Genomic DNA, 57,671 nt, shown 5'->3' on the forward strand with positions numbered 1-57,671 from the left:
GCAGCCCGTAGTCCTGGTGCGCGATCCCCACGAAGACGCCCGTGCGGCTGCCGCGCAGCGCCGTCGGGTCGATGCCGGCCCGCTCGATCGCCTCCCACGACGTCTCCAGCAGGAGGCGCTGCTGCGGGTCGACCGCCATCGCCTCGCGCGGGCTGATCTCGAAGAAGCCCGGGTCGAACTCGTCCGCGTCGTACACGAAGCCGCCCTCGCGCACGTACGACCTGCCGTGGACGCCCGGCTCCGGCGAGTACAGCTCGTCGACGTCCCAGCCGCGGTCGCGCGGGAACTCCGCGATGGCGTCCCGGCCCGCGGCGACCAGCTCCCACAGCTCCTCCGGCGAGCGCACGCCGCCCGGGTAGCGGCAGCTCATGCCGATGATCGCGATCGGCTCGCGCTGCGCCGCGGACAGCTCGGCGGTCAGCCGGCGCAGCCGCTCGGTCTCCTTCAGAGACGCGCGCAACGCCTCGACGACGGCATCGTTCGGTTCGGCCATCATGACCTCCGCGTCTCGTCGGGTTCGTCGTTCTTCATCGCCATGCGCACCAGGTCGTCCACGCCCATCTCGTCCAGCGACGGACCGCCGCCGTTCTCCGGCCCGGGACCCGCGCCGGCCGGTTCGGCGCCGCCGGGCGCCGGGCGGCCCGCCAGGGTCAGCAGCGGCTCCAGCAGCCCGGCCTCGCGCAGCCGCGCGGGCGGGATCGACAGCATCAGGTTCCGCAGCCCGGCGTCGTCCATGTCCGCGCCCGTCCCGCCGGGTGCGGCGCCGCCATTGCGGGCCGCCCGCTCGGGGAACAGCTCCGCCCGCAGGTACCGCGCCGCGGCGACCGGCGTCGGGTAGTCGAACAGCAGCGTGACGGGCAGCCGCAGGCCGGTCGCGCGCCGCAGCCGGTTCCGCAGCTCCACGGCGGTCAGCGAGTCGAATCCGACGAGGTTGAACGCCCGCTCGGCACCGATCGCGTCCGGGCCGTGCAGTCCGAGGACCGCCGCCGCGTGCGCGCGGACGGTGTCCAGCAGGGCGTTCTCCAGCTTCCCGTCCGGCAGCTCCTTCAGCCGGGCGACCAGGTCGCCGTCCGCCGCGCCGTCCGCGTCACCGCCGGCGGCGTGCCCGGCCGCGGGCGCGGCGAGATCGGGGAGGTCGGCGATGAGCCTGCTGGGACGTCCCGCGGTGAACGCGGGCGCGAAGTCCGCCCAATCCACGCGCGCCACCGTCACCTGCGCCTCCTCCCGGTCCAGCGCGGCGGCCAGCGCCGCCAGCGCGGTCTCGGGCTCCATCGGGGGCAGCCCCCGCTGGCGCAGGCGCTCCTCCACCTCGCCGGTCACCAGGCCGCCGCCGCCCCACGAGCCCCAGGCCACGGCGGTCGCGGGCAGTCCGGCCGCCTGCCGCGCCTGGGCCAGCGCGTCGAGGAAGGCGTTCGCGGCGGCGTACCCGCCCTGCCCGCCGCTGCCGAGGACGCCGGCGGCCGAGGAGAACAGGACGAACGCCTCCAGGTCCAGCCCGGCGGTGAGTTCGTGCAGCGCCGCGGCGGCGGCCACCTTGGGCCGCAGGACCCGCTCCAGCCGGTCCGCGGTGGCGGACTCGACCAGCCCGTCCTCCAGCACTCCGGCGCCGTGGAACACCGCCGTCAGCGGGTACTCCTCCGGAACCGAGGCCAGCACCTCCCGCAACGCGTCCCGGTCTGCGGCGTCGGCCGCGGCCACGGTCACGCGCGTCCCGAGCTCCGCCAGTTCCGCCGTCAGCTCCGCGATCCCCGGCGTGTCCGTGCCGCGCCTGCCGACCAGCAGGAGATGCGGTGCTCCGGCGCGGGCGAGCCAGCGGCAGACGTGCAATCCGACCGCGCCCGCGCCGCCGGTCACCAGGACCGTGCCCCGCGGATGCCAGTCCCGCGCCGGTGCGTCGCCCAGCGGTGCCCGCTCCAGGCGCCGGCCGAACGCTCCCGAAGCGCGCACCGCCACCTGGTCCTCGCCATGGCCTCCGCCCGCACCGTCGGCGCCCTCCGCGCGGCCGGCGCCGGCGAGGACCCCTGCCAGCAGTTCGGCGGCGCGGCCGTCCAGCCGGGCGGGCACGTCCACGAGACCGCCCCACCGCTCGGGGCGTTCCAGCGCCGCCACCCGGCCGAGACCCCAGATCTGGGCCTGCAGCGGGTTCGCGACGGCGTCGGCGTTCCCGGTGGTCACCGCCTCGCTCGTCAGGCACCACAGCCGGGCCTCGACGCCCGCGTCGTCCAGCGCCTGCACCAGGGCGACCGTGCCCATGAGGCCGTCGGAGACCGGCTCGTGTGCGGCGTCCAGGCCGTCATCGGCGAGGGCGAGGAGCGACAGCGCTCCGGAGAGGCGGCCGGCGACCCCGCTCTCGGCGAGCGCGACGGCGAGCCGGTCGCCGAGAGCGGCGCGGTCCCGCAGATCGGCCGGTGCGACGTCCACGCGGACCACCTCGGCCCGGTGTCGCCGCAGCGCGTCGAGCACCGTGTCCGCGAGGGGGGCCTTAGCGGCCGCCTCGGGGACGACCACGAGCCAGGCGCTTCCCTCCAGGCCCGGTGCCCCGGCGGTCTCGATACCGGACAGCGGCTTCCACGTCGTGCGGTAGCGCCAGCTCTCCATGACCGCCTGCTCCCGCCGACGGCGCCGCCAGGACGACAGGGCCGACAGCACCGCAGGCACGGCGGAGTCTGCGGCGTCGCGTTCGCCGGACGGGTCGTCCAGGCCCAGCGTGCCGATCACGGCGTCCAGGTCCTCGCGTTCGACGGCTTCCCAGAACTCGGCCTCGGCGGGGTCGGTGGAAGCGCCGGTCGGGCGGTCGGTACCGGGCCTGCCGGAGTCCAGCAGCCAGTAGTTCTGGTGCTGGAAGGGGTAGGTGGGCAGCTCGGCGCGGGCGGGCGGGGCGGCCGGATAGAAGTCCGCCCAGCGCGGAGCGGCGGCGTGGGTGTGGACGGTGGCCAGGGAGGTCAGCAGGCGCTGCCACGTGCCGTCTTCCCTGCGCAGGGTGCCGGTGATGGCGACCTCGCCGCTGCCCTCGTGGTCCTCGGAGGTCTCCTGCAGGGCGCTGGTGAGCACGGGGTGGGGGCTGACCTCGACGAAGACGGTGTGCCCGTCGTCGAGCAGGGCGCGGGCGGCCGCCTGGAAGTCGACGGTGGCCGCTAGGTTCTCGTACCAGTAGCCGGCGTCCATCGCGGTGGTGTCGGCCATCGGCCCGCAGGCGCGGCCGGCGACGGTGGAGTAGAACGCGACGGCGGCCGGGCGCGGCCGGACGGGCGCAAGCAGCTCCAGCAGCTCGTCGCGCAGGCCCTCCACGTGCGAGGAGTGGGCGGCGAAGTCCACTCCCGGCACTTCCCAGCGCATCATCCGGGCGGCGGAGAGCGCGGTGTTGAACTCGGCCACCGCCGCCGCGGAGCCCGACACGGTGACGGTCGCCGGGCCGTTCACGGCCGCGACCGCCAGGCCGCCGTCCAAGTCGGCCAGCATCTCCCGCACCCGGTCGGCTGGTGCGAGGACGGTCAGCATCCGGCCGTCGCCGCGGATCTTCAGCAGGGCCCGGCTGCGGAGAGCGACGAGCCGCGCCGCGTCCTCAAGCGACAGCGCGCCGGCGATGTGGGCGGCGGCGATCTCGCCCTGCGAGTGGCCCACCACGGCGTCCGGCGTGACGCCCAGGTGCTCCCACATGCGCGCCAGGGAGATCATCATCGCCCACAGGGCGGGCTGGACGACGTCCACCCGGTCCAGGCTCGGAGCACCCTCCACCTGGCCGAGGACGTCGATCAGGTTCCAGCCGGTGAACGGCTCCAGCGCCCCCGCGCAGGCGGTGAGGTGCTCGGCGAACACCGGCGAGGAGCGCATCAACTCCACGCCCATGCCGACCCACTGCGACCCCTGCCCGGGGAAGACGAAGGCGGTCCTGCCGGGCCGGGGCGGCGCCGCGCCGGTGACCACGCGGGCGGAGGGCGTCCCGGCGGCGAGCGCGGCGAGACCGTCCCGGAAGTCGGCGGGCTCCCGGCCGATCAGCACCGCCCGGTGCTCGAACACCGAGCGGCCCGCGGCAAGCGCGTGCCCGATCTCGGCGGGCGTCGCCTCCGGACTGCGGTCGAGGTGGTCCAGCAGCCGCCGCGCCTGGTCGGCGAGCGCGGCCGGCGACTTCGCCGACACCGGCCAGGGCAGCGTCCCGTCCGTCGCCACCACGGGCTCCGGCAGGCCCGGGGTCGCAGGGTCCTCGTCCTCCGGGGCCTGTTCGACGATGAGGTGCGCGTTGGTGCCGCTGGCGCCGAACGACGAGATCCCGACGCGGCGCGGACGTCCCGTGTCCGGCCACGGGCGGGCCTCCGTCAGCAGTTCCACGGCGCCCGCGGTCCAGTCCACCTGCGGGGTCGGCTCGTCCACGTGGAGCGTCTTCGGCAGGACCGCGTGGCGCAGGGCCATCACCATCTTGATGACGCCGCCCACGCCCGCCGCGGCCTGGGTGTGGCCGATGTTCGACTTCAGCGAGCCGAGCCACAGCGGCCGGTCCCCGGCGCGGTCGCGGCCGTAGGCGGCGATCAGCGCCTGCGCCTCGATCGGGTCGCCGAGCATGGTGCCGGTGCCGTGCGCCTCGACCGCGTCGATCTCGTCGGGCGTGAGGCGGGCGCCGGCCAGGGCCTGCCGGATGACGCGCTCCTGCGAAGGACCGTTCGGGGCGGCCAGGCCGTTGGACGCGCCGTCCTGGTTGACCGCCGAACCGCTCACGACCGCCAGCACCCGGTGGCTGTTCTTCCGCGCGTCGGAGAGGCGTTCCAGCAGCAGGAGGCCGACGCCCTCCCCCCAGCCGGTGCCGTCGGCGGCGGCCGCGAACGCCTTGCACCGCCCGTCGGCGGCCAGACCGCGCTGCTTGCTGAACTCGGTGAAGATGTCGGGCGTCGCCATGACGGTGACACCGCCGGCCAGCGCCAGCGTGCACTCCCCGGAGCGCAGCGACTGCGCGGCCAGGTGGACGGCCACCAGCGAGGAGGAGCAGGCGGTGTCGACCGTCACCGCCGGGCCCTCCAGCCCGAGGGCGTACGCGACCCGGCCGGAGGCGACGCTGCCCGCGCTGCCGTTGCCGATGTAGCCCTGCAGGTCGTCGGGGACGGTGCTGAGGCGGGTGCGGTAGTCGCCGTACATGACGCCGGCGAAGACGCCGGTGGGGGTGGAGTGGAGGGCGGCCGGGTCGATGCCGGCGCGTTCGATGGTCTCCCACGCGACCTCCAGCAGGAGGCGCTGCTGGGGGTCCATGGCGAGGGCCTCGCGGGGGCTGATGCCGAAGAAGGCGGGGTCGAAGGCGTCGGCGTCGTAGAGGAACGCGCCGTGGCGCGTGTAGGACTTGCCGGGCTTGCCCGGCTCGGGGTCGTAGAGCTTCTCGACGTCCCAGCCGCGGGTGGCCGGGAATTCCGCGACGGCGTCCGCCCCGTTCGCCACCAGGGTCCACAGGTCGTCCGCGGAGTACACGCCGCCCGGGTAGCGGCAGCCGATGGCCACGATGGCGATGGGCTCGTCGGCGGCGGTGACCGTCGCGGCCGGGGAGGCGGGCGCCTGCTCGGACGGGAAGAGGGCGGCGTGGAGGTGGACGGCCAGGCGGTGCGGGGTGGGGTGGTCGAAGACGAGGGTCGCGGGGAGGCGGAGACCGGTGGCGGCGTTGAGGCGGTTGCGCAGCTCGACCGCCGTCAGCGAGTCGAACCCGAGGTCCTTGAACGCCTGGTCGGGGTCGACCGCGTCGGCCGTGGCGTGGCCGAGGACGAGGGCGACGTGGGTCCGGACGAGGGCGGCGAGGGTCTCCACGGCGTCCGCGGCGGAGAGGCTGGCCAGCCGGTCGCGGAGGCTACCGGCGTCGGCCGTCGCGGCGGCCGCGGCGGCCTTCCGGACGGGAACGGGGACGAGCCCCTTCAGGACGGCGGGAAGGGTGTCGCTCTCCAGCTCGGAGCGGAGCAGCGCGGGGACGATCTTGACGGGGGCCAGGCATGCGGCGCCCGTGGCGCGGGCGGCTTCGAACAGCCCCGGCCCCTCGTCCGCGGTGATGGGCTCGCCTCCCAGGCGGGTCAGGCGAGCCAGCCGGCCGTCGTCCAGGTGGCCGGTCATGCCGCTGCGGTCGGACCACATTCCCCAGGCCAGGGAGATGGCGGGCAGGCCCTCGGCGCGGCGGTGCTGGGCCAGCGCGTCGAGGAAGGTGTTGGCGGCGGCGTAGTTGCCCTGGCCCGGATTCCCGAGGACGCCCGCCATGGAGGAGAAGAGGACGAAGTCGGTGAGGTTCGCATCGCGGGTGAGTTCGTGCAGGTGCCAGGCGGCGTCGGCCTTGGGGCGGAACACGCGGTCGACCCGGTCGGCGGTCAGGGAGGTGACGGTGCCGTCGTCGAGGACGCCGGCGGCGTGGACCACGCCGGTGAGCGGGTGCTCGTCCGGGACGGCCGCGAGCAGCGCGGCGAGCGCGTCGCGATCGGCGGCGTCGCAGGCGGCGACCGTGACCTCCACACCCAGGTCGGCCAGCTCGGCGGCGAGTTCGGCGGCGCCCGGAGCGTCCAGGCCACGCCGGCTGGTCAGCAGCAGATGCCCGGCCTGCCGGGCCGTCGCGTAGTGGCGGGCGAACAGGGCGCCGAGGGTCCCGGTGCCGCCGGTGATCAGGACCGTGCCCCCGGCGGCCGGGTCCGGTGCGGCCGTGCCCTCGTCCAGCGGGGTCTCCCGCACGAGCCGGGGGACGTAGAGCCGTGGCTCGTCACCGCCGCGCAGCGCCAGTTGCGGCTCGTCACTCGCGAGCACCGCCCGGAACGCCTCCGGGAGGACGCGGTCCTCGTCCTCCAGGTCGATCACGGTGAAGCGGCCGGGGTTCTCGCTCTGCGCCGTGCGGATCAGCCCCCAGGCCGCGGCGTCCGCAGGGTTCGGTGACTCGGTGCCGTCATCGACGGCGACCGCCCGCGCGGTGACGAACACGAGCTGGCTATCCGCTGGCCGTTCCTCGGCCAGCCACGACTTGACCGTGTCGAGGGCGTACTGGACGGCCTCCCGCGCGGCGCCGGGGACGTCCTCGGCGGGGCTGGGACGCCCCAGCAGGCCGGTGGCGATGACCAGGTCGGGGACGGGGGCGGTGGCGTCCGCCGACAGCGCCGCCAGATCCAGATGGCTCTCGACCGCGACTCCGTCGGGCAGTGCCGCGACGAGCGCTTCGGGAACGGTGGGGCCCACGAACGCCACGCGACCGGTAATGAGGTCGTCCGTGCCGGGCGTGCGTGTCCAGGCCAGGCGGAACAGGTGGCCGGGCCGCCTCGCCGAGACGGCCTTCGCCAGGTGGTCTGCGGGGATCGGCCGCATGGCCAGCGACGCCACCTCGGCGACGGGCCGCCCGGCCGGATCGGCGAGGCTGACGCGCAGCGTGTCCTCGCCGGAAGGGACGATCCGGACGCGCAGCGCCCGCGCGCCCACCGCGTGAAGCCGGACGTCCGAGCAGGCGAACGGAAGGAGCACCTCGTCCGGGCCCTGCCTGGGGTTGGTGGCGACGATGGCGTGGAGTGCGGTGTCGAAGAGGGCCGGGTGGATGCCGTAGCGGTCGGTGCCGACGATGTCTCCGGCGGGGGCGCTCACCTCGGCGTAGAGGGTGTCACCCTGCCGCCAGGCGGCGGTCAGGCCCTGGAAGGCGGGCCCATAGCGGTATCCGCGTTCGGCGAGGCCGTCGTAGAGGGCGTCGGTGGGCACGGGGGTCGCGCCTGCCGGTGGCCAGACCTCCGGCCCCGCCCAGCCGGCCGTGTCCGGCGGGGCGGCCGGGGCCGCCTCGGAGGCGAGGGCGCCGGTGGCGTGGCGGGTCCAGGCGCCGTCGGCTTCGGCGTCGTCCGGCCGGGAGTGGACGGTGAAGGCCCTGCGTCCGTCGTCGGCCGCCGCCACGCGCACCTGCAAGTGGAGGCCGCCGCTGGCCGGGAGCGTGAGGGGCGCTTCGAGGGCGAGTTCTTCCAGGCGGGGCGCGTCGATGACGCTGCCGGCGTGGAGGGCTAGCTCGATGAACGCGGTGCCGGGCAGAAGCGGGACGTCGTGGACCGCGTGGTCGGCCAGCCACGGATGGCTGCGCGACGACAGGTGCCCGGTGAACAGGTGGCCCTCCCCGTCCGCGAGCGCGACGTCGACACCGAGCAGGCCGTGCTCGGCGGCGTGCAGGCCGAGCGTCTTGGGGTCGGCGGCGATGGTGGGGCCGTCGATCCAGTAGCGCTGGTGCTGGAAGGGGTAGGTGGGCAGGTCGAGGTGCGCGGGATGAGCGCCCGGATAGAAGCCCGCCCACTGGGAGGACGTGGAGGTGTGGGTGAGGACGGTGGCCAGGGAGGTCAGGACGCGCTGCCAGGTGTCCTCGTCGCGGCGCAGGGTGCCGGTGACGGCGACCTCGGTCGTACTCGCGTGATCTTCGGCCGTCTCCTGGAGCGGGTGCGTCAGGACGGGGTGCGGACTGGCCTCGATGAACAGGGTGTGCCCGTCGTCCAGCAGGGCACGGGTGGCCGCCTGGAAGTCGACGGTGGTGGCCAGGTTGTCGTACCAGTACTGGGCGTCCATCACCGTCGTGTCGTCCAGCGCACCGCCGGCGTGAGCGGACACGGTCGAGTAGAACGCCACGCCCGCGTCCTGGGGACGCACCGGAGCCAGCAACTCCAGTAGTTCGTCATGGAGCGGGTGGACGTGCGGCGAATGGGAGGCGTAGTCGACCGGGATCCTCCGGGCGCGGACGCCCTGGGCGTCGCACTGGGCCAGGAGTTCGTCGAGAGCATCACCGTCGCCGGCGACGACGGTGGCCGACGGGCCGTTGACCGTGGCGACGGCCAGCCGTCCTCGCCACTGTTCGATCAGCTCCCCGGCATCGGCCGCGGGGAGGGGCAGGGAGACCATGCCGCCTTGGCCCGCGATGCGGGTGATGGTCTGGGAGCGCAGCGCCACGATGCGGGCGGAGTCTTCCAGGGTGAGGATTCCGGCGATGTGGGCGGCGGCGATCTCGCCTTGGGAGTGGCCCACCACGGCATCGGGGGTGACGCCCAGGTGCTCCCACAGGCAAGCGAGGGAGATCATCAGCGCCCAGAGGGCGGGCTGGACGACGTCCACGCGGTCAAGGTCGGGGGCGTCGTTGGTCTGGGTGAGGACGTCGATCAGGTTCCAGCCGGTGAACGGCTCCAGCGCCTCCGCGCACGCGGTGATGTGCTCGGCGAACATCGGCGAGGAGCGCATCAGCTCCACACCCATGCCGGCCCACTGCGAACCCTGCCCCGGGAAGACGAAGACCGTCCTGCCCGGCTCAGTCGCTGCGGTGCCTGTGACCAGGTGCGGTGAGGGTTCACCGTCGGCCAGCGCCGCGAGCGCACCTTGGAAGTCGGCGGGCTCCCGGCCGATCAGCACCGCCCGGTGGTCGAACGCCGAACGTCCAGTCGCCAGGACGTGACCGATCCGCGCGGGCGCCGCCTCCGGGCTGCGGTCGAGGTGGTCCAGCAGCCGCCGCGCCTGCTCTCTCAGTGCGGTCTCGGACTTCGCCGAGAGCGGCCACGGCAGTGTCCCGTCCGTGGCGACGGCGGGCTCCGGAGCGTCATGATCGGGGTCGTCGCCGTCTTCCGGGGCCTGCTCGATGATGAGGTGCGCGTTTGTGCCGCTGATGCCGAAGGAGGAGACAGCGGCCCGGCGGGGACGTCCGGTGTCCGGCCAGGGCTGCTGCTCGGTCAGCAGCTCGACGGTGCCCGAGGTCCAGTCGACGTGGGGTGTCGGCTCGTCGACGTTCAGGGTCTTCGGCAGCACGCCGTGGCGCAGGGCCATCACGGTCTTGATCACGCCGGAGACGCCGGCGGCGGCCATGGTGTGGCCGATGTTCGACTTCAACGACCCCAGCCACAACGGCCGGTCTGCCGGGCGTCCTTGGCCGTAGGTCGCGATGAGGGCCTGCGCCTCGATCGGGTCGCCGAGTGTCGTCCCTGTGCCGTGGGCCTCGACCGCGTCGACCTCGTCCGCTTGGACGTGTGCGTTGGCCAGCGCCTGCCTGATCACACGCTCCTGCGAAGGACCGTTAGGGGCGGTCAGGCCGTTGGACGCACCGTCCTGGTTGACCGCCGAGCCACGGACGACAGCCAGCACATGGTGGCCATTGCGTTGCGCGTCCGACAGCCGCTCCAGGATGAGGACACCGACGCCTTCACCCCATCCGGTGCCATCGGCGGATGCCGCGAACGCCTTGATCCGGCCGTCGGCCGCCAGACCGCGTTGCCGGCTGAACTCGGTGAACAGGCTCGGTGTGGCCATCACCGACACGCCGGCGGACACCGCGAGGGTGCACTCCCCCTGACGCAGCGCCTGCGTGGCCTGGTGCAGCGCGACCAGGGACGACGAGCACGCGGTGTCGATGGTGATCGCCGGGCCTTCCAGCCCGAGGAAGTACGCCAGCCGACCGGAGATCACGCTGGTCGTCCTGCCGATCAGCACGTGCCCGTCGAATCCAGCGGTGTCGTGCGCCGAGCCGTAGTCCTGCGACACGGCGCCGACGAAGACGCCCGTCGAGCTGCCGCGCAGCGTGGCCGGGTCGATGCCCGCGCGTTCGAACGCCTCCCACGCGGTCTCCAGCAGCAGGCGCTGCTGCGGATCCATCGCGGTCGCTTCACGCGGACTGATCCCAAAGAACCCCGCGTCGAACTCGCCCGCGTCGTACAGGAACCCGCCCTCGCGGGCATAGGTCTTGCCTGGACGTCCTGGATCCGGGTCGTAAAGCCCGTCAACGTCCCAGCCACGATCGGTCGGCATCCCCGAGATCGCCTCACTGCCGGACGCGACCAGCTCCCAAAGCTCCTCGGGCGACCGGACACCTCCCGGCAGGCGGCACCCGATGCCCACCACGGCGACCGGCTCGTCCAACGCCGCCGCCACGGCCACGGGCTCGACGGCAGGCACCGCCTCACCGAGCAGTTCACGGCGCACATAGCGCGCCAGCGCGGCCGGGGTGGGGTGGTCGAAGACGGCCGTGGCGGACAGGCGTCGGCCGATCGCCGCGCTCAGCCGGTTGCGCAACTCCACCGCCGACAGCGAGTCGAAACCCAGCTCCTTGAACTTGGCGTCCGGACGGACCGCCTCCGGCGTCGCATGCCCCAGCACCGTCGCCGCATGAGCCCGCACCAACTCCAAAAGCTCACGCTCGACATCGGCCGCCGACATCCCCGCGAACCGCTCACCGCCCGCCGCCGGACCACCCGTGGCAGCAGTACGCCGGACGGCACGCGGACGCACCAGCGCACCGAGCACCGCAGGCACATCCCCACCCTGCGCCAACCGCGCGACATCCAGCCGCGCAGGAACGACCGCCGGCTCACCGAGAGCCACGGCCGCGTCGAACAGCGCCAGGCCCTCCTCTGCCGTGATGGGCGTGATCCCCGAGCGGGCCAGGCGGGCCAGGTCGGCGTCGTCCAGGTGGCCGGTCATGCCGCTGCGGTCGGACCACATTCCCCAAGCCAGGGAAGTTGCGGTCAAGCCCTCGGCGCGACGGCGCTGGGCCAGCGTGTCAAGGAAGACGTTCGCCGCCGCGTAGTTGCCCTGGGCCGCGTTGCCCAGAACGCCCGCCATGGAGGAGAACATGACGAACGCGGCGAGATCTGTGTCGCGAGTGAGTTCGTGCAGGTGCCAGGCGGCATCGGCCTTCGGCCGCAGCACCGCGTCAAGCCGGTCAGGCGACAAGGCCGACACCAGACCGTCCTCCAGCACACCCGCCGCATGCACCACCGCAGTCAGCGGCTGCTCCGCCGAGACCTCCGCCAGCAGACCCGCCAACGCTTCACGATCACCGACATCACACGCCGCCACCCGGACCTCGGCCCCCAACGCCGCCAGGCGCTCGACCAGCTCCCCGGCACCCGCCGCCTCGGAACCCCGACGACTCACCAGCAGGAGGCGCCGAACCCCGTACTCACGCACTAGATGACCGGCGAGCAGCCCACCAAGCTCACCCGTCCCGCCAGTGATCAAAACCGTCCCGTCCGGATCCCAACCCCGCGGCACGGTGAAAACGATCTTGCCGACATGCCCGGCCCGGCTCATCAGCCGGAACGCCTCGGGCGCCCGCCGGATGTCGTACGCGCGGACGGGCAGCGGCCGGAGCGCCCCCGCCTCGAACAGTTCCACCAGCTCGGCCAGCATCTCGGCGAGCCGGTCCGGACCGGCCTCCAGCAGGTCGAACGCCCGGTAGCGCACGCCCGCGTACAGCTCCGCGATCCGCTCCGGATCGCGGACGTCCGTCTTGCCCATCTCGATGAAGCGCCCGCCGCGCGGCAGCAGCCGCAGCGACGCGTCCACCAGGTCGCCGCTGAGCGAGTCGAGAACGACGTCCATCCCGGCGCCCCCGGTGGCGGCGGCGAACCGTTCCTCGAACTCGGCGGTGCGCGACGAGGCGATGTGCTCGTCGTCCAGCCCTGACTCCCGCAACGCGGCCCACTTGCCGGTGCTCGCCGTCCCGAACACCTCAGCACCCAGATGCCGCGCCAACTGCACCGCCGCCATCCCCACACCACCAGCGGCGGCATGGACGAGGACCTTCTCGCCCGCCTGGAGCCCGGCCAGGTCCACCAGGGCGTACATCGCGGTCAGGAACACCGTGGTCGCGGAAGCGGCCTGCTCGAAGGTCCAGCCGTCGGGAACCGGGGCGACGAGCCGGCGGTCCACGGTCGCCAGGGGGCCGAACGAGCCGGGGATCATCCCCATCACCCGGTCGCCGACCGCGAGTCCTGCCACCTCCGATCCGACCTCGACGAGGGTGCCCGCGGCCTCGTTGCCCATCGAGGCTTCGCCCGGATACATGTCCAGGGCGATGAGCACGTCCCGGAAGTTCAGCCCGGCCACTCGTACCGCGACCCGGACCTGGTGCGGAAGCAGCGGCTCCGCAGCCTCGGGGGCCGCCACCAGGGACAGCGCGTCGAAGGTCCCGCGGCTGGTCACGTCCAGCCGCCACGCGGCCTGGTCGCGCGGGGGCGTCAGTCCCCCGGCGGCGCGGGTCAGCCTCGGTACCAGGACCTCTCCGCCGCGCACCGCCAACTGCGGCTCACCGCAGGCCAGCGCGGCGGGCAGGATCCGGAGGGAACGCTCGTCCTCATCGACGTCGGCGAGGATGAAGCGGTCCGGGTTCTCTGTCTGCGCGGTGCGGAGTAGACCCCACACCGGTGCTGAGGCGAGGTCGGGCTTCTCCGTGTCGTCGACCGCCATCGCGCCGCGAGTGACCACGGCCAGTCGCATGTCCGCGAAACGCTCATCGGCCAGCCACGCCTGCACCACGGACAATGCCCTGAGCAGCACGTCGCGAGCGGCGACGGGATCGGCAGCATCACCGGGTGCGCTGCAGGTCAGGGCAAGATCGGGCCTGGAATCGGCGGGTTCGTCGCCCAGCATGGCTAGATCCGCGTAGTGCCGCGTCTGTGCGGTGCTGAGGCCGAGTGCGTCCTCGCCGACCAGCGCCAGCGATCCTCCATCGGAATCCGGTACGGCGTGGCTCACCCATTCCATGCGGAACATCGCGTCGTGACGGATGTCCCGCGCCCCGCCCAGCTTCTCCGGATCGACAGGACGCGATGTCAGCGAGCCGATCGACGCGACCGGCGCGCCCTCGGTGTCGGCGACCTCCACGGCGAGGGTGTCGCCGCCGGACGGTGCGAGTCGCACCCGGACGTTCTTCGCACCGGTCGCGTGCAGACGAACGTCAGACCACACGAACGGCAACTTCGGAGGCCCGTCGTCCTGCTCGTCCGAAACCAGATCGGCATGTAGGGCCGCGTCCAGCAGGGCCGGGTGAATGCCGAAAGCCTCTACCTCCGTGTGCCCTTCCTCGGGCAGGACGACCTCCGCGAACAGCTCGTCGCCCCGCTTCCATACCGAGCGCAACCCTTGGAAGGTCGGGCCGTACTGATAGCCGAGGGCAGCCAGCGACGAGTACACCTCGCCCGTCTCCACCGGTGCCGCTCCGGCCGGCGGCCACACCCGCGCATCCCATGTGGAGGGCACTGGATCACCAGAAGCCAAGACACCCGTGGCATGGCAGGTCCAGGGCTCGCTCGTCCCGTCAGCGTCGTGCCGGGAGTAAAGATCCACCGAGCGTCGTCCGGTGTCGTCCGGCTCTCCTGTCTCGACCCGCAGCTGAACTCCGCCTGTCGCGGGCAGCACGAGCGGCGCCTGAAGGGTGAGCTCTTCGAGATGGTCGCAGCCGACCTCGTCACCCGCGCGCAGCACCATCTCAACGAACGCCGTACCCGGCAGCAGGACGGTCCCCGAAACCGCATGATCGGCCAGCCACCCATGCGACCCCAACGACAACCGGCCTGTCAGAACCGTGCCACCCGTCCCCGCCAACTCCACCGCAGCACCGAGCAACGGATGCCCCACCGCCGCCTGCCCAGCCGCAGCCGCATCTCCTGCCTTCGCAGTTGTTTTGAGCCAGTAGCCCTGGTGCTGGAAGGGATAGGTGGGCAGATCGAGATGGGCCGGCGGGGCGGCCGGATAGAAACCGGACCAATCCAGGGCTACATGGGCATGAACAGTCGCCAGGGAGGCCAGGACACGGTGCCAGGTGTCCTCGTCGCGGCGAAGGCTGCCGGTGACGGCGATCTGGTCAGCGCCGCCGTGCTCTTCAGCGGTTTCCTGGAGTGGGTGGGTGAGGACGGGGTGCGGGCTCACCTCGATGAACAGGGTGTGGCCGTCGTCCAGGAGGGCGCTTGTGGTCGCCTCGAACGCCACGGTGGTCCGCAGGTTCTCGTACCAGTACTCCGCGCCCATCGTCGCCGTGTCGCTCATCACGCCGTCGGCATGACCGGCCACTGTCGAGTAGAAGGCCACCTCGGCCTGGCGCGGACGCACGGGCTCCAACAGCTCGAGGAGCTGGTCGTGGAGAGCCTCCACGTGCGGAGAGTGGGAGGCGTAGTCGACCGGGATCTTCCGCGCGCGAACACCGTCGCGCTCGCAGAGCGAGATGATCTCGCCCAGCGCGTCGGCGTCGCCCGCGACGACGGTGGCCGAGGGGCCGTTGACGGTGGCGACGGCCACCCGGCCTGCCCATGGGGCGATGAGATCCTCGGCATCCGCTACGGGGAGGCTCAGGGAGACCATCCCGCCTTGGCCCGCGATGTGGCTGATGGTCTGGGACCGCAGCGCCACGATGCGGGCCGAATCCTCTAGGGACAGCACACCGGCGATGTGGGCGGCGGCGATCTCGCCTTGGGAGTGGCCCACTACTGCGTCGGGGGTGACGCCCAGGTGCTCCCACAGGCGAGCCAGGGAGATCATCATCGCCCAGAGCGCGGGCTGGACGACGTCCACCCGGTCAAGGTCGGGAGCGTCGTTGGTCTGGGTGAGGACGTCGATCAGGTTCCAGCCGGTGAACGGCTCCAGCGCCTCCGCACACGCGGTGAGGTGCTCGGCGAACACCGGCGAAGTGCGCATCAACTCCACGCCCATGCCCGCCCACTGGGAACCCTGCCCCGGGAAAACGAAGACCGTCCTGCCCGGCTCGGCCGCCGCAGTCCCGGTGACCACGTGCGGTGAGGGTTCACCGCCGGCCAGCGCCGCGAGCGCACCCCGGAAATCGGCGGGCTCCCGGCCGATCACCACCGCCCGGTGCTCGAACACCGAACGGCCCGCCACCAGCGCATGCCCGACCTCAGCGGGCGTCGCCTCCGGACTGCGGTCGAGGTGGTCCAACAGCCGCCGCGCCTGCTCCTGAAGCGCAGCCTCGGACTTCGCCGACAGCGGCCACGGCAACGTCCCGTCCGTCACCGCCACCGGCTCCGGCGCCTCTCGGACCTCACCCTCCTCTGGAGCCTGCTCGATGATGAGGTGCGCATTGGTGCCACTGATGCCGAAGGACGAGACCGCGGCCCGACGCGGACGGTCGGCCTCCGGCCAGGGCTGCTGCTCGGTCAGCAACTCGACGGTGCCCGAGGACCAGTCGACGTGGGACGTCGGCCGGTCCACGTGAAGCGTCTTAGGCATCTGGCCGTGCCGCAGGGCCATAACAGTCTTGATCACACCGGCCACACCGGCGGCGGCCATGGTGTGGCCGATGTTCGACTTCAACGACCCCAGCCACAACGGCCGGTCTGCCGGGCGTCCCTGGCCATAGGTGGCGATCAGCGCCTGCGCCTCGATCGGATCGCCCAGAGTCGTTCCGGTGCCGTGCGCCTCGACAAGGTCGATCTCCTGCGATGACAGGCCCGAGTTAGCCAGCGCCTGCCGGATCACACGCTCCTGCGAAGGACCGTTAGGAGCCGTCAGGCCGTTGGACGCACCGTCCTGGTTGACCGCCGAACCGCGGACGACCGCCAACACGGGATGCCCGTTGCGTTGCGCGTCCGACAGCCGTTCGAGGATGAGGACACCGACGCCCTCACCCCAGCCGGTGCCGTCCGCCGCATCGGCGAACGCCTTGATCCGGCCATCGGGCGCCAGGCCACGTTGCCGGCTGAACTCGGTGAACAGGCCCGGTGTGGCCATCACCGACACACCGGCGGACACCGCGAGGGTGCACTCCCCCTGGCGCAGCGCCTGCGTCGCCTGGTGCAACGCGACCAGCGACGACGAGCACGCCGTGTCCATGGTCACCGCCGGGCCTTCCAGCCCGAGGAAGTACGCCAGCCGACCGGAGATCACGCTGGTCGTCCTACCGGTGAGTAGGTAACCGTCGAACCCGGCGGTATCGGTCAGTGATCCGTAGTCCTGTGACAGCGCGCCGACGAACACGCCGGTCTGGGTGCCGCGCACCGACTCCAGGCGGATCCCCGCGCGTTCGAACGCCTCCCACGCGGTCTCCAACAGCAACCGCTGCTGCGGATCCATCGCGGTCGCCTCACGCGGACTGATCCCAAAGAACCCAGCATCGAACTCGCCCGCGTCGTACAGGAACCCGCCCTCGCGCGCATAGGTCTTCCCCGCCCGCCCCGGATCCGGGTCATAGACCCCGTCAACGTCCCAGCCACGATCCGTAGGCATCCCCGAGATCGCCTCACTGCCGGACGCCACCAACTCCCAAAGCTCCTCGGGCGACCGGACACCCCCCGGCAGACGGCATCCGATGCCCACCACGGCGACCGGCTCGTCCAACGCCGCCGCCACGGCCACGGGCTCGGCTGCAGGCGCCACCTCCCCCAGCAGTTCACGGCGCACGTACCGCGCCAACCCGGCTGGAGTCGGATGGTCGAAGATCGCCGTCGCCGACAAGCGCAAACCGATGGCCCCGGTCAGCCGGTTGCGCAGTTCCACCGCCGACAGCGAATCGAACCCGATCTCCCTGAACTTGGCGTCCGGCCGGATCGCCTCCGCATTCGCGTGCCCCAGCACGATCGCGGCGTGCGCGCGCACCGTCTCGACCAGTTCGCGTTCCACATCGGCGGCGGGCATCCCGGCGAACCGATGCCCACCCGCCACCGGACCACCGGCCGCAGCGGTGCGCCGGACGGCACGCGGACGCACCAGCGCGCCGAGCACCACAGGCACATCCCCACCCTGCGCCAACCGCGCGACATCCAGCCGCGCGGGCATGACCGCCGGCTCCCCAAGGGCGAGCGCCGCGTCGAACAGCGCCACCCCTTCGTCCGATCGGAGGGGCACCAGGCCGACGCGGGCGAAACGGGCCAGGTCCGCCTCTCCCATGTCTCCCGTCATGTCGCTGCGCTGATCCCAGAAGCCCCACGCCAGCGACGTCGCCGGCAGCCCCTTGGCCCGGCGGTGCTCGGCCAGCGCGTCGAGGAAGACGTTCGCCGCCGCATAGTTGCCCTGGCCGGGATTACCTAGGACACCCGCCACGGAGGAGAACAAAACGAACTCGGCAAGCTCCATCTCACGGGTGAGCTCGTGCAGATTCCAGGCCGCGTCGACCTTGGGACGGAACACGCTCTCGACACGCTCGGCGGTCAACGAGGAGATGATGCCGTCATCGAGCACACCTGCGGCGTGGACGACGGCGGTGAGCGGATGCTCCTCAGCGATCCCCGCCAACAGGTCGGCGAGCGCGTCGCGATCGGCGGTGTCGCAGGCGGCGACGGTGACCTTCACACCCAGGCCGGTCAGCTCGGCGGCAAGGTCGGCGGCGCCCGGAGCGTCCAGGCCGCGCCGGCTGGTCAGCAGCAGATGCCCGGCCCGCCGCTCCTCCGCGAAATGGCGGGCGAGCAAGGCACCCAGGGTCCCTGTGCCGCCCGTGATCAGCACCGTGCCTTCCGGGTTCCACACCGGCGGCATGGTGAGCACGATCTTTCCGACGTGCCGCGCCTGGCTCAGGACGCGGAACGCCTCGGGCGCCCGCCGCACGTCCCACGTCCGGACGGGCGAATGCGCGAGCGCACCGCGCTCGAACAACTCGGCTATCTCGGCGAGCATCGCCTGGAACCGCTCCGGCTCCGCGAGAGCGAACTCGGCCAGGTCGAACGCCTGGTACTCCACACCGGGACGGGCCTCGGCCACTTCCGAGGGGTCGCGGACGTCGGCCTTGCCCATCTCGACGAACCGGCCACCGCGCGGCAGGAGCCGCAGCGAGGCGTCCACGAACTCTCCCGCCAGGCAGTCCAGGACCACGTCCACGCCCCGGCCGCCGGTCGCCGACAGGAACCGCTCCTCGAACTCCAGCGTCCGGGACGAGGCGATGTGCTCGTCATCCAGCCCGGACTCCCGCAGCGCGGCCCACTTGCCGGTGCTCGCCGTGCCGAACACCTCGACGCCCAGATGCCGCGCCAACTGCACCGCGGCCATCCCCACACCACCGGCGGCGGCATGCACCAGCAGCGACTCGCCCGGCCGCAGCCCGGCCAGGTTCACCAGCGCGTGGTAAGCCGTCGCGAACACCATCGGCACCGCCGCCGCGTCCTCGAACGACCAACCGTCGGGAACCCTCACGACCAGACGGTGATCGGTCACCGCCACGGGGCCGAACGCCCCCGGGACCATCCCCATCACCCGGTCGCCCGGCCGCAGCCCGGTCACGCCCGAACCGACCTCGGTCACCACCCCGGCGGCCTCGACGCCCATCGACGCCTCTCCCGGGTACGTGTCCAAGGCGATGAGCACGTCCCGGAAGTTCAGCCCGGCCGCCCGCACCGCGACCCGGACCTGGTGCGGCAGCAGCGGCTCCGCCGCCTCGGGAGCCGCCACCAGGGACAGCGCGTCGAGCGTTCCGCGGCTGGTCACGTCCAGCCGCCACTCCGTCCGCTCCTGCGGAGGTGTCAACGCTCCATTCGCCGCCGCTCGGGTCAGCCTCGGGAGAAGCACCTCTCCGCCGCGCACTGCCAACTGCGGCTCACCGCAGGCCAGCGCGGCGGCGGGCAGGATCCGGAGGGAACGCTCGTCCTCATCGACGTCGACAAGGAGGAACCGGTCCGGGTTCTCCGTCTGCGCAGACCGCAGCAGACCCCACACCGGTGCGGAGGCGAGATCGGGCTTCTCCGTGCCGTTGACCGCAACCGCGCCGCGAGTGACCACGGCCAATCGCATATCCGCGAAACGCTCATCGGCCAGCCACGCCTGCACCACGGACAACGCCCTGAGCACCTCGCCGCGAGCGTCGGCGCCCGCAACAGGCAGATGGCAGGACAGAACGAGTCTGGGGCGAATATCGGGAGCGAGTTCGTCCCCCAGCACGGAGAGATCCGCGTAACGCACGCCGTCCAGCAGGGTGCTGAGGCCGAGGCCGTCCTCGCCGACCAGCGCGAGCGATCCCCCATCGGATTCCGGTAGCGCGTGGCTCACCCAATCCATGCGGAACAGCGCGTCGTGCAGAACGTCCCGTGCCCCGCCCAGCTTCTCCGGGTCGACCGGGCGCAACGCTAGCGAGCCAATCGATGCGACCGGCGCGCCTTCGGTGTCGGCGACCTCGACGGCAAGGGTGTCGGTGTCGCCACCGGCCGGTGCGAGTCGGACCCGCACGTTCGTCGCGCCCGTCGCGTGCAGGCGAACGTCAGACCACACGAACGGCAACTTCGGAGGCTCCGGCTCCTGCTTCGTCTCTGGGAGGACGCCGGCGTGCAATGCCGCGTCCAGCAGGGCTGGGTGAATCCCGAAAGCCTCTACCTCCGCATGCCCCTCCTCGGGCAGGACGACCTCGGCGAACAGCTCCTCGCCCCGCTTCCATACCGCCCGCAGCCCTTGGAAGGTCGGGCCGTACTGATAGCCGAGATCGGCCAGCGACGCGTACAACTCACCGGTCTCCACCGGCACCGCTCCGGTGGGCGGCCACACCCGCGCATCCCACGTCGACGGATCCGAATCACCAGAAGCGAGCACACCTGTGGCGTGGCAGGTCCAGGACGCACCTGTCCCCACGCCATCAGGCCGGGAGTGGACGGTCACCGAACGCCGTCCTGTGTCGTCTGGCTCCCCTACCTCCACCTGGAGATGCGCCCCATCGGTTCCGGGCAGAACGAGCGGTGCTTGCAGAGTGAGCTCTTCGAGATGGTCGCAGCCCACCTCGTCGCCCGCGCGCAGCACCATCTCCACGAATGCCGTGCCCGGCAGCAGGACAGTTCCTGAAACCGCATGGTCGGCCAGCCACCCATGGGCCCCCAGCGACAACCGGCCGGTCAGAACCGTGCCACCCGACTCCGCCAACTCCACCGCCGCACCGAGGAGGCCGTGCTCGGCGGCATGCAGGCCGAGGGTACGGGCGTCGGTGGCGGCGGTGGTGCCCTGGATCCAGTAGTGCCGGCGTTGGAAGGGGTAGGTGGGGAGGTCGAGCTGCGCGGGGTGAGCGCTGGGGTAGAAGCCCGCCCAGCCGGGGGTGGCGTGCGTGTTAGCGGTGGCCAGGGAGGTCAGGACGCGGTGCCAGGTGTCCTCGTCACGGCGGAGGGTGCCGGTGACCAGGGTTTGTTCGCCCGCTGGGTGCTGTTCGGCGGTCTCCTGTAGTGGGTGGGTGAGGACAGGGTGCGGGCTGACCTCAATGAACAGGGTGTGCCCATCGTCCAGCAGGGCACGGGTGGCCGCCTGGAAGTCGACGGTGGTGGCCAGGTTCTCGTACCAGTACGGCGCGCCCATCTCCGTCGTATCACGCATCGCGCCATCGGCATGACCGGCCACCGTGGAGTAGAACCCGACGGTCGCCGGTAGAGGTCCGACCGGCGCCAGAAGCTCCAGCAGCTCGCCGTGCAGTGCCTCCACGTGCGAGGTGTGGGAGGCGTAGTCCACCGGGATTTGCCGAGCCCGAATGTCCTGGCGCTCGCAATGCGACAGCAACTCCTCCACGGCATCGCTGTCACCCGCGACCACAGTGGCCGACGGCCCGTTGACCGTGGCGACCGCCAGCCGTCCCTGCCACCGTTCGATCAGCTCCGCGGCATCGGCCGCGGGGAGGGGCAGGGAGACCATGCCGCCTTGGCCCGCGATGCGGGTGATGGTCTGGGAGCGCAATGCCACGATGCGGGCCGAATCCTCCAGGGTGAGGATCCCGGCGATGTGGGCGGCGGCGATCTCGCCTTGGGAATGCCCCACAACGGCGTCGGGGGTGACGCCCAGGTGCTCCCACAGGCGAGCGAGGGAGATCATCATTGCCCACAGGGCGGGCTGGACGACGTCCACCCGGTCCAGGCTCGGGGCACCCTCCACCTGGCCGAGGACGTCGATCAGGTTCCAGCCGGTGAACGGCTCCAGCGCCTCCGCACACGCGGTCAGATGTTCGGCGAACACCGGCGAAGTGCGCATCAGCTCCACGCCCATGCCGGCCCACTGCGAACCCTGCCCCGGGAAGACGAAGACGGTCCTGCCCGGCTCGGCCGCCGCAGTGCCGGTGACCACATCGGCGGAAGGCTCACCCGTGGCGAGTGCGGCGAGGCCGTTGCGGAAGTCGGCGGGCTCCCGGCCGATCACCACCGCCCGGTGCTCGAACACCGAACGGCCCGCCACCAGCGCATGCCCCACCTGTGCAGGCGACGCCTCCGGACGGGCAACAAGATGATCCAGCAGCCGCCGCGCCTGCTCCCGAAGCGCAGCCTCGGACTTCGCCGACACCACCCATGGCAACGTTCCGTCCGTCACCACCACCGGCTCAGACTCCGGGACCTCCCGGACCTCATCGCCCTCTGGAGCCTGCTCGATGATGAGATGCGCATTGGTGCCACTGATGCCGAAGGAGGAGATCGCGGCCCGGCGGGGACGTCCGGTGTCCGGCCACGGCTGCTGCTCGGTCAGCAACTCGACGGTGCCCGAAGTCCAGTCGACGTGAGACGTCGGCCGGTCCACGTGAAGCGTCTTGGGCATCTGACCGTGCCGCAGAGCCATCACGGTCTTGATCACACCGGCCACACCGGCGGCGGCCATGGTGTGACCGATGTTCGACTTCAACGACCCCAGCCACAACGGCCGACCCTCCGGACGCCCCTGGCCATAGGTCGCGATCAGTGCCTGCGCCTCGATCGGGTCGCCGAGTGTGGTCCCTGTGCCGTGGGCCTCGACCGCATCGACCTCGTCGGCCTGGACGCGCGCGTTGGCCAGCGCCTGCCTGATCACACGCTCCTGCGAAGGACCATTAGGTGCGGTCAAGCCGTTGGACGCACCGTCCTGGTTGACCGCCGAGCCACGGACGACCGCCAACACCTGGTGGCCGTTGCGTTGCGCGTCCGACAGCCGCTCCAGGATGAGGACACCGACGCCCTCACCCCAGCCCGTGCCGTCCGCCGCATCGGCGAACGCCTTGATCCGGCCGTCGGCCGCCAGCCCTCGCTGTCGGCTGAACTCGGTGAAGAAGCCCGGTGTGGCCATCACCGACACACCACCGGCCACTGCGAGAGTGCACTCCCCCTGACGCAGCGCCTGCGTCGCCTGGTGCAACGCGACCAACGACGACGAGCACGCCGTGTCGATGGTGATCGCCGGGCCTTCCAACCCGAGGAAGTACGCCAACCGACCGGAGATCACGCTGGTGGTCCGGCCCGTCAGCAGCAGGCCGTCGGCGCCCTCCACGGCCTCGTGAAGGTGAGGGCCGTACTCCTGCGACAGCGCACCGACGAACACGCCGGTCTGGGTGCCGCGCACCGATTCCGGGCGGATCCCCGCGCGTTCGAACGCCTCCCACGCGGTCTCCAGCAGCAGCCGCTGCTGCGGATCCATCGCCGTCGCCTCACGCGGACTGATTCCGAAGAACCCCGCGTCGAACTCCCCGGCGTCATAGAGGAACCCGCCCTCGCGGGCATAGGTCTTACCCGGCCGCCCCGGATCAGGGTCGTAAAGCCCGTCAACGTCCCAGCCGCGATCCGTCGGCATCCCCGAGATCGCCTCGGTGCCGGACGCGACCAGCTCCCACAACTCCTCCGGAGAGGCGACGCCTCCCGGCAGTCGGCATCCGATGCCCACGATGGCCACGGGTTCGTCCAGCGCGGCGGCCATGGCCACGGGCTCGGCGGCGGGTGCCGCTTCACCGAGCATGTGCCGGGCCAGCCCGGCTGGGGTGGGGTGGTCGAAGACGGCAGTAGCGGACAGGCGTCGGCCGATCGCCGCGCTCAGCCGGTTGCGCAACTCCACCGCCGACAGCGAGTCGAAACCCAACTCCTTGAACTTGGCGTCCGGGCGGACCGCCTCCGGCGTCGCATGCCCCAACACCGTCGCCGCGTGGGCCCGCACCATCTCCAGCAGTTCACGCTCGACATCGGCGGCCGACATCCCGGCGAACCGCTCACCGCCCGCCGCCGGACCGCCCGTGGCGGCAGTACGCCGGACGGCACGCGGGCGCACCAGCGCACCGAGCACCGCAGGCACATCCCCGCCCTGCGCCAACCGCGCGACATCCAGCCGCGCAGGAACAACCGCCGGCTCACCGAGAGCCACGGCCGCGTCGAACAAGGCGAGCCCTTCGTCCGATCGAAGCGGCACCAGGCCGACGCGGGCGAAACGGGCTAGATCCGCCTCCCCTATGTCCGCCGTCATGTCGCTGCGCTGATCCCAGAAGCCCCAGGCCAGCGATGTCGCCGCCAGCCCTTGGGCCCGGCGGTGCTCGGCCAGCGCGTCGAGCAAGACGTTCGCCGCCGCATAGTTGCCCTGCCCCGCGCCGCCGATCGCGGCCATCACCGAAGAGAACATGACGAACGCGGCGAGATCTGTGTCGCGGGTGAGTTCGTGCAGGTGCCAGGCGGCATCGGCCTTCGGCCGCAGCACCGCCTCAAGCCGGTCAGGCGACAACGCCGACACCAAACCGTCCTCCAGCACACCCGCCGCATGCACCACCGCAGTCAGCGGCGCCTCCGCCGAGACCTCCGCCAGCAGACCCGCCAACGCCTCACGATCACCGACATCACACGCCGCCACCCGGACCTCGGCCCCCAACCCCGCCAGGCGCTCCACCAACTCCGCCGCGCCCGCCGCCTCAGCACCCCGACGACTCACCAACAGCAGATGCCGAACCCCGTACTCACGCACTAGATGACCGGCGAGCAACCCACCAAGCCCACCCGTGCCACCAGTGATCAAAACCGTCCCGTCCGGATCCCAACCCCGCGGCACAGTGAAAACGATCTTGCCGACATGCCCGGCCCGGCTCATCAGCCGGAACGCCTCGGGTGCCCGCCGCACGTCCCACGTCCGGACCGGCGAATGGGTGAGCGCACCGCGCTCGAACAGCGCGACGAGATCGGTCAGCATCCGTTGGACGAGTTCCGGCTCCGACAGGGAGATCGTGATCAGGTCGAACACCTGGTACTCGACGCCGGGGTGGGCCTCGGCGACCTCCCCCGGATCGCGGACATCGGTCTTGCCCATCTCGATGAACCGGCCCCCGCGCGGCAGCATCCGCAGGGAGGCGTCGACGAACTCCCCGGCCAGGCTGTCCAGGACGACGTCCATTCCCTGGCCGGACGTGGCGGAAAGGAACCGCTCCTCAAACTCGACGGTGCGCGACGACGCGATGTGCTCGTCGTCCAGCCCGGACTCCCGCAGCACGGCCCACTTGCCGGTGCTCGCCGTCCCGAACACCTCAGCACCCAGATGCCGCGCCAACTGCACCGCGGCCATCCCCACACCACCGGCGGCACCGTGCACGAGGACCTTCTCGCCCGCCTGGAGCCCAGCCAGGTTCACGAGGCCGTGGTACGCAGTCGCGAAGACGATCGGCACGGACGCCGCGTCCTCGAACGACCAGGTCCGGGGCATCGGTACGACCAGGCGATGATCGGTGACCGCGACGGGCCCGAACGCTCCGGGCATCATCCCCATCACGCGGTCGCCCGGCCGCAGCCCGGTCACGTCCGCACCGACCTCGGTCACCACCCCGGCGCCCTCGATGCCCAGAGAGGCGTCACCCTGGAGGAGGCCGAGCGCGACGAAGACGTCCCGGAAGTTCAGCCCGGCCGCCCGCATGTCGATCCGGACCTGGTGCGGCAGCAGTGACGCCATCGCGTCGGGGGCCGCCACCAGGGACAGCGCGTCGAGGGTTCCGGGGCTGGTCGCTTCCAGCCGCCAGGCAGTCTCGTCCTGCGGGGGCGTCAGCGCGTCGTCGGTCTGGGCCCGGACGAGCCTCGGCACCAGGACCTCGCCGCCGCGCACCGCCAACTGCGGCTCACCGCAGGCCAGCGCGGTAGGCAGGAGTTGCAGCGAACGCTCGTCCTCATCGACGTCGACAAGGAGGAACCGGTCCGGGTTCTCCGTCTGCGCAGACCGCAGCAGACCCCACACCGGTGCCGACGCGAGATCGGGCTTCTCCGTGCCGGCGACCGCAACCGCGCCGCGCGTGACCACGGCCAGCCGCATGTCCGCGAAACGCTCATCCGCCAGCCACGCCTGCACCACGGACAACGCCCCGAGCAGCACACCGCGTCCGGCGACGGGATCAGCAGCATCACCGGGCGGGCAACAGGCAACGACAGAATCGGGCTGGGAGACAGCAAGTTCGTCACCCAGCACGGACAGATCCGCGTAGCGCCCGCCGTCCAGATGGGTGCTGAGGCCGAGTCCGTCCTCACCGACCAGCGCCAGCGACCTGCGTTCGGGCTCCGGTACGGCACGGCTCACCCACTCCATCCGGAAGAGCGCATCGTGGAGGACGTCCTGCACGCCGCCCAGCTTCTCCGGATCGACAGGGCGCAACGCAAGCGAGCCGATCGACGCCACCGGCGCGCCTTCGGTGTCGGCGACGTCCACCACGAGAGCGTTAGGCCCCGAGGGGATGAGTCGCACCCGCACGTTCGTCGCGCCGGTCGCGTGCAGACGGACGTCAGACCACACGAACGGCAACCTCGGAGGCCCATCACCCTGCCCGTCCGAAACGAGCCCGGCATGCAGGCCCGCGTCCAGCAGCGCAGGATGGATCCCGAAGGCGGTCGCGTCCCGGTGCTGCTCCTCCGCCAGAGCCACCTCTGCGTAGACCGCGTCGCCCCGCCGCCATACCGCCCGCACCCCTTGGAAGGCCGGGCCGTACTGATAGCCGAGATCGGCCAGCGACGCGTACAACTCACCGGTCTCCACCGGCGCCGCTCCGGCCGGCGGCCACACCCGCGCATCCCACGTCGACGGCGCCAGATCACCGGAAGCGAGCACACCCGTGGCGTGACAGGTCCAGGACGTACCCGTCCCCACGTCGTCAGGCCGAGAGTGGACGGTCACCGAACGCCGTCCGGTGTCGTCCGGCTCCTCTATCTCGACCCGCAGTTGAACACCGCCTGTCGCGGGCAGCACGAGCGGCGCCTGCAGCGTCAGCTCTTCGAGACGGTCACAGCCGACCTCGTCGCCCGCGCGCAGCACCATCTCCACGAACGCCGTACCCGGCAGCAGGACGGTCCCCGAAACCGCATGATCGACCAGCCACCCATGCGACCCCAATGACAACCGGCCTGTCAGAACCGTGCCACCCGTCGCCGCCAACTCCACCGCCGCACCGAGCAACGGATGCCCCACCGCCGCCTGCCCAGCCGCAGCCGCGTCCCCCGCGCTCTCGCGCCTCTCCAGCCAGTAGTTCTGATGCTGGAAGGGGTAGGTGGGCAGATCGAGATGGGCCGGTTGGGTCGCCGGATAGAAACCGGACCAATCCAGAACGGCATGGGCGTGAACAGTCGCCAGGGAGATCAGGACGCGGTGCCACGTGTCGTCGTCCCGGCGAAGGGTGCCGGTGACGGCGATCTGGTCGGCGCCGCCGTGCTCCTCAGCGGTTTCCTGCAGAGGATGGGTGAGGACGGGATGCGGGCTGACCTCGATGAACACCGTGTGCCCATCGTCCAGTAGCGAACGAGTGGCGGCCTGGAAGTCGACGGTGGTGGCCAGGTTCTCGTACCAGTAGTCCGCGCCCAGCAGCGTCGTGTCGCTCATCGCGCCGCCGACATGGCCGGCCACCGTCGAATAGAAGGCCACGTCCGGCTGCCCGGGACGTACCGGAGCCAGTACCTCCCGCAACTCCTCGCGGAGGGCCTCCATGTGCGACGAATGGGAGGCGTAGTCGACGGGGATGCGGCGGGCACGAACGTTCTCGGCCTCGCAGTGGGCCAGCAGCTCATCGACGGCGTCGCCGTCACCCGCGACGACGGTGGCCGACGGCCCGTTGACCGTGGCGACGGCCAGGCGCCCTTCCCAGCGCTCGACCATGACCACGGCGTCGGCCATGGGCAACGGCAGGGAGACCATTCCGCCCCTACCCGCGATGCGGGCGATCGCCTGGGAGCGCAACGCCACGACGCGGGCTGCATCCTCCAGGGACAGCACACCTGCGATGTGGGCGGCGGCGATCTCCCCCTGGGAGTGCCCCACCACTGCATCGGCCGTGACGCCCAAGTGCTCCCACAGGCGAGCCAACGAGACCATCACCGCCCACAAGGCGGGCTGGACCACATCAACCCGGTCCAAGCTCGGAGCACCCTCCACCTGGCCGAGCACGTCGATCAGGTTCCAGCCGGTGAACGGCTCCAGCGCCTCCGCACACGCGGTCAGATACTCGGCGAACACCGTCGAGGAGCGCATCAGCTCCACGCCCATGCCGGCCCACTGCGAACCCTGCCCTGGGAAGACGAGAACCGTCTTGCCCGGGCGAGAGGCACCCGCACCGGTGACCACGCGAGGGGACGGCTCACCTGCGGCCAGCGCCGCCAACGCGTCCCGGAAGTCGCCGGGCTCCCGGCCGATCACCACCGCCCGGTGCTCGAACACCGAACGGCCCGCCACCAGCGCATGACCCACCTGCGCAGGCGACACCTCAGGGAAAGCATCCAGATGATCCAGCAGCCGCCACGCCTGCTCCCGAAGCGCGGCCTCGGACTTCGCCGACACCACCCACGGCAACGTCCCGTCCGTCACCACCACCGGCTCCGGCTTCGGGACTCCCCGGACCTCACCGTCCTCCGGAGCCTGCTCGATGATGAGGTGCGCGTTGGTGCCGCTGATGCCGAAGGACGAGATCCCCGCCCGACGCGGACGATCCGCTTCCGGCCAGGCCCGCTCCTCCGTCAGGAGCCGCATCGCACCGGACGACCAGTCCACGTGGGAGGACGGGCGGTCCACGTGCAGCGTCCTCGGCAGGCGGCCCTGCCGCAGGGCCATCACCATCTTGATGACGCCGCCGACACCCGCCGCGGCCATGGTGTGGCCGATGTTCGACTTCAACGACCCCAGCCACAGCGGCCGATCCTCCGGACGCCCCTCGCCATAGGTCGCGATCAGCGCCTGCGCCTCGATCGGGTCGCCCAGCCGCGTGCCCGTGCCGTGCGCCTCGACGGCGTCGATCTCTCGCGCCCGCAGGCCGGCGCTCGCCAGGGCCTGCTGGATCACGCGCTCCTGCGACAGCCCGTTGGGGGCGGTCAGGCCGTTGGACGCGCCGTCCTGGTTGACCGCCGAGCCGCGGACGACCGCCAGCACCCGGTGGCCGTTCCGCCGCGCGTCGGAGAGGCGTTCGAGGAGGACGAGCCCGACGCCCTCGGCCCAGCTCGTACCGTCGGCCGCCGCGGCGAACGGCTTGCACCGGCCGTCCGCCGCGAGCCCGCGCTGGCGGCTGAACTCCACGAACATGCCCGGCGTGGCCATGACGGCGACGCCGCCGGCCAGGGCGAGATCGCACTCGCCGTTGCGGAGCGCCTGCGCGGCCATGTGCATCGAGACGAGCGAGGACGAGCATGCGGTGTCCACCGTCACGGCCGGGCCCTGCAGTCCGAGGACGTACGAGACGCGGCCCGACACGACGCTCGCGGTGTTGCCGGTCAACAGGTAGCCGTCGAAGCCGGCCGCGCCGTCGTGCAGGTGGGGGCCGTACTCCTGGCTCATGGCGCCGACGAAGACGCCGGTCTGGCTGCCGCGCAGCGCGGCCGGATCGATGCCCGCCCGCTCGATCACCTCCCAGGAGGTCTCCAGCAGCAGCCGCTGCTGCGGGTCCATCGCCGTCGCCTCGCGCGGGCCGATCCCGAAGAAGGCGGGGTCGAACGCCGCCGCGCCCGCCAGGAACCCGCCCTTGGCGACGTAGGACGTGCCGGGCCGGTCGGGGTCGGGATCGAGGAGCCGGTCGAGGTCCCAGCCGCGGTCGGCGGGAAAGTCGGTGATGGCGTCGACGCCTTCGCTGACGAGCCGCCACAGGTCCTCGGGCGACTGGACGTCCCCCGGGTAGCGGCAGGCCATCGCCACGATCGCGATCGGGTCGTCCGCGGCGGCGGGGGCCGACGGGCCGCCGGTGCCGCCGGACTCCGCGGAACCGAGCAGTTCGGCCTGGAGGCGGCGGGCGAGGGCGGCGGGGGTCGGGTGGTTGAAGAGCAGCGTGGACGACAGGTCCAGGCCCGTCAGCGCGCCCAGCCGGTTCCGCAGGTCGAGGGACGCGAACGAGTCGAATCCGAGGTCCTTGAACGTGCGGTCGGCGTCGACCGTCTCCGCCGTGACCCGTCCGGTGATCGCCGCGACCTCGGCGCGGATCCGGTCGGTGAGGATCTGCTCCTGGACGGTCGGGGACGCCTTGCCGAGCCGCTCCAGTAGCGGCGGCAGCGCGGCGGACTCGGCGGGTGCGGCCTCCTCGGGCGCGGCGGCGGGCGGGGCGGCGGGCGCTGCGGACTCGATGTCGGCGGAGCCGTCCGCCGGAAGGTCGATCCAGTGGCGCCGCCGCTGGAAGGGGTAGGTGGGCAGGCTGAGGCGGGCGGGCCGGGTGGCGGGGTAGAAGGCCGTCCACGGGGCGGCGGTGCGGGTGGCGGCCAGCGAGGTCATCACGCGCTGCCAGCTGTCGTCGTCACGGCGGAGGGTCCCGGTGACGGCGACTTCGCCGGCGCCCGCGTGGCCGGCCACGGTCTCTTGCAGCGGGTGGGTGAGGACGGGGTGGGCGCTGGCCTCGATGTACAGCGTGTGCCCGTCGTCCAGCAGAGAGCGGGTGGCGGCCTGGAAGTCGACAGCGGTGGCCAGGTTCTCGTACCAGTACGCGGCCCCCATCACCGTGGTGTCGCTCAGCGCGCCGCCGGCATGGCCGGCGACGGTGGAGTAGAACCCGACCGTCGAGGGACGAGGCTCGACCGGCGCCAGCGCTTCCAGCAGCTCGGCGCGGAGCACCTCCACGTGCCAGGTGTGGGAGGCGTAGTCGATGGGGACGCGGCGGGCGCGGACGCCGTCGTCCGCGCAGGAGGCGAGCAGCTCGTCAACGGCGTCGCGGTCGCCCGCGACCACGGTGGCCGACGGCCCGTTGAGCGCGGCGACCGCCAGCCGTCCCCGCCACCGTTCGATCAGCTCTACGGCCTCGTCTGCGGGCAGTGGCAGGGAGACCATCCCGCTCCGGTCGGCGATGCGGGTGAGCGCCCGGGACCGCAAAGCCACGATTCGGGCGGAGTCTTCCAGGGTGAGGATCCCGGCGATGTGGGCGGCGGCGATCTCGCCCTGGGAGTGGCCCACCACCGCATCCGGGGCGATGCCCAGGTGCTCCCACAGGCGCGCCAGGGAGATCGTCATCGCCCACAGGGCGGGCTGGACCACGGCGTCCCCGTCGAGGCGCGGTGCGTCCGGCGCCTGGGTGAGGACGTCGATCAGGCTCCAGCCGGTGAACGGCTCCAGCGCCTCCGCACACGCGGTGAGGTGCTCGGCGAACACCGGCGAGGAGCGCATCAACTCCACACCCATGCCGGCCCACTGCGAACCCTGCCCGGGGAAGACGAGGACGGTCCTGCCGGGGGCGGCGGCCGTCTTGCTCGTCACCACGCGAGCTGACGGCTCGCCGGTGGCCAGCGCCGCCAACGCGTCCCGGAAGTCGCCGGGCTCCCGGCCGATCACCACCGCCCGGTGCTCGAACACCGAACGGCCCGCCACCAGCGCATGCCCCACCTGCGCGGGCGACACCTCCGGGAAGGCATCCAGATGATCCAGCAGCCGCCGCGCCTGCTCCCGAAGCGCGGCCTCTGACTTCGCCGACACCACCCACGGCAGCGTCCCGTCCGTCACCACCGCCGGCTCCACCTCGGCGGGGGCGGCGGCGTCCTCTCCGCCCGTCCATTCGCGGAGGACGACGTGGCAGTTGGTGCCGCCCATGCCGAAGGAGCTGGTGCCCGCGACCAGGGGCCGGTCGGGGCGGGGCCAGGGGGTGAGGTCCCGCTGGACGCGGAGGCGGAGTTCGTCGAAGGCGATGTCGGGATTGGGCGTCTCGAAGTTGAGGCTGGGCGGCAGCTCACGGTGCCAGATGCTGAGGATGGTCTTGAGCAGCCCGACGACGCCGGCCGCGCCCTCCAGGTGGCCGACGTTGGTCTTCGCGGACCCCACGAGGAGCGGGGATCCGGCGGGGCGTCCGGCGCCGAGCGCCGCTCCCAGCGCGGCGGCCTCGATCGGGTCGCCCACGCGCGTCCCGGTGCCGTGGAGCTCGACGTACTGGACGTCCTCGGGGCGGGTGCCGGCCTGGTCGTGCGCCCGGCGGATGACCTCCGCCTGCCCGCGTGCGCTGGGAACCGTGAGGCCGGGCGTGGTCCCGTCGTTGTTGACGGCGGTGCCCGCGATCACGCAGTAGACCCGGTCGCCGTCGGCCACCGCCCGGGACAGGGTCTTCAGGACGAGGTAGGCGCCGCCTTCACCACGGACGTAGCCGTTGGCTCCGGCGTCGAAGGTCCGGCACAGGCCGTCCGGTGACAACCCGCCGAACTTGGACGAGCCGAGAGTGCTCTCGGGGGTGAGCGTGAGGTTGACCCCGCCCGCGAGCGCGAGCGTGCAGTCTCCGGCGCGGAGGCTCTCCGCGGCCAGGTGCACCGACACCAGCGACGAGGACTGGCCCGCGTCGACCGCGAGGCTGGGGCCGTTGAGGCCGAGCGTGTAGGAGAGCCGGTTGGCGATGATGCTGCGGTGGAGCCCGGTGACGGAGTGGCGGTCGATGCGGCGGGTGCCATGCTTGTAGAGCCGGATCGCGTAGTCGTCCCAGATGGCGCCCACGAAGACGCCCGTGCGCGTCCCGGCGAGGTCCGCGGGGACGATGCCGGCGTCCTCCAGCGCCTCCCAGCCGAGTTCGAGCATCAGGCGCTGCTGGGGGTCCATCATCGCGGCCTCGTTCGGCGCGACGCCGAAGAAGTCGGCGTCGAAACCGGCGACGTCGTCGAGGAAGCCGCCGCGCGCGGAGATCACCCCGCCGGGGTCCGCGGCGTCCTGGGCGTCGGGGCCGACCGGCCCGCGCGCGCCCCGGCGGCCGGCGGGAACGTCGGTGATGCCGCTTCCGCCGTCGCGCAGCAGCTCCCAGAAGGCGCGCGGATCGCCCGCCTTGGGCAGGCGGCACGACATGCCCACGACCGCGACGGGCTCGCGCAACTCGGACATGCGATTCCCTCCGTACTCGGCGCACGGCCCGCAGCCGCACCGTTCTCATCGCCAAGAGGTCAGCAGCTTCATCAGGTCGTCCGGGGCGTTCATGAAGTCGTGGTGGCCGCCGTCGACGACCCGGACCTCGACGGAGTCGGCGTAGCGGCGCCACCCGCCGAGCTGGTCGAGGCTCACGTCGGGGTCGTCCCGCCAGTGCAGGACGAGGATGGGGCAGGGCACCGCGACCGGCTCCGCCCGCCGGTACTCGCGCGCGGCGGCGAGGTCGCGGAGCAGCACGACCATGCCGAGCTCGACCATGTCCGGGCGCGGGTCGATCCCGCGCCCGCGGATGACCGACTCCAGCTCGGCGCGCAGTTCGTCCTCGGTCATGGTGAGCATCCGGTCGAGCGCCGCGTCGTGCGGGGCGGGCTGGCCCGATACGACGAGGCATTCGGGGCCGGGCAGTCCGAGTCTCGCGAGCCGGACGGCGGTCTCGTACGCGGGCAGGGCGCCGGCGCAGTGGCCGAAGAACGCGTACGGGCGGTCGAGCAGCGGTGTCAGGGGTTCGATCAGGGCGGTCGCGAGCTTCCCGTACGTGCCGTAGTGGGGCTCGCCCAGCCGGTTCTCGCGGCCGGGGAACTGCACCGGGCAGACCTCGACGCCGTCGATCGCGGCGGGCCAGCCGCTGAACGCCGACGCCCCCGAACCGGAGTAGGGGAAGCACAGGAGCCGGGCGGCGCGGTCGGGGGACGGCGGCCGGACGAACCACGGCGCGCCGGCGGCACCGGCGGTCATGGCGCCGTCCGTTCCCCGGCGACGATGGGCAGGTGGGTCATCCCGGCGATGAAGTACGACCGCAGGTGCTGCGGTTCGCCGCCGAGCTCGATCGACCCGAAGCGCCGCAGGAGCTCCTCGAAGAAGACGCGGAGGGTCAGCCGGGCCAGCGGCGCCCCGACGCAGTAGTGCGGCCCGTAACCGAACGCGACCTGGCGGCTCGCGTTCCGCGTGACGTCGAACGTGTGCGGGTCGGCGAACTGGGACTCGTCGCGGTTGGCCGAGCCGATCCACGCGACGACCGCGCCGCGGGCCGGGATCGTCCCGCCGGCGATGCGGACGTCGTCCACCGCGTACCGCATGAAGTTGCAGGCGGCCGACGTCCAGCGCAGCCCCTCCTCCACCAGGTTCGGGACCAGCGACGGGTCGGCCTGGACCTTCCCGAACTGCTCGGGCCGCTCGATGAGGGCGAGCACCGTGCCCGAGACGGTGTGCGGCGTCGTCACGTTGGCGCCGAGGAGGATGCTGTAGCCGTCGAGGGCGATCTCCTCGTCGGTGAGCGGCGCGCCCGCCACCCGGACGGTCATGAGGTGGTCGAGCAGGCTGCCGTCGTCGCCGCCCGCCGACCTGCGCCGGGCGGCCCACTCCTTGACGTAGGTGACGAGTTCGTGGTGGGCGATCGCCAGGGTCGCGGCCTCGCTGCCGTGCCGGAAGTGCGGGTCCGAGGGGGCCGTCACCATCGCGGTCAGCTGGACGAGCTCGTCCCAGTCCCGCTCGGGGATCCCCAGCAGCGGGCCCGCGACGAGCATCGGGAGGCGGTGCGCCCGCTCCGCCAGGTCGAACACGCCACCGTCCAGGGCCGGTTCGAGGAAGCGCTCGACCGCCCGCCGGATCCGCTCCCGCCACGGCGCGACCGCGCGGGCCGTGAGCCTGGCGCCGATGGCCCGGCGGACGAGGGTGTGCCGCGGCGGGTCGGTGGAGGTCAGCAGCGTGCCCGCCGCGACGTCGTCCACCCCGAGGTGGGTGACGACCGTCCCGCGCTCCGAGGTGAACCGCTGGTGCTCGCCGAGGACGCGGCAGACGTCGTCGTAGCGGGTGACCGACCAGAACTCCCGGCCGTCCGGCAGGACCTGGTGGTGCAGGGGCGCCCTCGCCCGCATCACGTCCCAGATCGGGTGCGGGTCGCCCGCCGAGTACAGGTCCAGGTCGAACAGGTCGACGCGGTCGAGGTCGACGTCGCGCGCCGGGCCCGGCGTCAGCCTCACGTCCGTGCCCTCCCCCGCTCGACCAGCCCGGCGACCCGCGCCGGCGTCTGCGCCAGGTAGAAGTCGCGCACGGACAGCTCCACGCCGTACTCCCGGCCCACCCGCTCGATGATCTTGATTCCGATCAGCGAGTTGCCGCCGAGCGCGAAGAAGTCGTCGTCCGGGCCGACGTCGCGGCCGTCGAGGTGCTCCGCCCACAGCGCCGAGATCTCCGCGACGAGCGATGCGGGCGCGCTCGGCGGCGCGGCCTCGTCCTGCCCACCGCGCCGGTGCACCTGCGGCGTCGATTCCATTGCCAGCCCTTTCCGCTGTCCCGCCGGCGAGACACATCATTCGAACGGGTGAATCGAGTGTCCCTCGAACGGCTTTTCCGAACGTGCGCTGGTGACGTCGGGCGGGCGCAGTCCGGACAGGGGTTGACGCGCATCGCGGCGCGGGAAATGAAAAAGGTCGGGACGCGACTTATTCGGGGCAGCGCGAAAGAACACCGGAAGGCGCCCCGGTGTTATCGGACGTGCCGTTCGTCAGGCCCGCTTCTTGAACAGCGAGACCGCCCACACGTACCCGGCGAGGGCGAGCGCGACGCACCAGAGGACGGCCGCGACGGCGTCGCCGCCCGACGGGTGGCCCGCCAGCAGCCCGCGCAGCGTCTCGATGATCGGGGTGAAGGGCTGGTACTCGGCGAACTGCCGCAGGCCGGCGCCCATCGTGTCCGCGGGCACGAACGCGCTGCTCAGGAACGGCAGCATGATCAGCGGCACGGCGGCCATGCCCGCCGACTCGGCGGTCTTCGCGGCCAGGCCGAGCGCGACGGCGAGCCAGCTGGCCGCCACGGTGAGCAGGACGACGAGGCCGAGGACGCCGAGCCACTGGAGCACGCTCGCGTGCGGGCTGAACCCCATCGGCAGCGCCACCAGGACGATCGCGGCGATCGCGACCAGCGAGCGCACCGTCGTGATGACGACCTGCCCGGTCAGCACGGCGCCGCGGGAGACGTCCATCGCCTTGAAGCGGTTGATGATGCCCTTGGTCATGTCGTCGTTGACGGCCGTCGCGGTGGACACCAGCCCGTAGCTGACGGCCATCACGATCATCCCGGGCGTCGCGTAGTCGATGTAGTCCTCGCCGACGCTGAAGGCGCCGCCGAACACCTTGACGAACACCACCATGATCCCGATCGGGACCAGGACCGCGTTGAACACCACGAGGGGGTTGCGGACGCTGTGCTTCAGGTTGCGGCGCAACATGATCGAGGAGTCCGCCAGGGCCGCCGCCACACCGTTCACCGTGCGCTCGCCTCCGCGCTCGTGCGCCCGGTCAGGGCGAGGAAGACATCGTCGAGGTCGGGGGTGTGCACGGTGCACCGCTCGGCGATGATCGCGTGCTCGTCGAGCCGGTCCAGCAGGGCCTTCAGCGACGCGGAGTCCCCGTCGCCGGGCACCCGCAGGGTCAGTTCCTGGACGTCCGGCGCGGACCCGTCCAGCACCCGGGCGGCGGCGGCGAGCTCGTCGGGCCCGGCGAACCTGAGCTGGACATGGGTGCCGGGCACCTGCCGCTTGAGCTCCTCGGGGGTGCCCTGGGCGACCAGGCGCCCCTGGTCGAGCACCGCGACGTGGTCGGCGAGCTGGTCGGCCTCTTCCAGGTACTGGGTGGTGAGGAAGATGGTGGTGCCCGCGGCGACCAGCTCGCGGACGATCCCCCACATGGTGCGCCTGCTGCGCGGGTCGAGTCCCGCGGTCGGCTCGTCGAGGAAGATGATCCGCGGGGCGCCGACCAGCGTCATCGCGAGGTCCAGTTTCCGGCGCATGCCGCCGGAGTAGGACGAGGCGATCCGGTCGGCCGCGTCCACCAGGTCGAAGCGCTCCAGCAGCTCCGCGGCCACCCGCCCGCCGTGCGGCACCCGTTTCAGGTCCGCCACGAGCTTCAGGTTCTCGCGGCCCGTCAGCAGCTCGTCCACCGCGGCGAACTGGCCGGTCACGCCGATGGCCGCGCGCACGCTCCTGGTCTCGCTCACCACGTCGTGGCCGGCCACGCGCACCGTACCTGCGTCGGGTTTCGACAGGGTCGCGAGAATGTTCACGGTCGTGGTCTTGCCGGCGCCGTTCGGGCCGAGCATGGAGAAGACCGATCCGGCGGCGACCTCGAAGTCTATGCCGTCGAGCACGACTTTGTCACCGAACGCTTTTCGCAGCCCTGAAGCTGTGATCGCCGAGCCACTGCTCATGCCTCCACTTTCCCCTATCGGGGCGGGAAATATAACCGTCTTTCCGGGGCCGCCTCATTTCATCTCTTCAACTCCAGGTCAGGGCACTTGTCACCGCCGGAAGAGAACCGATGTCCCGTTGCCGGGACACCGGCGGCCCCGGCGCGGCGGCTCCCGGGTGAGGCGAGCGCGCGCTACAGCCATTCCACCGGCGCCCCGCCGACGTGCGGGGCCGGGGCGAAGACCCGCATCGTCGCCGGCGGGTCCTGCCTGGCCGGCTCCAGGTGGAGGCACTGGATGCCCTCGGCGGGCGAGAACGCGGCGAGGCAGGCGCAGTCCGCGGTGGTGAAGCCCGCGAACCGGTAGGCCACCTCCATCATCCGGTTGCGCTCGGTGCGCCGGAAGTCGGCGGCGAGGTGCGCCCCGGCCCGCGCCGCGGCGTCGGTGAGCCACCGCAGCAGCACCGCGCCCGCACCGAACGAGACGACCCGGCACGACGTCGCCAGCAGCTTGACGCGCCACGCCCCCGGGGCCTTCTCGACCAGCACGACCCCGACGGCGCCGTGCGGCCCGAAACGGTCGGCCATCGAGACCACCAGCACGTCGTGGGCCTCGTCGGACAGCAGCGAGCGCAGCGCGGCGTCCGAGTAGTGCACGCCGGTCGCGTTCATCTGGCTGGTCCGCAGCGTCAGCTCCTCGACCCGGGTGATCTCCTCCTCACCGGCGTCGGCGATGCGCATCTCCAGGCCGAGCGAGCGCAGGAAGTCCTCGTCGGCGCCCTGGAAGCGCTCGCGCTGCCGGTCCCGCTCGAACCCGGCCCGGTACATCTCGCGGCGCCGGCGCGCGTCGACGGTCACCACCGGCGGGCTGAACTCGGGCAGGTCGAGCAGGTCGCGGGCCTGCTCGGCCCGGTAGCACCGGACGTCCGGCAGGTGGTAGGCGACCTCGGCGCGCTCGCTCGGCAGGTCGTCGATGAACGCGACGGTCCGCGGCGAGAAGTTCAGCCGCTCGGCGATGCTGCGCACCGACTCCGACTTCGGGCCCCAACCGATGTGCGGCAGGACGAAGTAGTCGGCGAGGCCGTGCTCCTCGAGCCGCGCCCACGCCTCGTCGTGGTCGTTGCGGCTCGCCACGGCCTGCAGGACGCCGCGCGCGTCGAGCCCCATGACGACCTTGCGGACGGCGTCGTCGACCTCGACGCGGCCGTCCTCGGCGAGCGTGCCGTTCCACAGCGTGTTGTCGAGGTCCCAGACCAGGCATTTCACGATCGGTTGCGCTTCGGACACGTCCGCTCCCGTCGGGTCGGTCAGCACGCCGCCGCGGCGGCGTGCTCGGCGAGGATCAGCTGGCAGATCTCGCTGCTGCCTTCGATGACCTCCATGAGCTTCGCGTCGCGGTAGGCCCGCTCCACGACGTGCCCGCCGGACGCGCCGGCGGACGCGAGCACCTGCAGCGCGGACGCCGCGCCGCGGGCGGCGTTCCCGGCCGCGACGTGCTTGGCGAGGACGCCCGCGCGCACCTGCTCCGGCGACCCCTCGTCCCGGCTGCGGGCGGCCTGCTCGCAGGCGTAGGTCGCGGTCCGCTCGGCGGTGTAGAGCTCGGCCAGGTGGCGGGCGACGAGCTGGTGCTGCAGGAGGGGTTTCCCGAACTGCTCGCGGGTCCGGGCGTGCCGGGCGGCGGCCGCGAGGCAGGCGCGCAGGATGCCGACGCATCCCCAGGCCACCGACAGCCGCCCGTACGCCAGGGCGATGGTGGTCAGCATGACGACCGGCTGCCCGGCCACCGCGAGGAGGTTCCCCGCGGGCAGCCGCACGCCGTCGAGGGTCACGGCGGCGTGCCCGGCGGCGCGGCAGCCGAGCGGTTCGGGCACCCGCTCCACGCGGACGCCGGGCGCCGAGGCGGGCACGACGGCGACGCCGCCCGCGCCCGCGTACCGGCCGAACACGACGATCCAGTCGGCGTAGGCGGCGACAGTGATCCACGTCTTGGCGCCGTCGACGACGATCTCGTCGCCGTCGCGCCGGATCTCGGTGGTCATCGCGGCGAGGTCGCTGCCCGCGCCCGGCTCGCTGAACGCCACCGCGGCCAGGTCGCCGCCGGTGAGCCGGCCGATGAACTCGGCCCGCTGCCCCCGGTCGCCGAACCGCTGGACGGTCCAGGCTGCCATCCCCTGCGAGGTCATCACGCTGCGCAGCGAGCTGCACAGCGCACCGGTGTGCGCGGTGAGCGCCCCGTTGTCGGCGCCGGACAGGCCGGGGCCGCCGAACTCCGGGGCCGCCTCGGCGCACAGCACGCCCTTCGCGCCCAGGGCCCGCAGCAGGGGGACCGGGATCTCGCCCGCCACGTCCCACGCGCCCGCGGCGTCGCCGACCGTGTCGGTGACCAGCGCGGTCAGGGTCTCAAGCACCGTCGCCGCCGCGCAGCCGGGTGACCAGAGCGCTCATGGACCGCAGGGTGCGGAAGTTGTCGAGCGCCAGGTCGGCGCCCTCCACGGTGACGCCGAACTCCCCCTCCACGAACACCACCAGCTCCATCGCGAAGAGCGAGGAGACCGCCCCGGAGGCGAACAGGTCCACCTCCCGCTCCCACGTCACCTTCGTCTTCACTTCGAGGAACGCACCGATCCGCTGCTCGATCTCAGCGGCCGATGGGGCGGTCGTCGATTCCGTCATGGGCCGAACCCCTTCTCAGCTCGTCGTGTTCTTGCGGGCCAGCGTGATCCCGTCCGCCATCACGAGCAGCGACAGGTCGACTCTCGTGTCGCCGTGCAGCGAGGCGTTGAGCGCACGGATGGCCTCGGTGTCGGGATCGTCCGCCTCGGGATCGGCGACCCGCCCGAAGAAGAGCGTGTTGTCGAGCACCACCAGGCCGCCCGGCCGCAGATGGGTGAGCGCCTGCTCGTAGTAGTGCGCGTAGCCGGTCTTGTCCGCGTCGACGAAGACAAGGTCGAACGTTCCGGGGCCGCGTTCGGCGAGCAGCTTCGCCATGGTCTCCGCGGCGTCCCCGAGCCGCAGCTCGATCCGGTCGGCGACGCCGGCGCGCGCCCAGTACCGCTCGGCGACCGCGGTCCAGCGCGCGTTGATGTCGCAGGTGACGATCCGGCCGCCGGGCGGCAGCGCCCGCGCCATGCACAAGGTGCTGTAGCCGGTGAACGTGCCGATCTCCAGCACCCGGCCCGCCCCGGTCAGCCCGACCAGCAGGGCGAGCAGCTGCCCCTCCTCCGGCATCGTCACCATGGCGTGCAGCGGCGGCATGGCCGCCGTCTCGGCGACCAGGTCGCGGAGGACCGCGTCGTCGCGCAGCGACACCGACCGCACGTAGTCGAGCAGCCGCTCGCTCAGCTCCACCTGCCCGGCCATCAGCGGACCCCGTACTCGTAGAAGCCGCGGCCGGTCTTGCGCCCGTGGTCGCCTTCGGCGACCTTGCGCAGCAGCAGTTCGCTGGGGCGGCAGCCCTCGTCCCCGGTGCGCTCGTACAGCACCGTCAGCGAGTCGACGAGGTTGTCGATCCCGATCAGGTCGGCGGTCCGCAGCGGACCGGTCGGGTGCCCGAGGCAGCCCTCCATCAGCGCGTCGACGTCCTCGACGGTGGCCCGGCCCTCCGCGACGACGTTCGCCGCGTCGTTGATCATGCGGTGCAGGACGCGGCTGGTGACGAAGCCGGGGCCGTCGCCGACCACGATCCCCTTCCGGTCCAGCACGGAGAGCAGCTCCTTCACGGCCGCCATGGCCCGCTCACCGGTCCGCGGCCCGCGCACGACCTCCAGCGTGCCGATCAGGTAGGGCGGGTTCATGAAATGGACGCCCACGAGGTCCGCCGGGGACGGGACCCGGCCGGCGAGCTCGTCCACCGGGATGGAGGAGGTGTTGGTGATCCGCGCGGTGCCCGGCGCGACCGCGGCGGCGATCTCCCGGTGCGCCGCCGCCTTCAGCTCGGCGTCCTCGGTGATCGCCTCGATCACCCAGGTCGCGTCCGCCGCCGCCGAGGCGGAGCCGGCGAGCCGCAGCTCACCGGCCGGACCGGTCCGCGGGAGGGCGCCCATCATGTGCGCGAGGCGGAGCTCGGCCCGGACGCGTTCGCGCGCCGTGCCCAGCCGCTCCTCGTCCACGTCCACGATCGTGACCGGCACCCCCCGCCCGAGGGCGAGGGCGGCGATGCCGACCCCCATCACGCCCGCCCCGAACACGGCGACGGACGGCGTTGCCTCGACCCCGGTCATCGGCCCACCCCGCCGTTCCGGCCCGGACCGCCGGAGGACTCCGCCTCGATCAGGTCCAGCACCTCGGCGGCGTGATCGACCAGGTACATGTGATCGCCCGGGAGTTCGGCGTAGCCGAACGCGCCCGTGGTCGCGTCCCGCCACTCCCGGGCCCCGTCGGCGCTGACCAGGCCGTCGGACGCGCCCCGGACCGAGCAGATCGGCACCGGCAGGGGCTCGTCCGTGCTCGGAACGTAGTTCTCGTGCATCTCGCAGTCGGCCTTCAGGACGGGCAGGATCATCTCGCGCATCTCCGGGTAGTCCAGCGCCTCGTGCCGGAAGCCCGCGAACTCCTCCACCCGGGCGAGGAACTCCTCGTCCGGGAGCCCCGTCGCCCGCCGCTCGCGCTGCGTCCAGGGGCCGGGAGAACCGCTGACGACCAGCCGCTCGACCGGCACATCGCGCGCCCTCAGCAGGTGCGCCAGCTCGTAGGCGAGCACCGCGCCCAGACTGTGCCCGAACAGGACGGTCCGCGCCCCCTCGCCGAGCGCCTCGATGACGCCGTCGACCTCGCTCTTGGCCGCTTCGACGACGTTCCGGTACGGCGTCTCCAGCAGCCGCCGCTCCCTGCCGGGCAGTTCGAACGGCACCACTCGCCACCGGTCGGCGGACAGTGCCCGCCACGGATGGAAGAACGACGCCCCCGCTCCTGCGAACGGCACGCACAACAACGTGGCTTTCACCTGAGCAACTCCGTTTCGGTTCCCGGTCACATCGCCCCCAGCCGGCGGGTGATGACCTCGAAGATCTCGGCCGCGGGCCCGGGCATGTGCATGTCGAAGTGCGTGGCGCGCACGTCGTGCACCTCCAGGGCGCCGAGAACGTACGGCCGCCACAGGCGCGCCCAGGATCCCTGGAGCACCCCCGGGGGCTTGATCTCCGCGTTGAAATACAGCACGTCGCCGCGGTACACCGGCGACTCGAACTCCGCCATGATGTGCATGTTGTTGGTCAGGACCTCCGACATGGCGTCGAGCAGGCCCTCCTGGTCGCCCACGTTCATGAACTGCTTGTGGAAGTCCTCCAGCTCCTTGCGGAACTCGGAGCGGTCCCGGCCGGCCTGCTCCTTGAACTCGTGGCCCGGCAGCGAGTCCAGGATGGCGAGGAAGGCGACCTCGTGGCCGCGCCGGTCGAGCGCGTCCGCGACGGCGTGCACGACGGTCCCGCCGTACGACCAGCCGATCAGGTGGAACGGCCCGTCCGGCTGGATCTCCAGCATCTCGGTGACGTAGTCGTCGACCATCTCCTCCACCGACCCCGGCAGCGTGCCCTCGCCGTCGAGGCCGCGGGACTGCAGGGCGTAGAGCGGCCGGTCCCGCAGATACGGCTCGAAGCTGAAGTACGCCCAGCTCAGCCCGCCTCCGGTGTGGAAGAACCACACGGGAGGCTTCCCCGTTCCGGGATCGCCGTTCAGCGGGAACACGACCCCGAACGGGTCGGCGTGCTCCTGGGGGACGCTGTTGGCGAGGATCAGCGTGCCCAGTTCCGCCACCGTCGGGTACTTGATGACCGTCCTGAGGGGGACGTCGGTCCCGAAGCGTTCCCTGATGCGGGCGATGAGCCGGACCGCCAGGAGCGAGTGCCCGCCGAGCGCGAAGAAGTCGTCATCGATGCCGACGCCCTCCAGGCCGAGCAGCTCGCCGAACAGGGCGCACAGCGTTCGTTCGGTCAGGTTGCGCGGCTCCCGGCTGCTCCCGACGCTCGCATGCTGCGACGGCAGTGCCCGCCGGTCGAGCTTGCCGTTGGGGGTGAGGGGGATCTGCGAGAGCGGGACGAGGGTGGCGGGGACCATGTAGTCGGGGAGGCGTTCGCGCAGGTAGCCGGGCAGCTCGGAGAGGAGCGGGCCGATCGAGCTCGCCAGGGCCGGGGTGTTGACGCGGATCGTCCCGCCCGTGCCGCTGCCGTGGGGGACGAACCCACCGGAGACGATCCGGTGGCCCGACCGGGGCGGGGGCAGTAGCACCGCGTCGAAGGCGTGGACGGAGTCGCCGGACCAGGTGAGGACCGCGTCCCTCCCCTGCCGCCGCGCCCAGTCGGCGAACTCCTGCGGATCGAGCGGGTCGCCGATGACCGGGACCTCTTCGGCGAGGCGTGCGTTGGGTATCCCGGTCACCCGTACCGGGCCGTCCGCCAGGTCTGCGTGGCGGGCCAGACCGTCGAGTTCGTCCAGCCCGGACACCTCCCGGCCCCACGCCAGCGCCGGCGCGCCGGTCAGGTCGAGGACGTCGGCCGGGTCCTTGTGCAGAACGACCTCGTAGCGGTGGCGGGTCAGCTCGTTGTGCGCTCTGCCGTTCTTCAGCCGGATGTCCACCGCGACGCCGCGTTGCAGGGCCCAATCGGTGAACCACTGCGGTGCGACCACCAGCTCCCGCTCGGCCAGCACCGCCTTCTCCACCAGCGTCCGCAACTGCTCCTCCGAAGCATGCGGATGCGCCGCACGCTGCACCGCCTCCAGCAACACCCGATGCGTCACCGCGTTGCGGACATCACCCACCACCACCCGACCACCCGACGCCAGCAGCCCCATCGCCGCGTCCAGCACTTGTTCCAGGTAGCCGGCGCTGGGGAAGTACTGGACCACCGAGTTCAACACCACCGTGTCGAAGTGGCCGCCCGGCAGCCCCGAAACGTCATCGGCGGCCTGCGCGCTCAACCGGACGCGGTCACCGAATCCCGCCCGTTCCACCTGCCCGCAGACGCGATCCACCACCGTGCCCGAGATATCAGTGCCCCAGTACTCCTCCACCTCACCGACGATCTCCGCCAGCAGGAGACCAGAGCCGACACCGATCTCCAGCACCCGTCGCGGCGCGAAAGCCAGCACCTGCGCCACCGCCGCGTTCCGCCACTCCACCATCTCCGCACGCGGAATCGGCTCACCGTCATACGACGACCGCCACAACTGGAAGTCCTCACCCAGCGCCTCATCGCCGGAATCGGTGTAACCGTCGTCGTAGACCTGGCGCCATTCGTCCACTTGGACGTCGACATCAGCGGGGGTGTCCGGATCGGGTACCACATAGCCGACGAGGCGCTTGTCGCCCTCCCGGGCCTCCCGGACCACCACTGCGGCCTGTGCCACCCCGGGGTGCTGAGCCAGTACGTGTTCGATCTCGCCCAGCTCGATCCGGAACCCGCGGACCTTCACCTGGAAATCGGTACGGCCGATGTACTCCAGCCGACCGTCGCCAGCGAATCGGACCAGATCGCCGGTGCGGTACATCCGTGCACCGGCAGGACCGAACGGACACGCCACGAACCGGCCGCATGTCAGCGCCGAACGACCGAAATAGCCTCTGGCCAGCCCGTCACCGGCGATGTACAGCTCCCCCGCCACCCCACGCGGGACCGGCCGCAACCGCGCATCGAGCACGTACACCTGGGTGTTGCCGATCGGCGTCCCGATCGCCACACCCGACCCAGCCTCGACTTGCGCCATCGTCGACCAGATCGTCGTCTCCGTCGGGCCATAGACGTTCAGCACCTCGACCGCCTGATCGGCCAGCGCCTCGGCAAGAGGCACGGGCAGGGCCTCGCCACCTACGAGGACACGCAGACCCTTAGCGGCGTCTGTCTCCTGCATCAGCACCATCTGCCAGAACGCCGGCGTCGCCTGCACGACCGTGACCTCATGCCGCTTCGCAACGGCCACCACAGCGGACGGATCAGCGACCGTCTCCCGCTCCACAAGCACCACGGCCGCACCGGAGATCAGCGGCAGGAACAACTCCAGGGCCGCGATGTCGAACGAGACCGTCGTCACCGCCAGCAGCCGGTCCTCGGGCGACAACGGGACCCGCCGGCTCATCGTGGCCAGGAAGTTCTCCAGGGCGCCGCGCGAGACCGCCACACCCTTCGGATTGCCGGTCGACCCCGACGTATAGATCACATACGCCGTGCTCTCTGGTGAGACGGCCACCTCCGCCGCCGTGTCCGGGAACTCAGAACACTCCACGTCGCCGTCCAGCACCAGCACCGGATCGGCATCACCGATGATGTAGTCGATCCGCGAACGCGGATGGTCCGGATCGATCGGCACATAGGCCGCCCCGGCCTTCAGCACCGCCAGCAACGCGACCACAAGGTCCACCGAACGCGGCAGGCACACCGCCACCAGCGACTCCGGGCCCACACCACGATCGACCAGCCAATGCGCCAGCCGGTTGGCCCGCGCTTCCAACTCCCCGAACGACAGTGACCCCGCCTCGCCAATCACGGCGGGCGCGTCCGGAGACACCGACGCCCACCGCGCAACCGACCCCACCAAACCCGGCTCCAACACCGGCTCAACGGTGTCGTTCACCCCATGCAGCAGCCACCGGCGCTCGTCCTCGTCCACCACATCGACGTCTCCGACGCACATGTCGGGGTCGGTGACCAGCTGGTCCAGGACGCGCGCGAAGCGGGTGGTGATGGCCTCGGCCGTGTCCCGATCGAACAGCCTGGTCGCGTACTGGAGGTCGCCGCGCAGCGTCCCCGAGTCGTCCACGGCCATGCTGAAGAAGAGGTCGAACTTGACGGTCGACGTGAGGGCCTGCTCGTACTCCACGTCGAGCCCGGCGAGTTCGAGGTTCCGCCTCTCGAAGTTCTGCCAGGCGAACATCACCTGGAACAGCGGCTGGTACGCCGCGGAGCGGTCGGGGTTGATCGCCTCGACCAGCGTCTCGAACGGCAGGTCCTGGTGCTCGTAGGCCGTCAGCGCCTTGTCCCGGACCTGCGCGAGCAGGCCGGTGAACGACGGGTCGCCCGACAGGTCCGCACGCAGCACCAGGGTGTTGGCGAAGAACCCGACCAGATCGTCCAGCGCTTCGTCGGTCCGCCCGGCGACCGGGCTCCCGATCGTCACGTCGTCGCCGCCGCCGAGCTTGTGCAGCAGCACGGCGAGGGCCGTCTGCAGGACCATCGACATGGTCGTCCCGCGCTCGGCGGCGAGCTTCTCCAGCCTCGCCACCACCGCCGGCTCCACGGCGAAGTCGACCGTGTCGCCGTGCGAACTCGCCTCCGCCGGGCGCGGCCGGTCCAGCGGCAGCGTCAGCGGCTGCGGCACCCCGGCCAGTTCCGTGCGCCAGTAGTCGAGCTGCCGCGCGGCGAGACTGCCCGGGTCGTCGATGTCGCCGAGCAGTTCGCGCTGCCACAGCGTGTAGTCCTTGTACTGGACGGGCAGCGGCTCCCACTCCGGTGACCGGCCGTCACGGCGGGCCGTGTAGGCGGTGGCCAGGTCCCGCACGAGCGGCGCGCCCGAGCTGCCGTCCATCGCGATGTGGTGGACGACCAGGACCAGGACGTGTTCCCGGGGAGAGCAGCGGAACAGGGTCGCCCGGACCGGGAGTTCGGCCGCCAGGTCGAACCGGTGGGCGACGGCCTCGTCGACGGCGCCGGCCACGTCCGCGGGCGTCACGTCGCGCACCGGCACCTGCGGTGACACCTCGGTCATCGACAGGATCCGCTGGTGGGGTTCACCGTCGCCGTCCGCCGGATACGTGGTGCGCAGGATCTCGTGCCGCTCGATCAGGTCGCTGATCGCCGTGACGAGGGCGGCCTCGTCCAGGGGGCCGGTCAGCCGGAACGCCGCCGACATGTTGTAGGTCTCCGACGCCCCCTCCAGCTGGTGCAGGAGCCACATGCGCCGTTGCGCGAACGACAGCGGGATCATTCCTTCACTCCTCTACGGTCATCTTGCGCAGGGCGGGGCGACGCGGAGCGGCCGACTTCTCCGACCACGCGGCGAGCGCGGCCACCGTCGGCAGGTCGAAGAACGTGCGGATGGGGATCTCGATCCCGATCTCGGCGCGGGCGCGGCTGATCAGCCGGGTGGCCAGCAGGGAGTGCCCGCCGAGGGCGAAGAAGTCGTCGTCGACGCCGACCTTCTCCAGGCCGAGCACCTCCGCGAACAGCCCGCACAGGGTCCTTTCGCGCGGGCTGCGGGGTTCTCGTCCGGTCGTGGCCGGTGCGTGGCCGGGGGCGGGGAGCGCGGCGCGGTCGAGCTTGCCGTTCGGCGTCGTCGGGAACCCGGTCATGGGCACGATCGCCGAGGGCACCATGTACTCCGGTACGCGCTCCCGGAGGAGGCCCTTCAGCGCCTCAACGTCGAGGTCGTCCGGGGCCGCTCCGCCGGCCGGCACCGCGTACGCGACGAGCCGCTGATCGCCGGGGCGGTCCTCCCGCACGACGGCGACCACCTGCGCGACATCGGGATGCCCGGCGAGCACGTGCTCGATCTCGCCCAGCTCGATCCGGAACCCGCGAATCTTCACTTGGAAGTCGGTACGGCCGATGTACTCCAGCCGTCCGTTGCCGCCGTATCGGACGAGGTCACCGGTGCGGTACATCCGCGCACCGGCTGGGCCGAACGGACACGCCACGAACCGGCCGGACGTCAGCGCCGAACGACCGAAGTATCCCCTGGCCAGCCCGTCACCCGCGATGTACAGCTCGCCCACGGCGCCGCGTGGAGCCGGGAGCAACCGTGCGTCGAGGACGTACACCTGGGTGTTGCCGATCGGCGAACCGATCGCCACACCCGACCCGGTCTCCACGGCCGCCGCCGTCGACCAGATCGTCGTCTCGGTCGGGCCGTAGACGTTCAGCACCTCGGCAGCCTGGTCGGCCAGGGCCTCAGCGAGAGGCACGGGCAGGGCCTCGCCGCCCACCAGCACCCGCAGGCCCTTCGCTGCGTTCGGCTCCTGCATCAGGAGCATCTGCCAGAACGCCGGGGTCGCCTGCACCACGGTGACGCCGTGGCGGCGCATCATCGCTCCGGCCGACAGGTCGGCGGCGGCGTCCTCCTCCCCCGCCAACACGACGGCCGCGCCGGAGATCAGCGGCAGGAACAGCTCCAGTGCCGCGATGTCGAACGAGACCGTCGTGACCGCGAGCAGCCGGTCCTCGGGCGACAGCGGAACCCGCCGGCTCATCGTGGCCAGGAAGTTCTCCAGGGCACCGCGCGAGACTGCTACGCCCTTCGGGTCGCCCGTCGATCCCGACGTGTAGATCACATACGCCGTGCTCTCCGGTGAGACGGCCACCTGCGGCGCCGTGTCCGGGAACTCAGAACACTCCACGTCGCCGTCCAGCACCAGCACCGGATCGGCATCACCGATGATGTAGTCGATCCGCGAACGCGGATGGTCCGGATCGATCGGGACATAAGCCGCTCCGGCCTTGAGCACCGCCAGCAACGCGACCACGAGGTCCACCGAACGCGGCAGGCGGACGGCCACCGGCGACTCGGGGCGTGCGCCCCGAGCGATCAGCCATCCGGCCAGGCGATTCGCTCGCGCGTCCAGCTCCGCGTAGGTCAGGATCACGCGTTCGCCGATGACTGCGGGCGCGTCCGGTGACATCTCGGCCTGCCGGGCGACCGACTCCACCAGGCCCGGCTCCAGCGCCGGCTCGGCGGTGTCGTTCACCTCGTTCAGCAGCCACCGGCGCTCGTCCTCGCCGAGCACGTCGACGTCCGCGAGACGCGTGTCCGGGTCGGTGACGAACTGGCCGAGGACCCGGGTGAACCGGGCGGCGAGGGCGGCCGCCGCCTCGTGGTCGACCAGGTTCTTCTGGTACTGCATGGACAGGTGCAGCCGCGGGCCGGGCACGGCGGTCAGCGTGATCGGGTAATGCGTGCCGGCGAACGGCCGCGCCCCGGTGACGGCGATGCCGTCCGAGGGCGCCGCCTTGTCGAGCGCGTCGGTGTCGACCGGGAACGACTCGAAGAGTACGAGGGTGTCGAACAGCGCGCTCAGCCCGGTGGCCTGCTGGATCTCCGCGAGGCCGTGGTGCTGATGGTCGAGCAGCGCGGCTTGGCGGTCCTGCAGCGCGGTGAGCAGCCCGGCGAACGTGTCCCGCTGGTCGCACCGCACCCGGACGGGGATGGTGTTGATGAACAGCCCGACCATGTCGCCGCCGTCCATGAGCGCGGCCGGGCGTCCCGCCACGGTGGCGCCGAACACGACGTCCGCGCGCCCGACGAGTTCCGCGAGCAGCACGCCCCAGGCACCCTGGACGACGGTGTTGAGGGTGACGCCGAGTTGCGCGGCCCGCCGGGAAAGGCCCTCCACGTCCTCGAAGGCCACCTCGATCTGCGCGAAGCCTTCGGAGTCGTGCCGCGCGCCCGCGTGCGGCACGAGCAGGGTTGGTTCGTCCACACCGTCGAGTTCGGCCGCCCAGGCCCGCACGGCCTCGTCGCGGTCCTGGTGCGCGAGCCACGCCAGGAAGTCGCCGTAGTCGCGCGTGCCGGGCAGATCCGCCGGGTCGCCGTCGGACGCGTAGAGGCCCAGCAGGTCCCGGATCAGCAAGGGCATGGACCAGCCGTCGAACAGCGCGTGATGGGCGGTCACCACGAGTTCGGCCCGGTCCGCCTCCAGCGTGACGAGCGCCAGTCTGATCAGCGGAGGGACGCCGACGTCGAAGTGCGCGGCCCGGTCCTGCGTGAGGAACCGTTCGAACGCCTCATCCGGGCCGGCCTCGCCCGCCTCCGCCGTCAGATCGAGGTGCCGCCACGGCAGGGGCACCGTTTCCGGCACCACCTGCACGATGTCGCCGTCCGCACGGTCGACGAACGCCCCGCGAAGGTTGGCGTAGCGGCCGAGGAGCGCCTGACCGGCGCGCCGCAGCCGCTCCGGCTCGACCTCGCCGGACAGGTGGAACACCCACTGCGTGTGGTACGCGTCGAACGACGTGCCGACCAGCATCGTGTGGAAGAGCATCCCGGACTGCGCGGGGGTCACCGGCCACACTTCGGACAGCCGACCGAACCGGCTCTCCCACGTGTCGATCTCCTCTTGGACGACGCCGGCCAGGGGCGCGTCCGACGGGGTCAGGCCGCCCGCGTCCGGTGCCGCCGCATGCCGGGCCAGGGCGGTCAGCGCCTCGACCCACGCCCCGGCCAGCTCCGACACCTCGCCACGGGACGGCGCACCGGCGGGGAAGGAGAAACCCGCCGACAGTCCGCCGTCGTCGGCGACCACATCGATCTCCACCATCGACCGCACCCGCATGCCGTCGCACGACACGGCCGCCACGTCCCACCCCGTGCCGCGCAGTTCCTCGGGCAGGTCCGCATCGGACGCCCGGCCGTGGAAGACGAAACCGATGCGTGGTTCGCTGCCGTCGGCGGGCTCGGCGGAGGTGTCCGGGGCCGACCGCAGCTGCTCCTTGACGGTCTTGATCGCGCGCCCGGCGGCCGGGCCGCCCGCGAACGCGTCCGCGAGGTCGATCCCGGTCAGGTCCAACCGCGCCGGGAACTCGGCGGTGAACGGCCCGATCGTGCGGGACAGGTCGGCGCCGGGGACCGCGTTCTCCTCCCTGGCCTCGCCCTCCACCCGGACGACCTCCGGGGTCCCCGGCAGGCCGCGCGCCTCGCGCCGGCGGGCCAGTGCCAGTGCCAGGCCGGTGAGGAGGCCGTCGCCGGCACGGGCGCGGAACGCCGAGGGCAGCCGGTCCAGCAGGACCTCGGTGAGGTCCGCCGGCACCCGAACCCGCACCGTCTCCGCGACGTCGGGCTCCCGGCCCAGGTCTCCCGGCTCCTGCCCGCTCTGGATCTGCTTCCACTGCGGCAGTTCCGCGACCTGTCGCGGGTCGGCCGCCTCGTCGCCGAGGGCGTGGGCCCACCGGCGGTACGAGGTCCCCACCCGTGCCAGCACCGGAGTCCCGCCGTCCCGTACCTGCTGCCACGCGAGGATCAGGTCCGTGACGAGGATCCTCCATGAGGCACCGTCCATGACCAGGCGGTGCGCGACCACCAGCAGCCGGTCGGGGCCCGCGTCCGAGGTGAGCCGGACGAACTGCGCCATGACGCCCGCGAACGGGTCCAGCCGGTCCGCTGCGGCGGCGAGTTCGGCGGGCACGTCGGCGGCGCCGCCGCGGACCGTCCGCAGCAGCGCGCCGGCGTCCACGCCACCGGGCGCCTCGATCACCAGGCCGGGTTCGGCCCGATCGAGCCGGGCGCGCAGCACGTCGTGCCGATCCAGCACCGCCTGCACCGCCGTGACCAGGTCCGGTTCGGCGACGTCCTCGGGCAGGGTCAGGACCCTGGCGGTGCAGGCCCGCTCGATGCCGCCGTTGAGGACGAGACCGTGCGCCGCCGGAGGCAGCGGGGCCCATCCGGCGCCGCCCCCCGGCAGCTCGGCCAGCGCCGGGCCCGCCTCCTCGTCGCGTCCCTCGATCAGCTCCGCCAGCCGGGCGACCGTGCGGTGCTCGAAGATCTCCCGAACGGTGACGGCCAGACCACGGGACCTCGCCCGAGCGACGACCTGGACGGAACGGATGCTGTCACCGCCGAGGGCGAAGTAGTCGTTGTCGATGCCGATGCCCTCCAGGCCGAGCACTTCGGAGAACAGGCCGCAGAGCGCCTCCTCCAGCTCGTTGCGCGGCCCCCGGCCGATTGACGCCTGCGTGTGATCCGGCTCAGGCAGCGCTCGCCGGTCGAGCTTGCCGTTGGGGGTGAGGGGGATCTGCGAGAGCGGCACGAGGGTGGCCGGGACCGTGTAGTCGGGGATGCGCTCGCGCAGGTAGCCGGGCAGCTCGGAGAGCAGCGGGCCGATCGTCTTGGCGAGCGCGGGCGTGTTCGCCAGGGCCTTGCCGCCGGTACCGCTGGGGACGTACGCGCCTGTGACGGTCCGGTGTGGGGGCGACAGCACCACGTCGAAACAGCGTGCGTCCTCACCGGACCAGGTGACGATTGCGTCCCGTCCTTGCCCGCACGCCGACAGGCGGAGTTCCTCCGGGTCGACTGCCCCGGACAGCCCGGTCTCTTCGGCGAGGCGTGCGTTGGGTATCCCGGTCACCCGTACGGGGCCGTCCGCCAGGTCTGCGCGGCGGGCTAGGCCGTCGAGTTCGTCCAGGCCGGGCACCTCACGGCCCCACGCCAGCGCCGGTGCGCTTGTCAGGTCGAGGACGTCGGCCGGGTCCTTGTGCAGAACGACCTCATAGCGGTGACGGGTCAGCTCGTTGTGCGCCCTGCCGTTCTTCAGCCGGATGTCCACCGCGACGCCGCGTTCCCGGGCCCAATCGGTGAACCACTGCGGTGCGACCACCAGCTCCCGCTCGGCCAGCACCGCCTTCTCCACCAGCGTCCGCAACTGCTCCTCCGAAGCATGCGGATGCGCTGCACGCTGCACCGCCTCCAGCAGCACCCGATGCGTCACGGCGTTGCGGACATCACCCACCACCACCCGCCCACCCGACGCCAGCAGACCCATGGCCGCGTCCAGCACCCGCTCCAGATAGCCGGCGCTGGGGAAGTACTGGACCACCGAGTTCAACACCACCGTGTCGAAGTGGCCGCCCGGCAGCCCCGAAACGTCGTCGGCCGCCTGCGCGCTCAACCGGACACGATCACCGAACCCCGCCCGCTCCACCTGCCCGCGGACGCGATCCACCACCGTGCCCGAGATATCAGTGCCCCAGTACTCCTGCACCTCACCGACGATCTCCGCCAGCAGGAGACCAGAGCCGACACCGATCTCCAGCACCCGTCGCGGCGCGAAACCCAGCACCCGCGCCACCGCCGCGTCCCGCCACTCCACCATCTCCGCACGCGGAATCGGCTCACCGTCATACGACGACCGCCACAACTGGTAGTCCTCACCCAGTTCCTGGTCATTGGAGGCCGCGTAGCTGTCGTCGTAGACCTGCTGCCATTCGTCGACTTGGACGACGGGATCGGCCAGCGCCTCGTCGGGCGCCGGCACCACGTAGCCGACAAGGCGCTTGTCGCCTTCCTGCTCCTCCCGCACCACGACGGCGGCCTGTGCCACCTGGGGATGTCCGGCGAGCACGTGTTCGATCTCGCCCAGTTCGATGCGGAACCCGCGGACCTTCACCTGGAAGTCGGTACGCCCGATGTACTCCAGCAGGCCGTCCCCGCCGAATCGGACCAAGTCACCGGTGCGATACATCCGCGCACCGGCAGGACCGAACGGACACGCCACGAACCGACCCGACGTCAACGCCGAACGACCGAAGTACCCCCTGGCCAGCCCATCGCCAGCGATGTACAGCTCCCCCGCCACACCACGCGGGACCGGCCGCAACCACGAGTCGAGCGCGTACACCTGGGTGTTGCCGATCGGCGAACCGATCGCCACACCCGACCCGGCCTCCACGACCGCCGCCGTCGACCAGATCGTCGTCTCCGTCGGGCCATAGACGTTCAACACCTCGACCGCCTGGTCAGCCAAAGCGTCGGCCAAGGGCAGGGGCAGGGCCTCGCCGCCCACCAGGACACGCAGCCCCTTCGCGGCGTCCGGCTCCTGCATCAGCACCATCTGCCAGAACGCCGGCGTCGCCTGCACCACCCTCACCCCATGGCGCTTCACAACCGCCACCACAGCCGACGGATCAGCGACGGTCTCCCGCCCCACGAGCACCACAGCCGCACCCGACACCAACGGCAGGAACAGCTCCAGCGCCGCGATGTCGAACGAGACCGTCGTCACCGCCAGCAGCCGATCCTCAGGCGACAACGGAACCCGCCGCCCCATCGTGGCCAGGAAGTTCTCCAGCGCCCCGCGCGAGACCGCCACACCCTTCGGATTGCCGGTCGACCCCGACGTGTAGATCACATACGCCGTGCTCTCCGGGGAGACGCTCACATCCGGCGCCGACTCCGGGCACGCGGCGGTATCAGCGTCCGCCAGCAACTCGGCGTCCAGCACCAGAACCGGGTCAGCGTCTTGGAGGATGTAGTCGATCCGCGAACGCGGGTGATCCGGATCGATCGGCACATAAGCCCCACCGGCCTTCAGCACCGCCAGCAGCGCCACCACAAGATCCACCGACCGCGGCAGACACACCGCCACCAACGACTCTCGGCCCACACCACGATCGATCAGCCAATGCGCCAACCGATTCGCCCGCACCTCCAACTCCCCGAACGACAGCGACGCCGCCTCACCAATGACCGCAGGCGCGTCCGCAGACACCGACGCCCACCGCGCCACCGACCCCACCAAACCCGACTCCAGCACCGGCTCAACGGTGTCGTTCACCCCGTGCAGCAACCACCGACGCTCGTCCTTGTCCAGGACGTCGACGTCCCCGAGACGCATGCCCGGGTCGGCGATCACCTGCCGCAGGACGCGCACGAACCGCTGGACGATGGCGACGGCCGTGGCGTGGTCGAACAGCTCCGTCGCGTACTCCAGCCGTCCGTACACACCGCCGGACTCGTTCGGGATGATGTTGAAGTACAGGTCGAGCTTCGCGGTGCCGGTGCCCGCCGGGACGGGGGTGGCCCGCAGGTCGGGCATTTCGAGCTGCGGCCAGAGGAACTGCCAGGCCAGCATCACCTGGAACAGCGGCTGGTACGAGGTCGAGCGGTCCGGGTTGAGGAGTTCCACCAGCCGCTCGAACGGCAGGTCCTGGTTGTCGTACGCGGCGAGGGCCTTGTCGCGGACCTGCTCGACGAGCTCGCCGAACGACGGGTTCCCCGACAGGTCGGCGCGCAGCACCCAGGTGTTGATGAAGAGCCCGATCAGGTCGGCCAGGGCCTCGTCGGTCCGCCCCTCGATCGGGCTGCCGATCGTGACGTCCTCGTGGGCGCCCAGTTTCCACAGCAGGACCGCCAGCGCGGCCTGCGCGACCATGGGCGGTGTGGCGCCCCGGTCCGCGGCCAGCTTCCCGAGCCGGGCGACCAGTTCCGGTTCCAGTTCGAGATCGACATGGCCGCCGTGGTGGCCGGCCACCGCCGGACGCGGCCGGTCCAGCGGCAGCCGCACCGGCTGCGGCACCCCGTCCAGTTCCCGCCGCCAGTAGTCGAGCTGGGACGTGACGATGCTCTCCGGGTCGTCCTGGTCGCCGAGCAGTTCGCGCTGCCACAGCGTGTAGTCCTTGTACTGGACGGGCAGCGGCTCCCAATCGGGCGCTTCGCCCCGGTGGCGGGCCGAGTACGCCGACATCAGATCCCGGAGGAACGGCGTCATCGACGCCCCGTCCGTGGCGATGTGGTGGAAGACGAACACCAGCACGTGGTCCTGCGGGGAGGTGCGGAAGACGGTCGTCCGCAGAGGAAGGTCGCTGTCCAGGTCGAACCCCTCGCACACGGCCTCGTTCATCGCGGCGTCGATCGCGTCGGCGGCCACGTCGACCACCCGGAACGGGAGGGCCGCTTCCTGCGGGGGCAGGACGCGCTGCTCCGGCGTGCCGTCCTCGTTCTCGACGATCAGGGTGCGCAGGCTCTCGTGCCGGGTCGCGACGTCCGTCACCGCCGCGGCCAGCGCGGCCGTGTCCAGCGGACCTTCGAGACGCAGCGCGAACGGGAAGTTGTAGGTCGCGGACGGGCCTTCCAGACGGTCGAGGAACCACAGCCGCCGCTGGGCGAAGGACAACGGGATCATCGGCGCGCTCCTACACGGTCATCTTGCGCAGCTGGGGGCGGTTCGACGTCTTCAGCTCCGCGAGGCGGGCCGCGAGCTGGGCGACGGTCGGATTGCGGAACACCGTCGCGACCTTCACGTCGAGGTTGAGTTCGTTGCGGATGCGGCCGATCAGGCGGGTGGCCAGCAGCGAGTGGCCGCCGAGCGCGAAGAAGTCGGCGTCGATGCCGATCCTCTCCATCTCGAGGAGTTCGGCGAACAGCCGGCAGAGGACCTCCTCGCGCTCGTCGCGGGGTTCTCGTCCGGTCGTGACCTGGGCGCGGTCCGGGGTGGGGAGCGCGGCGCGGTCGAGCTTGCCGTTCGGCGTCGTCGGGAACCCGGCCATAGGCACGATCGCCGAAGGGATCATGTAGTCCGGCACGCGCTCCCTGAGGAGGCCCGTCACGGCCTCGACGTCCAGCGCTCCGGGGTCGGTGCCGCCCTTCGGCACCACGTACGCGACCAGCCGTTTGTCGCCCCGCCCGTCCTCGCGTGTCACGACGGCGGCCTGCGCCACGTCGGGATGCTGAGCCAGGACGTGTTCGATCTCGCCCAGCTCGATCCGGAACCCTCGGACCTTCACCTGGAAGTCGGTACGCCCGATGTACTCCAGCCGTCCGTCGCCGCCGTATCGGACGAGGTCACCGGTGCGGTACATCCGCGCACCGGCAGGGCCGAACGGGCACGCCACGAACCGTCCGGACGTCAGCGCCGAACGTCCGAAGTACCCCCTGGCCAGCCCATCGCCAGCGATGTACAACTCCCCCGGCACACCACGCGGGACCGGCCGCAGCCCGGAGTCCAGGACGTACACCTGGGTGTTGCCGATCGGCGACCCGATCGCCACACCCGCCCCGGCCTCGACTTCCGCGATCGTTGACCAGATCGTCGTCTCAGTCGGGCCGTAGACGTTCAGCACCTCGGCCGCTTGGTCAGCCAAAGCGTCGGCCAAGGGAGCAGGCAGGGCCTCGCCCCCAACCAGGACACGCAGACCCTTCGCCGCATCCGGCTCCTGCATCAGCACCATCTGCCAGAACGCCGGCGTCGCCTGCACCACCGTGACCTCATGCCGCTTGGCAAGTGCCACCACAGCGGATGGATCGCCGATGATGTCCTTCTCTCCCGCCAGCACCACGGCCGCACCGGAGACCAGCGGCAGATACAGCTCCAGTGCCGCGATGTCGAACGAGACCGTCGTCACCGCCAGCAGCCGGTCCTCGGGCGACAGCGGAACCCGCCGCCCCATCGTGGCCAGGAAGTTCTCCAGCGCGCCCCGCGAGACCGCCACACCCTTCGGATTGCCCGTCGATCCCGACGTGTAGATCACATACGCCGTGTTGTCCGGTGAGGCGGCGGCATCAGGCGCCGACTCCGGGAACCTCGAACAGTCGGCAGCGGCCCAGGTCTGGGCGTCCAGCACCAGCACCGGGTCCGCGTCTTCGAGGATGTAGTCGATCCGCGAACGCGGATGGTCCGGATCGATCGGCACATAAGCCCCACCGACCTTCAGCACCGCCAGCAGCGCCACCACAAGATCCACCGACCGCGGCAGACACACCGCCACCAGCGACTCTCGGCCCACACCACGATCGATCAGCCAACGCGCCAGCCGGTTGGCCCGCACCTCCAACTCCCCGAACGACAGCGACGCCGCCTCGCCAATCACGGCGGGCGCGTCCGGAGAGATCGACGCCCACCGCGCCACCGACCCCACCAAGCCCGGCTCCAGCGCCGGCTCGGCGGTGTCGTTCACCTCATGCAGCAACCACCGGCGCTCGTCCTCGCCGAGCACGTCGACGTCCGCGAGACGCGTGTCCGGGTCCGTGAGCACCTGGTCCAGCACCCGGACGAGCCGCGCGGCGATCACCTCGGCGCCGGCGCGGTCGTAGAGGTTGTTCTGGTAGTCGAGGGAGAGCCGCAGGTAGGGGTCGGAGGAGTTGAGGGTGAGCGGGTAGTGCGAGCCCGCGAACGGCCGGATGCCGTCGATCGTGAACCCGGCCGCGATGTTGGCGTCGACGACGCCCTCGCGGTCGACCGGGTAGTTCTCGAAGACGACGATCGTGTCGAAGAGCGCGGGGAGCCCGGCGCCGCGCTGGATGTCGGCGAGCCCGTAGTAGTGGTGGTCGAGCAGGGCGGTCTGCCGGTCCTGCAGCGCGGTGATGACGTCGCCGACGCCGTCGTCCGGCCCGCAGAGCACC

16 protein-coding genes (2 of these 16 cut by a window edge) are annotated in these 57,671 nt (G+C 71.9%); all 16 read right to left on the minus strand.

The genetic code is table 11. The features are described 5' to 3' along the window. Positions 1–493, minus strand: the beginning of a protein-coding gene (locus ACGFI1_RS23685) for an SDR family NAD(P)-dependent oxidoreductase (protein ID WP_392787897.1). The gene continues 5,984 nt to the left of window position 1, outside the view; 493 of the gene's 6,477 nt are visible here — the first part of the coding sequence; the start codon lies at positions 491–493; its stop codon lies beyond the left edge, outside the window. Further along, positions 493–32,640, minus strand: a complete 32,148-nt coding sequence (locus tag ACGFI1_RS23690; protein ID WP_392787900.1) for a type I polyketide synthase — start codon at positions 32,638–32,640, stop codon at positions 493–495. Before ACGFI1_RS23690 ends, ACGFI1_RS23685 begins: the two co-directional genes overlap by 1 nt. 45 nt (positions 32,641–32,685) lie before the next feature. Next, on the minus strand, positions 32,686–33,417 hold the full coding sequence (locus ACGFI1_RS23695; RefSeq protein ID WP_392787902.1) for a thioesterase II family protein: 732 nt from the start codon (positions 33,415–33,417) through the stop codon (positions 32,686–32,688). Continuing rightward, entirely contained in the window at positions 33,414–34,661 is a 1,248-nt protein-coding gene (locus ACGFI1_RS23700) for a cytochrome P450 (RefSeq protein ID WP_392787905.1), read from the minus strand. Before ACGFI1_RS23700 ends, ACGFI1_RS23695 begins: the two co-directional genes overlap by 4 nt. Continuing rightward, positions 34,658–34,954: a phosphopantetheine-binding protein gene (locus ACGFI1_RS23705; protein WP_138640340.1), complete on the minus strand. Its 297-nt coding sequence runs from the start codon at positions 34,952–34,954 to the stop codon at positions 34,658–34,660. The genes ACGFI1_RS23700 and ACGFI1_RS23705 overlap by 4 nt, the downstream gene beginning before the upstream one ends. A 231-nt stretch (positions 34,955–35,185) precedes the next feature. Then, positions 35,186–35,947, minus strand: a complete 762-nt coding sequence (locus ACGFI1_RS23710) for an ABC transporter permease (RefSeq protein WP_138640339.1) — start codon at positions 35,945–35,947, stop codon at positions 35,186–35,188. Then, the gene (locus ACGFI1_RS23715) at positions 35,944–36,885 is read right to left on the minus strand and encodes an ATP-binding cassette domain-containing protein (RefSeq protein WP_392787908.1); all 942 of its coding nucleotides are present in this window, start codon (positions 36,883–36,885) and stop codon (positions 35,944–35,946) included. Before ACGFI1_RS23715 ends, ACGFI1_RS23710 begins: the two co-directional genes overlap by 4 nt. A 173-nt stretch (positions 36,886–37,058) precedes the next feature. Beyond that, complete coding sequence (locus ACGFI1_RS23720; protein WP_392787910.1) at positions 37,059–38,150, minus strand: HAD-IIIC family phosphatase; 1,092 nt, start codon at positions 38,148–38,150, stop codon at positions 37,059–37,061. Positions 38,151–38,170: 20 nt separating this feature from the next. Continuing rightward, positions 38,171–39,271 carry an acyl-CoA dehydrogenase family protein gene (locus tag ACGFI1_RS23725; protein ID WP_392787912.1) on the minus strand — a complete coding sequence of 367 codons (1,101 nt, stop codon included), beginning with the start codon at positions 39,269–39,271 and terminating at the stop codon, positions 38,171–38,173. Continuing rightward, on the minus strand, positions 39,264–39,536 hold the full coding sequence (locus ACGFI1_RS23730; protein WP_386873337.1) for an acyl carrier protein: 273 nt from the start codon (positions 39,534–39,536) through the stop codon (positions 39,264–39,266). Before ACGFI1_RS23730 ends, ACGFI1_RS23725 begins: the two co-directional genes overlap by 8 nt. Positions 39,537–39,551: 15 nt before the next feature. Continuing rightward, on the minus strand, positions 39,552–40,223 hold the full coding sequence (locus ACGFI1_RS23735) for an O-methyltransferase (RefSeq protein WP_392787914.1): 672 nt from the start codon (positions 40,221–40,223) through the stop codon (positions 39,552–39,554). After that, entirely contained in the window at positions 40,223–41,083 is an 861-nt protein-coding gene (locus ACGFI1_RS23740) for a 3-hydroxyacyl-CoA dehydrogenase family protein (protein WP_364551263.1), read from the minus strand. Before ACGFI1_RS23740 ends, ACGFI1_RS23735 begins: the two co-directional genes overlap by 1 nt. Next, positions 41,080–41,784: a thioesterase II family protein gene (locus ACGFI1_RS23745; protein ID WP_392787916.1), complete on the minus strand. Its 705-nt coding sequence runs from the start codon at positions 41,782–41,784 to the stop codon at positions 41,080–41,082. Before ACGFI1_RS23745 ends, ACGFI1_RS23740 begins: the two co-directional genes overlap by 4 nt. A gap of 47 nt (positions 41,785–41,831) precedes the next feature. Then, complete coding sequence (locus tag ACGFI1_RS23750) at positions 41,832–46,775, minus strand: amino acid adenylation domain-containing protein (protein ID WP_392787918.1); 4,944 nt, start codon at positions 46,773–46,775, stop codon at positions 41,832–41,834. Positions 46,776–46,779: 4 nt separating this feature from the next. Then, the gene (locus ACGFI1_RS23755; protein ID WP_392787920.1) at positions 46,780–55,455 is read right to left on the minus strand and encodes a non-ribosomal peptide synthetase; all 8,676 of its coding nucleotides are present in this window, start codon (positions 55,453–55,455) and stop codon (positions 46,780–46,782) included. Positions 55,456–55,465: 10 nt separating this feature from the next. Then, positions 55,466–57,671: the 3' end of an amino acid adenylation domain-containing protein gene (locus ACGFI1_RS23760; RefSeq protein WP_392787922.1), read on the minus strand. 5,558 nt of this gene lie beyond the right edge of the window; 2,206 of the gene's 7,764 nt are visible here — the last part of the coding sequence; its start codon lies off the right edge, out of view — the gene reads right to left on this strand; the stop codon is at positions 55,466–55,468.

Source organism: Actinomadura geliboluensis (assembly GCF_043197915.1).
GTDB lineage: Bacteria > Actinomycetota > Actinomycetes > Streptosporangiales > Streptosporangiaceae > Spirillospora > Spirillospora geliboluensis.

Excerpts from the sequence above, each read along its gene's own strand:
- ACGFI1_RS23755 (WP_392787920.1), bottom strand. The coding sequence starts at position 55,455 with ATGATCCCGTTGTCCTTCGCCCAGCGGCGGCTGTGGTTCCTCGACCGT.
- ACGFI1_RS23740 (WP_364551263.1), bottom strand. The coding sequence starts at position 41,083 with ATGACCGGGGTCGAGGCAACGCCGTCCGTCGCCGTGTTCGGGGCGGGC.
- ACGFI1_RS23695 (WP_392787902.1), bottom strand. The coding sequence starts at position 33,417 with ATGACCGCCGGTGCCGCCGGCGCGCCGTGGTTCGTCCGGCCGCCGTCC.
- ACGFI1_RS23730 (WP_386873337.1), bottom strand. The coding sequence starts at position 39,536 with ATGACGGAATCGACGACCGCCCCATCGGCCGCTGAGATCGAGCAGCGG.
- ACGFI1_RS23715 (WP_392787908.1), bottom strand. The coding sequence starts at position 36,885 with ATGAGCAGTGGCTCGGCGATCACAGCTTCAGGGCTGCGAAAAGCGTTC.
- ACGFI1_RS23750 (WP_392787918.1), bottom strand. The coding sequence starts at position 46,775 with ATGATCCCGCTGTCGTTCGCGCAACGGCGCATGTGGCTCCTGCACCAG.
- ACGFI1_RS23705 (WP_138640340.1), bottom strand. The coding sequence starts at position 34,954 with ATGGAATCGACGCCGCAGGTGCACCGGCGCGGTGGGCAGGACGAGGCC.
- ACGFI1_RS23735 (WP_392787914.1), bottom strand. The coding sequence starts at position 40,223 with ATGGCCGGGCAGGTGGAGCTGAGCGAGCGGCTGCTCGACTACGTGCGG.
- ACGFI1_RS23690 (WP_392787900.1), bottom strand. The coding sequence starts at position 32,640 with ATGTCCGAGTTGCGCGAGCCCGTCGCGGTCGTGGGCATGTCGTGCCGC.